The following is a 49,227-nucleotide window of genomic DNA, read 5'->3' as shown; positions in this document are numbered from 1 at the left end:
GTCGACCACCGAAAAGAAGCTACCGGACGTAGCTTTTTCGGTGTAAGCGATTTCGTTCAGGTTCGCCAGGTTCCGCACCGTCAGGGTCACGGCATGGAGCGGGCGACCTTTGAAATCCCACACGTAGATCTTGAACAGGCTACGCTCCTGCATGGTCAGCGACCGCAGCCGTGCCACGAGGTGAGCCCGCTGATAGGCGGGCTGCTCGTAGGTGACGTAAATGGTTTGGAGACGTACGGCCATCGTTATAGACTTCGCACCCGCTCAAAGCGGGCTGTAATGACTGGTTTCATCTGAAGAAAGCGGGCAATAATGGGGCGCTGGTTGGCCGCATTGTATCCGTCTTCCATGTCGGTCACGACGGAATCCCAATAGGGAATGCGGTTCAATTCGATCTTGTACCAGCGGCGGGTAGTCAGGTGCTCCGGACTGGTCATGCTCCAGCGAATCCAGATCGTGCGGATGTTAGGCTTGAAAATGACCTTCCCAATCTGCTTCTGCGGCGCTACCGAGTCGGCCACTTCGATGATCTTTTCCCCGGCACGGGCGCTGAAGTTCTGCCCTTCGGTCAGTAGCCGATCGTTCGCAGCATTGGTGTCGATGGCCAGGCGTACCGAGGCATAGCCGACAATGTGGTAGATCTCGCCCGACTCCAGCGCCACGGCGGCGGCATCCGTGTAGGCTACTTTCTCCAGGACTCCCCCCAGGCCCGCCAGCGGTTGCAGGTCGGCGTCAGCGTCGAAAAACTGACCTTCGTACATGTTCTCGTCGCCCCCGCATTGGATGGCTCCGATCGGCACGTTTTCGCCCAAATCACGGATTTCGGTCACAATGTCGTCGCCGCTGGCAACGTCCTGGTTCACCAGTTCAACGCCTCCGTTCCAGGTTGTTTTCGGTCCGAGCGTAAACTGACCCTGCTGCGTGAAGCTGTGCGCCACCTGGCGGCACCCTACGTAGCCCCCGTTTTCACTGGAAAAACGCGCTGCGGAGTTGACATGCAGCGTGTAGTCGAGTTGGTTCGCGTCGTTGAAAATGCTATCGGCGGTGCCCCCCTGGGTGCATTGGATGGTGCGACAGTTGGGATACTGTGCCTCGACCGTATTGGATTTGAAGGCGCGCTGCACCTGACCACTTTTGCCCGTCATGTCCTCCCCACTGTAGAGGAAGATGTTGCTGATCGGCTTGGCGATCCCCACGTTGGCCGTGGTGCGGTAGTACTGGCCGACGATCAGGCCACCCGTCGCCGATCCATCCAGGTTGAACGTGTCGGCGCTGGCCGGGGTGTTGATGAAAAACGTATCCTCGTCGAAATGGCAGAAATTGAACCAGATCGGGCGAGTCGTGCTGTTGATTTCAATCAGGCAGGCCGAGTAGATGTTTTCCCGGAAGCTGGTGTTGTTGGCATAGCCTATGCTGTTGCTATTGCCGGTCACGACGGTCCAGCTCATGCGGTGAAACGTACACCGCACCATTTGCAGAATGTTGCCACCAATGAACACTTGCCGCACCAGGCTGTTGGTGAAGTAAAAGCCCTCGTTGAAGTTGTTGATGTTGAGGAAGTTCCAGTAGCCCCCGGTCAGCTTCAGGACTTCACAGTCCACAAACCACATGGTCAGCCGGTAGTTCGAAGGCTGCGTCTGGGCGAAGTTGATCAGGCGTAACCCTTCGAAACGTGCCTTGTTGTAGTTGGGGCCGCTGTACAACATCGTTTCCTGCACGGTGGCCTGTATCCCCACCTTTCCATCCCCTTTGTAGGTCCAGGTGGCCGAACCCACGTTGGGTGAGTTGAAACTGCCGTACTGCGCCCCGGTGCCCAATACCACAATTTGAGCGGCATCAGACATGACCGTAAATGCCTTTTGCATGGTGCGAAAAGGATAATTGGCGCTCCCGGCAAAGGAGTCGTTGCCGCACGGGGCGACGAAGAGGTTGCCTATCTGTTTGAAGTTATTTGCCATGTTAGAGTGCGCGCATGTCCAAGATGATTTTCGAAGCGCTCACGAACTCGAAATAGAGCCGGTGCAGCACCCCGTTCTGATTCTGATAGTTGTCCCAGGACTTTGAGATTTTGGCGGCGAAGGTGGGCAGGTTGACCCCATCAGCGGTCCAAAACACGTTGATCGAGAAGTGGTTCGCGTGCGTCGCCGGTCCCAGATCGAAGTTCACCGGCGCATTGGCCGTGTGGTAGAGGGACTGTTTGCGGTTGAAGTTGAGCAGTGCCACCCCGCCGCTGACCACCAGGGGACCTGTGTAGTGGAGCGCGTCGACGAGGCCTTGGGCCACCCCCACGTTTTCCTTGCCCTGAATCAGGACGTACAGTTTATTGAGCGTATTCCCGGCCGCTGGCACTCCCGCCAGCAATGCGTCGACGAGGCTTTGCGCCACGCCTTTGTTTTCCTTGCTGGTCGTAACGCTCTGAATCAGTTCCTGATTGGCCTTGATGTAGGTGACGATCTCCTGAATCTCGTCCAGGTTCGCGTCGTCCGAGGTCAGTAGCGTCTGTATGCCCTGAATCAGCGCGTACAGTTTCTCCAGCGTATTGCCCGCTTCCACCACGTTGCCTTTCAGCGCCGTCACCAGGTCGGCCGCTACGCCGGAATTTTCTTTCCCGGCCAACTGTGTCATCAGCTCACCGAGTTGCGCCTCCAGGTCGGCCTTCCGCAGATCGGACTCCGCCTTCGAATAGGCATACAGACGTACCCCTTTGGAGGTGGGTACTTTGCCGGGATCGTCAGTCAGGTCCTCCTGCAAATCCGTTTTCAGCACCCGCCCCTGAAGGGCAGTCACCACCTCCGGTAGCTCGTTGAGCGGGTGTCCGTGGCTGGCCGGGGTGAAGGCCGTAGGCTTGCCCGCAATCGCATCCCAGGTAGCCGGACCGGCCGCTTGCGGAATGCGGGTGAAGAATACGCCGCCCGAAAACGCCGAGACGATCAACCAGTCGTTGACGGCGAAGTTGATGCCCGAGAAGGTTCCCGCCTGGCTGGCAATGAAGTAAGTCCCTACTTCGTAGTCATTCGCATAAAGCTGCGTTCCGATGGCATCTTTACCGGTGTTGGGGTTGAACGTGTTGCGGTACTTGATGCCGGTCGGAAAGGCCGTGACCGGATTGAACAGCACAAAGTTGCCGTTGTCCATCAGGTCCGCCGATACCGTGCCCAACACCAGTTGGTAGGCATCGCGTGATCCATCCCCCCGGTCCTTTACGGTCACAACCATGCCGTCCTCACGGCGCTGTTTCGGAATGGCATTGCGGGCGGCAATGTTGAGAACGTGGTGAAGCCCCCCCTTCCCTTTGTTGGTATCGTGGGTCGGGAAAACGTCGGTAGTCGAAGTGGTATCCAGGGTGCCTGTGATAGCTACACTCATAAGTCAAGTCGTTGAAGCGTGAGAGATTATTTGATGCGTAGCGCCGTGGCTCCCCCGAGCACGTACTCCGATCGTAGAATGCGGTAAGTCACCTCCAGTCCGAAGGCGTTGGTTACCACGATCTGCGCCGGAGCGCCGCCGTTGTAGGTTTCCTGCCAGTTCATCGCGTAGTCGAAGCCTTCTGCGCCGTTCTGAAGCTGTTTAAGCTGCATCCCGGTGAAGGAGAACAGCACCGGCAGCGCCACGTAACTGTACCCCCCCCCGACGAAGTTGAAATCGCCCTTCCGGTCGGCATCGAGGCGCGAGTTGCCCAGGTTGGTCAGGTCGGCTGGCGTCGCAAGAAATTCCAGGTTAGACACCCCGTAGTAGGGGCGAGCGTACCAGGGCACAGAAATGGTGCGCGTGTTGGTGTTCTGGTTGTTGGTGTTCTTGCCGACCAGCGAAATGGTCATGGTGGCCACCGCATCGAAGCCGACCTGGCCATCGGTCGTAAACGTGCGGCTCAGTGCCGCCGTCTTCAGGTTGAAGGCACCGGGACCGGCCGTAAACCAACCGCCCTGGTTGGTGGAGAACGTACCGGAATTGGCGGCATCGAGCACGTTATCCCGGTAAGAGACCCCGAAGTTGAGGACAAAATTGCCGCTGATCCGCTGGCCTACTTCCTTGGTGCCACCGAAGGGATTCGACAGGGACGTGAGCTGCGGCGCATCGTAGTAGTCAGCGACCAGCTTATCGAGCAGTTCCTGATTCAGGTGCCGATCGCCAATTCCCAAAATGCCTTTGAGTTGTGAGTGCGTCGTAACGCTACCGCCCCCACTGCCAGGACCTCCCTGACCTGCAAAACCGAGTATTCCGAACATGCTTGTCTTGGTTTAAATTGTTGCGCACCCTACAAGGCAGGGCGCTTTTCCTGATAAATGAAATAGACCGTGGTGTTGAGCACAGTCAGGCCCATCGCCTTCTTCAGCGTCACCGTCGTACCGTCCGGAGAGACCGTGTAGAGGTTCGGCGTCTTGAAGCTGGAGCCGACGTAGACCTGTACCCCTTTGGTGGGATCGGCGTCACTGCCCACGGCCGCAGACGGAAGCGGTACCAGCTCGTCGACGAGTTGCAGCAGCCCGCTGCGGGTGTGCTGGTGAAAGCGGGTGACGACGATCTGGGGGGCAGGCCGGTTGGTCAGCAACGTGAGTAGGCTTTTGTTGGCCTTGATGGCATTGACCACCTCCTGCCATTCGTCCAGCAATTCGTCGTCGGTCGCCAGCAGGGTATGCACGTTGTCCAGGGACGTTTCCAACGCACAAATGCGGGCCAGCAGCTTGGCAAGGGAATCCCCCTCGGCCGCGACTCCCGCTTTCAACTCCTCGACGTAGCCGTGGGTCATCTCTTCCACCGCAGCGGCCACCTGTTGCATCATCTGGTTCATGCTTTCCATGACCAGGTTGCCCGCAGTTTTTGCTCCTTGAGTGCCTATGTTGCTGGAGGAAGTCCCAAATCCCTGTGCGCCGCCAAACATGAGAGCCGGAGGTTAGTAGAAGCGAATGATGGTGATCGGACCACCTTCTGCCCGTACAGCACAGCCCTTCCACCCCCCCGGCCGGTTGGGGAGCATGGGCAGCGTAAACACGCCTGGTTGGGTGAACTCTACACCGTCCTTGATGATGGTGTAGGCTTGTCCCGCCGCCAGGCTAAAGCCCGCAAAACCGTCCGGAAAGGTGTAGGTCTGTTGGTCGTCAAGTTGAATAGGGCCCCACTCCTGGGGCGAGAATAGAGGCGAGTTCGTGTTCATTGTCTTGATCGGTTGGGCCGCCTCTGCTTTGCGGGAGACGTAAAGCAGAGGCGGTAGATTGAGTTCGACTGACGGTTAGCGCCCGGTGCGGCCGTGGGCCGTATCGGAGACTTCCGGTTATTTTTTCAGGGTCTGCACCGTCATTACGATCACGGCCAGGGCGATACCGGCCGCGACGATGGTCGCAAACAGCTTGTAGTAGAGGTCGTTGCCGAGTTCTACCCGTACGTCGGTTTTGAAGCCCTCGTCACCAATGACCTGATCTGCTTTGTTGAGCAGGCGGTTGAGGAAGTTCGGATTGGGGTCCGTCTGAGCCATGTTATTCTGAGCGTTTGAAAGGGGTTAGATTTTCTTTTTCGGGTCGTAGTCGGAGCGGTTCTGACGTGATTCCCAATAGGGCTTGCCCGTCTTTTTCGAAATCCGCTTGCCGGGCCGCAGCGCCTTGCGCTTGCGATCGGCGGCATCGGCGGGCAGCGCATGGGCCTCAGCGATGAAGGCCTTCAGCGTTTTGATGTGCCCGGCCAGGCGCTTTTGCCCGTCGAGGGCCTGGAGTAGCTGATCCTTCAGGGTGATCATCTTCTCCAGGGCCGCTTCTTTTTTGGCGCGGTAGCCCGCCGTGGTTTTGTGTGACTGAATGGCAGCACGGAGCTTTTTGATGGCGTCGCGCTGGCGCTGCTCGTCCTGTTGGTATTGCTTGAGACTTTTTGACATGAGCATTAGAGTTTGATGAGGTCCATCCCCGTCTTCTCGAAGTAGCCCCGGCTGATCCGTTGCCGGTAGAGGTAGCGACTGACCATTTCCGTGGTGGCCGTGTCGTAGACACCGTTCACCTGGAAGCCGTCGATCATGCCGAAATTGCGCATCAGGTAGATCTGGAGCCGCTTGACGTTATCACCCGTCGAGCCGGGGCGCAACGCAAATTCGTCTCCGGATTCCTGCACAATCTCGATCGGCGCTTCCTTGGCAATGAGATCATCAGAGGCAGAAGGATCGGCTTTTTTCTTGCGTAGGTAGAGCACATACGCCAGGCCAGCCAGCAGCACGAAAAGAAGAAAGAGGTCGGTTTTTTTCACGGTAGTTAAGAATTATGCAGAGTAAGAATGATCAAGGATGCTTTGCACACGCTGGTATTCGGTGCCGGACAGGAACGACTTCAGGAACGCATCGAGCGTCAGGCCGTAGCGTTGCACGAAGTAGGTGTTGACCGCTGCGATCTGTTCGCGGTAGAGGCCTCCCAGGGCTTCGTACACGGCTTCTTCGTCATCGTTGAAGAAGCCCTTCGCGCCGTAGATCTGTTCGGCCGCAGGGCGCGGGTCGAAGTTGGCAGCGGGCTTCACGCCCACCAGCACCGACCCCAGGTCTTTGCCGTCCTGTCCGACGCCGGTCGAGATGATCGTGCGGATCAGGTCCACTTCTTTTTTCTTGCGTTGCCGGGTCCGGATCGAGAGGTACACCAGCACCAGCACCACCACCAGGACCACCACGGTCACCGGCAGCACCATTTTTTTGGGAATTTGAGGCAGTTTCAGTTTCATAGTCCAGGGCGAAAGGTTTTGGCAGCGTCAAGAATCAGTTTCGGGTTGCGGCCGATCTGCAAGGCCAGCGGCACCAGCAGAAGCAAAAGCACCACCACCACGGCCAGGGTGAGGAACTTGCCCAGGTTGGAGCCGAACGAGAGCCAGCCCTCCACCGTATCCATCAGGTCCTCGGTGAAGTCCAATGCGCCGTTCTCCAGCGTGATGCCCTCTTTTTTGAGGTAATCCCTTAACTCGACGGTGTTCGCGTCGTTAAGGCCCAGAAAACCGGCTTTCTGGCGCTTTTGCCAGGCCTCCAGGAAAAGTTGGTTGGCAGTCGGCTTGCCATACCGGGCGCGAAGCGCTTTATGCCACTCAATCCATGCCGCCGCCGTGGAGGCGGTAGAAGGAACCGATTGAGTCGGATTGATCAGGTTTTTCATGTGTATCACTTCTTTTTGAGTAGATAAATCAGTGCCCCCAGGGTGAGCAGGCCAGCAACCAGGGCGAGTGCGCTCAGTTTCTTATGCGCTTGGACTATGCTGACCCCTTCGGAAAAAAACTCTCCAGCCGGTTCATCCATCCCTTGTAGAATTTCTGCTGGGTCGGATCTTCCGTCACAATGCGGTCAATGTCGGCGCGCCGCAGGTAGAACACCTGAGCGGTCACGTCGGCCGGATCATGCCGGTACAGCGCCGTCAGGGTTTTGGGGCCAATGCCGCCGTCGACGACGAGTTTTTCCCCCATTGCGTTGAGGGCCTTTTGCAGCCCCTTCACCGCCGTGCCGGGGCCGGAGATCCAGCCCCAATCCACCAGTATGTCGGCCAGTTCCTGACTTGGAAGCTGGTCGCCTTTCAGCACGTTCCAGTAGTTTTTAAGGAAGAACCGCTCTGCGTCCGACTTGCCCAGGGCGCGCATTTCCCCTTCCGTGGGGCAGCGTCCGAGTTCGCCTTTCCAGGCCGCAGCCGAAATCCCGTGCGAGGTGCCGATCAGCTTACCTCCGCAGTAATTCCCCCTATCGTCCGGATCATTCTGGAAACCTCCCTCCCAGGCGACCGTGCGCGCAAACGCTTTGAGAAAACTTGGCTTGGACATAGCTTATTTGCGGCGAATGGGGTTACTGCGGGTGATTTTGATCGGCGACTCGATCACCTGGCGAATGAAGTCGCCGGGACGAACCTGCGTGTCGTACATGATCTGCACCAGCGTGTTGGATTCGGGCACCAGCTCCCAATCGAAGGATTTAAAGCCCGCTTCTTCCAGGGGCACTTCGATGATCAGGTTCTTGGCGAAAATGTTGACGTACTGCGAGACATTGACCACGTAGCGCTCCGTGGCTCCGGAAATGTCCTGACGGTTGATGTAGAGCGGATTGCTGAACTGCTCCACCTTGTTGGTCGAGATCCGCAGCCCCTTGATGGCGATCGGCTCCTTCTCCAGCACGTCGTTGAGTTGTTCCGGCGTCAGGCCTCCCTGCTTGACGGCCATGTACCCATCCCGAACGCGAATCGGCAGCACCCCCTGAAGGTTGTGCAGGAAAAAGTGCTCGTCGGCGTAGGCCAATTGCGTCTCGATGAAGCCCTGCTGTTGCTTGGCGTTGTCCAGATGCACCCCCAGGTATTCGTCGTCTTTCTGACGCAGATCCCGTTTCAGCCAGGCGCGCAGGTAGTTGTTGGTGGAAGCACCCGACAGACTGGAGCCGGTCACGGCCAGCACGTATTCCGGTGAAGTCACCAGGTCCAGCACGTACTGACTCACCTCCAGTTGCGTAACCTCGCCGGTCACGGTATTGAGGCGCACCAGGCCGTTGGTTGCGGTCGACCCGGCAATCCAGAGGTAATCCCCGTCGACGACGGCAAAGCGAGGCTGAATCGGCGGCAGGCTCCACACCTGGTCAATGGCATTGGTGGCCGTCAAAACGCGAGTCACCTTGTTGTCATTCTTGTGCAGCAGGTAGACTTTGCCGGAACCACCGACCGCCGTCATGTAGTCGATGTTGTAGGTCACCGGCAGCGTCGCCAGCGCGTTCGTGTAGGCGTTGATGATCTTCAGAAACGCCCCGGCGTTGGCAAACACTTTGCCGTTGGTCTGCATGAGCTGGTTGCCCTGCACGCCTGCACCCAGGTCGATGGTGACCGCTCCCGTGAAGGTGTTGCCCCCCATGTCGTTGTAAGCGCGCACGTAGCGGGTGTTGCCCACCCCGTCGTCCTGACGAAGGAACAGGCGCCCATCGACCGGCAGCAGGTCGACGTTGCGGTTCGAGTTGCCGATGGCGAAGTTGAGCACCGTGTTGGTGAGCGTGTTCACCACCGAAATGTTATCGGTGTTGTGCATCACCAGCGCCCGGTTGTTGGTCGTCAGACGGACCAGCATCGGGAAGACCGGCAGCGCCACAGAAGCCAGCAAGGTCTGGTTCTGAGTGTCGATCACCTGGAGCGAGTTGTCGGCAATGCAGGAGGCGTAGCCCCGGTGCGTGAGCGGATCGACCACCAGGTCGAACGTCTCGACCGGCGTAGCGATCACCTGGCGCTTTTCAATCGTTGTGGTCAGGGGTTTGCCCTCGAACAGTTTCAGGGGCAGAGGTTCGGTGCAGGCGTTGACCAGCGACAGGGCCAGCACTTTATGCAGTTGGGTTGGCATCAGAGATGTTCGTAAAAAGGTTTGCGGTATTTTTCGTCGTATTCATACAGGTAGGTCATGATGGCATCGACCCGCTCCCGGTTGCGCTCCACGTCGGGCAGCACTTTCACCGTCGCGTACATCGCTTCCGTAGCCGAATACCCCAGGGCCATGAACACCCGCAGCGCGCCCAGATCGGCTTGCGTTTCGTCGGTCGTTTTCAGACGGTAGTGCATGTACTCGTGGAGCAGAACAAACAGGCGCATCGGCAGCGTGTAGGGTGCCATCATCTTGCGAGAAGCCTCGATCACGCCCGTCAAACGCGATACCCGCGCTGGCGTCGCCAGGGCTTTGCCTTCCCGATCAATGATCCGGTCGGCAAAGAGGTTGAGCAGGTGTCGCCCCTGACGGGACGTGTAGAGGCGATCCGGCCGGGAGGCCGAGAGCCGGTGCAACCGGCGAACGATCCATTGGGCAAAATCCACCAGGTCTTGCAGTTCTTCGTCCCAACCGGCCTGCTCGTGAATCAGGTCGGACTGTTCTACCTTCTCGATCGTCGGCCGGGTCGTGGCCTCATCGAACGTAATGCCGAGGCGCTGCGGCGCGAGGGGCAGGGGGAAGATCAGCGTTTCGACCGGCTCATCGAGCGGAACCGTGCGACGGAAGTAAATGCTTTGCAGATCATCCTGATCAAAGCCGATCACGGTCACCTTGCCCTTATAGGGCGAAGTCACCAGGAGGCGTAATTCGCAGGGATGTCCGTCCAACTGTAAAATTTTTCCCACGGAAGAGTTGAAGTAGAAACCAGAGAAGCGCCACCAGGAGGACTGACTCAACGGCCAGGGTGATCGTGGTTTTGACGCTTCTTCTGGTTAGGTTTTGAATTGGGTTCACGTGCAGCGCCGGGCTACTTTTTCATCATCTTGCGGACCACCAGAAACACCATCAGCAGCACAATCACCAGACCGGCATAGAAGGCGTACTGAGGCAGACCCAGGATCGTCTTCGGCTCGTCTTTCGGCGCATTGAACTGGTAATTGGTGTCGGCCGTGTTGCTTTTGGGCTTCACTACGTCCGAGACCACGTTGATCAGCGAACCCAGGCCACCACCGTTGATGAAGCCACCCACGGCGGTATCACCAAATGCTTTCTTTTCTTTTTCAGCGACTAACGACATTTGCTTTTTACTTTTTGAGAATGAGAATGAGGATAATGCCTACCAGCAGGGCCCAGGTGATGTATTGCACCCAAGGGGCGGGCTGGTCGGTTTCTTGCTTGTAAGCCAGCACGTTTTCTTCGGTAGCTGGCAACATGCGCGCATCGAGCCAGGCGCGCACTTGGGAGTAGGCCGCGACGGTGCGTTGTTTCTTCTCTTCCGGCGTTTCCGCTTTCGGCGCAACCAGGTGCTGCACCACCATTTGCATCAGCTCTTGCGAATCGTCGGAGAGGAACGGAGTTGTGTTCTCGTACATAGCCTTACTTGCGCGTCGCCACCAGAATCACCACAAACACGATCAGCACCAGCGCGCCGCCGCCGATCCCGAGCCAGAGCACCGGCACCCCGCCGACTCCCTGATCTCCCCCGATCTGGCGTTCGTTGCTGCCTCCGGCCGTGACCGGATCAGCAGCGCCCGGCAACAGCATGTCAAGCACCTGGTTCTGGCCTCGCAGCGCGTCGATGTTGGCCTGCCGTTCATCCATTTTCAGGTCGCGTCGTTCGTCCCGGCGCTCTGCGCCAGCGTTGGTAGACAGGCCGGTCATTTGTCCGAGCGCGCCGAACAGGCCGCGTTCGTTGAAGGCTTTGGAGACTTCCGTAGGGGTACCATCGGACTTTTTGCCCAGGCCGAGAAAGCCTTTGCCTTTGCCGATTCCGAGGAACTGATCATGTTCCGACGCTTCCCGCAGGGAAACCACTTGCGGATTCACGTCGTTGAGCAGGCCTTGCAACAGCAGGTCAGCGCCCGTGCCGCCGTCGTAATTGAGATGTGCATTGCATCCACACATAAGCGTTGGGGGTTTAGCGTTTTTTGCGAAGAATGAAGAAGAGGACCAGGCCGAGTAGGAGCACCCCGCCGCCGATCCCGAGCCAGAGCATCGTGCTGCTGCCGGTCGACGGGGCCTGCATTTTGCCGGTGCCGACACCAGCCGGTGCCACCGACGCATTGGCCGCTTCCTTCAGGGCCAGCCCTTGCGGAAGCGACGAGAGCACAGATCCGGACGGAGCGGCCAGCGCCTTGATTTTAGCCACGGCTGCATCGTATTCGGCGCTGTACTTGGCACGGTTGGCTTTGTGGGTTTCCGTCGCCTTTTTGAACTCCTCCCAGGTGCCGCCGTCCCATCCGTAGCCTTCGTTTTTGTAGTACCAGCCCTTGTCGTTGACCCCGTGGGCCACGCCGTCGACCACGTACATGTCGATCAGACCGCCCAGGGGCTGATCGTTGAGCCACGTCCGGTAACCGCCTTCTTCTTTTTCGTCGGTCAGGATCACGACCTTGCCGTTTTTCAGGATTCCGGCCTTTTTGATGTTGCCGGTATAGGACGAGTGTTCTTCGTCCTGAATGAGCACATCGTAGCGTTGGCCGTGCAACAGCACTGAGGCCGCTGCCGCCACTCCCATGCCAGGATCACCCAGGTAGTTCAGGTGCGTTGATTTGCATCCACACATATTATTTGCTTTTAAAGATTTTCAGTGCGATTAGCAGGAATACCATGACCACCAGCACCCCGCCGCCGATCAGGCCCCACTTCAGGTAATCCGGCCCCGACGTAGCGTCTGGTGCCGGTGCGGCCGGTGCGGCCGGTGTTTCTTCCGACGTGTCAGAAACGCCCCATCCCCCGCCGCCGCCGAGCAGCGTTGGGTCGATCAAGCGCCCCGCTGCGGCCGGTGCCGCAGGTGCGGCCGGTGCCGAGGCGGGAGCGGCTTCTGGGGCCGCAATGGAACGGGTCGCCGTCGCGGTCGTTCGGGTGACCGTACGGGTTGGCAGCACACTGCTGCGCGAAATCGTCGGCTGCGTCGTGGTCGGCGGTGGCGTCGTCGTCGTGCCCGCCACGGACCGGCTGATGGCGCGACTGGCACCCTCGTAATTGAGGTGCGAATCCAGTTCATCGGCCGAAATGATGAGCGTCTGAAACATGCTACTTCTTGTTTTTGAGGACCATTACTACCGTACCCAGGATCAGAATCAGGGCCAGAAATCCCCCCACCAGCCACATGAGCGTGTTGCTGGAGGCGGTCTTTTGCTGCGACTGCTGCTTTTGCTGGTCGAGCACCGACAGGATCAGGTTGGTGCGGTTTTGCTCCGCCTGGCCGCGATTGATGGCCTTCTGCGAAAAGGCCGTGGCAACCTGTCCAATGCCGCCCGCAAGTCCACCCACCAGACCGGCCACGTCAAAACCGGAGTAGTGCCGCTCTGCGATGAGCATTTCCAGATCCGCTCCGAACGAGGCGTTGCCCTCGTTGACTTCTTCGCTGACCGCCTGCACTACCTCCGACATGGGGGCTGAAGCGGGCAGATCGTGACCGTAGCGAACCAGCAGGCTTACCACGTCCCGGCGCGACCGGGGATTGACCAGGAGCCGGGCGATCTGTTCGTAGGGTGTGATGACGGCCGCTTCTGCGGATTTTCCGTCGAAGTGAGCGTATTCGTTCCGGATCACGTCGGAGATCACCTCAAAGTCCGGATGAATCGACATGATCAGGTCGACCGTCGATTCGTCCCCTTCAGCCAGCATGTTGACCAGCATCAGGTAGGCTTCTTCACCCGAAGCTGGTGCGTCGTAGCCGTGGCGCTGCACCAGGGTGCTGACGCCCGCTACGTTGTGGGCGGCGATGTAGGCGACCGTGCGCGCTACGTCGTTCCCAGGAGAGAGATAGGCAGGTTTCATGATTGGGCAGGTTTCGAGTCTTGGTAGCGGAAATACAGGGAGATCAACACCGACAGGATCGAGAGCACGACCAGGACGAGGTTGAGGCGAATTAAGAGTTTGTGTTCACTCATGATTTTCTTAAAAAAAAAGGGGCAGACGCCTCAAATGCGGCTCCTGCCCCTGTTTCAACACCATGTTACTGCGTGAGAGGTATGTTTTTGATTGGCTCGCTAGGCGCTCCCCTTCATGTATTCAGATCACTCTATGACACCATGACTACTTCCAAACAACCAGGTACTAGCAGAAGAGAAGGGGAGTGCCTAGCGCGAGCCAATCTATTTCAAACTACCGTTTCACGATCAGGGTCGGGTTCTTGCTGGCCAGGGGGGCCTCGGCGTTGGTTACGCTCAGGGGCGCTTTTCCAAGGGCCATGCGAGAAAGGTCGGTTTTCGCCGTGATGAAGAAGATCATCTTCACGTTGGTCTGAGCGGCCAAGTTGAATTTGATCGAGCTGCTTCCGTCTACCAGGAACTCAAACTCTTTGTCTTCGATGATGTCCTGCGACTGCTGGTTCGGGCTGAACGCCATGTTGGGGAAATACGGCTGGCTGGTCGTGCGACCGGTCAGATCCGTAGCGGCCAACGTCAACACTTCGTTGAGCTGAGCGATTTTGTCCGTACCACCGAACACCATTTTCACACCACGTACCAGGAACGGGTTGCTCGAAGACTGCGACAGGATCTGACCGTAAGGAATCGTGTCAGACGTGATGGTCACAGAAGCCGGGTTTCCGAAGTTGCCCAGGCTGGCCTGCGAGTAAGCACCGAACAGAGTCACCAGCGCAGCGTCTGTTGCGTGACCGTTGGTAATTTTGATGGAAATCGAGCGCTGTGCGGCTTGGATGGTTCCAACGCCAGCGGCTGAACGCTGTTGTCCGGCTGCGTACGGGCCTTCGCCATCGTAGCGGGAAAATTCAGCGTCGTTCGTACCGTAGAATGCAGAGAAAGCGGCTTCGCCTTCTTTACGGTAATCGGCCAGGGTTTTGGCTTTGAGGGAAAAATTTTTGCGATTCATGAGGAATGATGATCAAAGAAGGGTGAGGGAAAGCACGAACGCGAGATCATAATCGTGTCCGTGATCTTCTAGTCTTCTGTCTTAGTGAGGTCTACGCTTCTTAGGCAGAGATTTTCTTTGCCAGATGCTCTTTCACGAATACATCGTAGATGGCCAGTACAACCAGGACGACTGCGGCCATGATCAGGGCAGATTTAACTTTCTCGTTCATGTCTGTTTTAGGATTATTGAAATAATTATCAGTGCTACAAAGTTGGTTGTCACAACCACACGAGTCCACCTTACACCCCCCCCGTCAATGAACCCTGAACAAGGCCTGAACACGGTTTTAAGGCCCTTTTCACCCCAAAGGCCGGGCGCTGTTCGGAATCTTGTTCGGAACTTTCAGCGGGCTTTTTAGACTGGCTGGTAAGATTATTTTGAGAACGTGCGCCTTTTTAGGTTGGCGAGTGTTGTGGGCACAAAAAAACCTCCTTCCGCACGGGGCGAAAAGAGGCTGGAAAAGCGCAGAAGCACCGACGAGTGCCGGGCGGTTATCTGGTTCTCAAGGAAGCAATTCTATTCCTGCTTGCAGGGCTACCTCCTTGATAGCAGCGATGGTGTTGGGGCCACAGTTCCGGGCCAATGTAAGCTGGTACTCACTCACCCTGACCAGATCATTGATGTGCACCACGCCAAGGTCACGTAGTGCATGATAGGCCCGTTGCGGCATGGGCACCTGGGTAATTCGTTTGGCCCGAAGGTTAGACTGTTCGACGTTTTGAGCGGGCATTTGCTTGTAGCGATCTTCAAAATTAGGTTGGTGCAACGCTATTTCCTCATCCGAGGTAAGCTGAATCACGTCATTGTGGTAGCCAAAACGCACCACGTGGAGAAGGCAAAAGTTCCGGTGAATCTCAACCGCTTGGATGGTCCCCTTGCGTTCTTCCGCACCCTTGTGATGACGTAGGCTCAGGCCCAGGTCAGGATGATACCAGTAGCTCATAAAACGCCCATACAGCGATTGATGGGCAGCACGTTGGATGGTCATAGCAAACACGTTTGGTTCTGAATCCACTAAAGTTACGGGACAATCAACAGGTTCAACAAGGTGAAGAACCAGCGGGGAGTGACGTGAATCTGTTCGTCCTCGATGCGGATCTGCCCGTCCCGGTAGAGGCACACCACCACGTCGGACCTGCGGGTGAATTTGTCCAGCTTGCGTATCTCCCAATAGTCGTCACTGCGGGACCAGCTTTCGTCGCCGGTTTCGTCCAATGGGCTGTGCCAGCTAATTTTAGTCACGCCGGGCAGAAATGGAGCGATCCACTCGCGGACCTGGGATTCGGTCAGGCAAGCAATGGACTGGTAGCGCGGGGCGCTGGCCGGTAGCTTCTCCACCTCCAGGTGGACTCCGTAGCGGTCGATGCCCCTCCTAAAAATCGTGAAAATCGTGGTGGCACGGCGCTGGTGAGTGCCTTCGCGCAGATCAGCCAGGTCAAAGTCGATCGGCGTATGAACTTGATAGCTTTGCAGGAAGCGCCGCACGTCCTGTTCGGAAAACAGCGTTTCCTGGGGGAAATTGTCTAATTTGATTTGATACATGAACGATTCAGAGTTGAGGTATTTCGATTTAAATCTGCATCAGCGGATTTCGCTGAAGGGCTATTTTGAGCAGATGCCGGAACTGGAGGATTACCTGCTGGTGATGACGTTGTGGGGCTTCATTCCCGCCGTGAATTACTTTCTATCAGATGATTTATCAGTGCTTGGCGATACCCTGACGACAATGCGCCAACGCACCTCTCGCTTCAGCAGGTGGAATCCATCCGGATCTGACTGAGGCGCTTACTCTTCAAGGTCCTTAGCAATTGGCATTATTAGCTTGATCAGCACCCAAAGCCCTTCCTGAAAGCGCGGGTCCTCTCGATCCAGGGCCATTAATTCCTCGTGCAGCACGTGGTAGAGGCGATTCACCGTGGCAAAACATTGCCACTTCAACGCTTTCTCCCGGTCCGGCTCCTGCTCGATCCGGATCTGCATGACTTCCAGTTGCGCTAGCAAGATCCACCGCAGGTAGAACAACCGCTCCTGGAGGGGTATTTGTTGGTTTGCCAGTAGTTTCTCGGTGTGCTTCCCCAGATCGACCACCACTTCCCCCTCTTCGGTTCGGGCCACGAAGGGCAGGCGCTCCAGCATTTCATCTACACTGTCAAATTGAATCGGTTCCATCTCAGTAGGGATTGTGGGGTGAAGGATAGCCTAGCCACGTGCTCAGGAGGGTCACGACGGCCTGCACGTGTTTCGGTTCAATGTTGCGGCCGTTGAGCCAGTTTTTCAGGGTGCTGGCGGGCACCCCGCTTCGCTGCTCGATGCCGCTGAGGTTGATCAGCTTGCGGCGCTCCGGCCGTTGCAACCATTCCCGCAGGCGCTCTTTTTCTTGTTCGTATGTGCTCATAGGGTGTGCATTCGGGTCTTTTGGATCATGTCTTCGGTAGAATAGCGCTGGTAAAGCTCGGTCGTCTTGCGATCCACCGCTTGCAGACTGCCGTAGCTATCGCGCTGCGTGAGTAACGCGGTGCGAAAGGACTGAGCCAGCGATGGCTCGATGCCAATGGCGCGCATGGCTTGCAGCTTGTACGTGGTGCGGTCGATCAGGAACAGATTCGTCAGGTTCCCTTGCCCGATCGACCACTGGTCAATCCCCTGCACCTTGAACGCATTGCTCGGTGCGTCCAGTGAGAAGGGAAGCGGCCAGCGGAAGTCCAAAATGAAAAAGGGAATCGCTTCTACGACGTGGAGGCCGTACCGCAGCTTTCCCTTTTTCCAGGTCTTGACTTCCTCGGACGTGGGCCGGTCCATCAGACCGATCACGTCGAATCCTGCCTGATGAAACGTCACCACGGCTCCTTGGCCGTGGTGACGGAACCGCTCATCAGGAAACGGTTTGCCTACTTCGTATAGCATTATGCTTGTGATGGGTAACACTTCTGTTGAAATTCATTCAGGTAGATTTCAAGCTCCCTTTTACTCTCAAACACGAAGTAGGATTCGCCGCCATCGCCTTCTCCGCCGTACATGCCTGCCCAATTCTGTTTGATCAGGTAGTAGTCTCCTGCCTCGGCTTGCTCCACCCATTCGGTCGTACTACCATGCGTAGTCTCCAGCACGGTCCGAAACGCTCCGATCTCTCCTTCAAAGTGCAGTAGGTGGGTCCAGCGCTTGTTATTTCTCCATTTGGGCTGTGAATCGGTAGCGAACTTGATCAGCGTCAACGCTTCCTTACTGAACTTTTCAAGGTTGCACCGCTTCTCCCTATCGGAGCCGTTAAAAGTCAGGAAGTACGTATCAACGTGCTTCCATATCTGCATGGCCTTGTTCGCAATACCGATTGCACCATTGTCGTAGACCAAGCGCATGGGCGTTAGGGCAATGTCCCACAGTGGATTCAAGAGCATCCGGCAACACCGAACCGCTTCCAGGGCGTTATTGGCGTACCAATGGCCTCCGGTATACCCATTGAAATAGGGGGTATAGCAAAACCCGTCTCCTTCTACAAAGGGAGCGCGTTGTTTGTCGCTCATGACGCGCTGGTATAGCGCCGGATCAAACCAGCCGGGAAGGGTAAAGGAGTCATCTACTTCGTAGAGCAGCCACGACTGATTGTGCGCCCATACGGATTGAGAATGAAAATGATCACCGTCCCAAGACTCCTTGTCCGACAGGTGATACACGCGCTCAAAATCAGTCATCACAAACCCTCCGTCAACGTGCCGTTCAATCGCTATCAACCGGTGAAAAGTTTCCTTTGCTTTCGCTTTATCAATTAGCTTTTTCATGATTAGAAATTCCAGTGTTTACGCCACATTTTAAACTCGAACTGTTCTTGGGATTCCCATCCCTTTTGCTGTGCCCATCGCGGAAAGCTGTTGCTTTCGCGGAATTGCGCTTCCCTGGGTGAACCTTTCAGAAGCTTCATTTCTTTCCTGGTCTGGTAGTCGAACCACTCCAGCAGCGTAATCTGCCGAACCGAGGTAGAAGGAACCCGCCAGCGCGCCTTGATTCTTTCCAGGTAGGCTTCCTCGTCAATGGCCTCCCCCTTAAACATCCATGCGTACACCCGAACCAGTCGATCCTTGTGAAAAAGCCCGTAGGCGGGTGCCAGCGAAGCGGGGGAGAGGGGGGTAGTCATGGAAACGGTGTAGGTTCCGTTTCCATGATCGACCACTCCTTTCGGGGGCTGTGCATTAGGCATCTTGCCCTCCTTCTCCTTGGTACTTCCTCGCTTCCTCCACGTTGATGCGGACGTTGAGCCAATAGTCTCCGATTTCGGCGAGCACCTTTTTGAGCGTTTCCGCCGTTTTCCGGCGCTCCCCGTTGAGGGAGTCTCCTTTTAGATAGCGCTCGTCGAACTCAAAACTGCCCGGCACCTTTTTGGCATTGCCTGTCACGTAAAGGCAGGCCACCTGCCGCCGCCGACTCTTCTCCACGTTGACATAGACCCGTTTATCGTTCTTTCCTGATGAATCAGGCGACCAGACGGAAATGCTCACAGGACCTTCGTTGATCAGCACATCGACCGCTTCGGCCTGTTCCTTTTGCTTCTGCCACATCCTTTGCTGTTTCAGCTTTTCTTTCCGTAGCTGTTCCTCTTTCTCCGCTTGGCGCTTTTTCTCTTCCTCCGCTCTCACTTGGGCAGCAGCCTCCCGTGCCAACCGGTCGGCTTCTTCCCGCTTGATTTGCGCCTCTTCACGCAACACCGCTTGTTGGATCTTATGCTTGGCTTCGACCTCCAGCCCGAGTTGAGTCGCCTCGGCGTCAAGTTGGCGACGGGACAGTTCCTCGAATACGCGGGTCAGCAGTGCTTTCAAATCGTCGTTGGATAGTTCTTGAATGTTCAACATGATTGTGTGATTTGGTTTTGTAAAAAAATGGTACATGAAATGGGGAAAAACAGGTCCTTTTTGGGGGGGTACCCGCAAAAGGACCTGTTTTTGGTACGGTTTTTAGGAGGCCAGCCAGTAGCCTTCCCGGCCGACGAAGCGGGCAGAGTCGCCCTTGCCGATCAGATCGACCCGTCCGAAGCGGTTGCAGGCCACTTTTCCGCGCCCCAGGATGGCGACGTACTCCCGGTGGGTCGGAGCCGACCTGTAGAGGATTTCGCCGTCGAAATCGTGTACAACGTAGATTATTTCGCCGTCGAGGCTTGGCTTATCCAGCTTGGTCAGGAGGGCCGGTTGCCACTGAAACGATTCGGCCAGTTCCGCCTGCGGTTCCCCAATCAACTGACACGCACAGGAGATGGCTTGTCCTAAGCACTTGGGACACCGCTCCTGATCACAGCCCCACACGTGCAATTCGCCGGGCAGCACCCCACAGTCGCCACAGGCCTGTTTTTCCGGTTCTACCATGTCAGCACCGATCTGAATGGGTTCGTGCGTATGCTGGAGCCGCTCCAGTCGTTCCCCGGCCGCGTAACGGGTGTGCGTGTGCTGTTGGGCGGCTTGGATCTGGTCAGGCCATTCCGGAGTCATTTCGACACCCCGCCATTGGATCGTTTTCTTGGACATTGTTCTGTGATTTGGTTTTAGACTCATTTTCAGCCACTTGGTTGATTGTTCCCAATCCGTCATAGGTAGGCCTGTTCCAAATTTGGAACAAATACCCGTCAGTTCCAAATTTGGAACAGGATATTTACTGCGCGACGTGCTAAGCGCCTGAAGGGCAGGCAGAAAATTGTTAGGGAGTTTAGCGATCTCTAAACTGTGACCTGCAACTGAACTTCAGTTACAAAAAAACTCCCCTCACAGGGCGTAAGGGGAGCACGGAATGAAGTGTGGAATCTAGCAGCTTATGGAGTAACGGTAGATAGAGAAGCTGCTTACTTGCTTTCAGGTGTAAAGTACAAAAAACGGCCCCCCCCGCAAATGGAAACGGGGAGAACCGATGTATCAATCAACTATCCAATCCACTAACTCATCAGCTTGCTTTTCTTCGTTTTTTTGAGGTGATAGACACTTGCTTCCCGGCCTTGGGTGACACGGCCGGAGCAGGCAGGTAGTCGGCGATCAGGCGCTTGGTTTCTTCCTCCAGGGCCTGTTGCCGGTTGGCATACAGCTTCTTGCCTTCAAGATCCCGCTGGCCGGCAATGCGATCCAGTTCACGGGGGAACTGCATGAAATAGTCCTGCACCGCCTGGCGAAAGAAGGGCTCTTTCGTCAGGATCTTGTTGTGCTGAATGTCCAGGTAGAGGCAAGTAAAGACCGATCCGGCGTTGTAGGCCCGGTTGATCAGCAGTTCAGCCAGCTTGTTGAGCTGGTAGTTAGGAAGCCGGGTCTTGATCCGGTCGACCGACGTGGATTCGTGGTGCATCCGCAGATACGTCACGTTCTGCCACAACCGGGGCGGGATGGCCGAAGTCGCCTGCAAGTGAATGATTACGTCCTGACGACGGTGGCGAAACGTGCAGATCGACGAGACAAAGTGTTTGGTGGCGGCGGCCGTCAGGTAGTTGTTCACGTCCTCCAGCAGCAGGCACCCGTCCTCAAAAAACTTCATCAGGTCATAGCACGTCGTGGCCTTCTGATCCAGGCTCATGGGCTGGCCGCTCTTGGTGAAGGGCACGACCCGGCGAATCTCGGCCGGTCGACCCGGCACCGGCCGGAACTGCCGCACCCATTTGGCCCGGTCCTGTTCCCGCTCGGCTTCCACGTCGAAATCAATCGTAGGAAACTGCGCAAACGTCCCCTCCAGGTTCGTGTCGAAAATGAGGATGTTGCGCCCTTTTTCTTTCAGGGCCAGCAGTTCCTGCAACGTGCGGTAGGACTTGCCTACCTTGGGATGGCCCGTAACGACCATCAGCATGGGTTGACGTTCTCCTTCCTTCATCGACGGTAGTACAGATTAGGGTTGCGAAAGATGACCAGCGTCGTGTCGCGCATGGTCAGGACCCGCTGGTACTCGGTGTCGAACACGTAGGCCGATACCTCGTACTGCCGATTGCCCAGCGAGCGCCACAGGATGCGTACGCGAGCGTCTGCCATTTCCTGCACGATCACCGGATGTTCCACCGTATCGCCCGTCTCGTAGTAGGGCGACTGTGAAAACTTGGGCTGCTTCATGTGGATGCAGCCCACCAGCAGCGACAGCACCAGGTAGAAGGCCAGTGGGTTGAGCAATCGTTTCATGGGTCGGTTACTGTTTGAGTTTGAGCAATTCTTCCACTTGCAGGCCGGTCAGGGGCGAAGCGATCGAGCGCGAGGGCTGCAACAGGCCAATGGCCTCCCGCAGTTGCCGGATCTGCTCCAGCCGCTCCAGCGGAACTGATTTGGCGATGAACTGAGCCCCTTGCTTGTTGATGTGCGAAGCCAGGGGCAACTCCAGCCAATAGAGTTTGTCCAGAAGGGTTTCGACGGCGTATTGCATCTTATTCCGGCTTCTGCTGGTCTACATTGACCTGTTTGTGGCGCGAGTTGAGTTCGTAGAGGTTCGCCAGAATCCGTTCGTTTTCCTTCCGGATCTGCCGGGCCTGGAGCAACATGCGGCCCATGATCACGGCCAGCGCTATCATGAGCTGCACGTGGGGCGGGGCATTGATCTCCGAACTTTGCAGGGTCGCTTCCAGCGGCCCCCGCAGGTAGTCCTTATCCGCCTTGGAAATTTCCAGGGTGCGTCGGTTCCGTGCGTTCAGTTCCCGGATCTCATCCAGGGTGCCGACCGCGAGTTCCCCTTGGGTTTCGGCCTGCGCGACCACTTCTTCATCGAGCTTGGCGTACTGGTACGCCACGTCGGGCACCAGGTAGCCGACCGTTTCCAGGATGAAGTTGGAAAGCTGCCGGTTGGTTGTGGCATTGACCGTCGGCGTAGCCGGTAGCACCGGATCGGCACCAGGGTCCTGTCCCAGGCCGGACGCATCCCCACCGGTTTCCCCCTCGTCCTCTTCATCCATCAGGGCCGATTCGTTGAACTCGAAGGAGGGCGGGGGCGTGTTGTTCGTGGCACGTTTGCCGGGACCAGCGGGCGGGGTGAAGGTCTGCGACAACTCCAGCGGGTCGGCATCCGAGGCCACAATGGTTTCGGTCGGCGTTGCCGTGGGCATGGCGCTGATCAGGGGAGATTCCCCTATGTCGGGCGCACTGGCGACTTGATCTTGCATTCTAACAGTCGTTTAAAGTTTTTTGATAGTCCTTCAGGGAAGTCAGGGCTTCCAAATAGGCGGCATAGGAATCCTGAAACAGGCGCGGTTGCGCCGTGATGTGCCGGAACCGCTCGATGCCGTCCCACACGGCCCCGATCGAGGTGCCGAACCGGGCGGCGATGGCGCGCACCGTCAGGCCTTGTTCCCGGTGCATCAGGAAATAGCACAGCGCCCGTGCTTCGACCGTGGCGTGTCTGCGGTCGGAGAAAAGCTGATCCAGACTCAGGTTCCCGGCCCGGCATACCGTCAGGCAGAGGAACGTGAACATGCGGTCCCGCTTCTGCATCCGGTTGTGCGGAAACATGCGGTCGCAGAGCACATTGACCAGGGTCGAAACAGGGGCTTGCTGTGCAATCATTGCCTTATGCGGCCTTCAGCCCGTTAACCAGCGTTTTAGCCAGGCTTTCGCCGGAATGGATGGCCATTTTGTCAGCGATCGGTTGGCCGTTCGCGTCGAGTTCGGCCAGCAGCGTACACTTCTCTTCCGTAGGCGACAGGGGCAGGGAGTGTACGTACTTGTAGCCGGTCGAAAGTTTGCCCTGTTTGTTGGTGTAGCGAAACACGATCAGGCGCACTTCCCCTTCGGTGATGTTGTGTTCCTTTTGCAGGGTTTCCAGGTGACCGCCCAGGTTGGCGAGTAGATCTCCGAGCGTAGAGGCGATAGTTTCCAGCGGAACCATCCGCAGGAACATGGCAGCGTCAAACATGATTTTTTTGGAATTAGGGGGCTGGTTCTCAGCCTTTTTTAAGTTGATAATTGGTCAATCCGAAGAAGCCTCGTGTCAGCACAAAATGCGGGGTGCGGTACGTGTCGGGCGATTTCCAGCGGGCAAAATCGAATCCGTAGCGACGTAACGTATCCAGCGAAATGCCGGAGGTACAGCCCTCTTCATACATGCGTTCGAACACCCGGTCATTGTGGGCGACCGTCACGTTCACAGGTTGTTGAGGAGCCGGTTTGGGCGCGGGTGCTGCGGCCGGTTTGGACGGCTGCGGCTGCGGCGCGGGCGCAGGGGTAGGGGTAGGCGCTGCCGGTGGCGGCGCTGGCGCGGGCGCAGCGGGTTCTTCTTCCCACTCGTCGAGCCAGGCTTCCAGGTTTTCTACGATTTCCTCTGACGAAGCAATCAGTTCCGGCGTCATCCCATGCTTACGAAATGCCTGGTGATGGACGTGGATCTCGGCTTTCAGTTCGTCAGGCAAATCGTCAAAGTTTATGCGGTTGCGTTGTAGCCACAACTCGTATGAAAATTGTCGAAGTGCCATGTTGCTTTATGCGGCTTGTGGTTTAGAATACTTCTTTCTCAGGTCAATTTCATCAGCGGCCAACTGCGAAGTCACCTTCTCGATGTACTTCTGAATGATGGCGTTGGCTTCGTCCCGCAGCTGCTCCAGTTCTTTGGTGAACGCCTCCTTTTGGGTCGGATCAGGAGCAGGCGCCTTTACTTTTTTGACCCGGTTACTGACCTGCATTTTCAGGATGGAGTCCACGGCTTTGGCCGTTTTCTGCTTCACCGAAGGCTTGGGCGTCTTGTTGAAATCCTGCAACGTCATGGCGTTGGCCTTCTCGGCCGGAACTCCTGACGCGATGGCTTCCTGACGCAGCTTCTCCAGTTGCGCTTCGCGCTTTTCCTGATTGACTTTGGAAATGAACGCCTTACACTCGTCCACGTCCATGTCTTTGAAGTTGTACTTCACTTGTTTGGCGGCGCGCTTCCGTGCGGCCCGTGCGGCCGACTCTTCCTTTTTCGGCGCTGGCGCTTTCGGCGCTGGCGCGGGTGTATCGTCCTTCGCCTTTTTCACGTTCGGCTTTTTCGACTTGGACTTCCCGCCGTTTTTGATCGGCGTTTTTTTGGCAGGCGCAGGCTTGGGTTCCTTTTTGTCGGAACCGTTGCGCGAAGCCAGTTCCGCTTCGATGTCGGCAATGACGCCCTCCATCCGCTTGCGCAGCGGCTCGGGAATCAGGGTATTGGTGAGGCCTTTCTTCTGGGCCTCCAGGCTTTCTTTCAGTTCAGCCGTGGATTTCGATTTCAGTGACATGCGTGTTTTTGATGATGATTGACAGGTGACAGAAAGATTAAATGAACTCCAGCATGGCAGACAGGGCCGCTACGGCTTCCTCGAACTGAGGGCGCTCGTCCGTGTCGACAAACTCCACGGCCGCGCTCAGGGCCGTAATGGCCTCCTGTACGGTCTCCCGACTCACGTCGCCGGTCGGCTCGTCCGTGTTGGCCGGATCGGGGAGAGGGCCCCACTTGCCGACCACCTGCATGATCATTTCGTCGATCTCGTGGTGAATCGGGTCTTGGCGCTGAAAGTTGTCCGTCTCCTGTTGCAGCAGCTTCACGCCTTCTGCCAGGTTAAGACGGAGGCCAAACGTCGCTTCCACTTCGCGCTGGCGATCTTCTGGAATGACCACGGCCGCGAAATTGAATTGTTCGTTGAGCAGTTCTTTTACTTGGTAGTTCATGGTTGTAGAAATGAAAAGAGGTTAGAAACCGATGTGTTGGCCTAACAGGAGTTTCAGCTTCTCCCGCAGGTCGAAAATCCCGTCCAGCAAATCGAATTGCACTTGCTTTTGCTCCAGCAGACCAAGCACCCGGTCCCAGGCCTGGTTGAGGTGTTTCGCTTCGTTGGAGTCGATTTTCAGTTGCCCTTCTCCCTGCTCCAGCGGCGTGAACACGTCGTAGAGGAAGTGGGTTTTCCGCTTGCCGTAGCCGCTCTGGGCGCGCTGTGCCACGACCCGCAGCGTCTCGCGCCGGAAGTCCAGTTCCAGGTAGAGTTCGTGCCATACCTCTTTGGGAAACCGCAGGGACTCGGTTTTGAACAGAATCAGCCGGGCACCGGTCCCGTATTCGACCAGCTCACGCAGCGTCAAGAGGTTGCTTCGCTCCGGACCCAGATCCAGCACAAAGCCGACCGGCTCTTTGTCCAGCATCATTTTGAAAAACGGCACAAAGCGCAGGAAGAAATTCTTATCTGAGATGCAGCGGTCTGACTGCAAGCGCTCCTCGATGTAGCGTTCGAAGGGGTAGTTTTTTTCCTGCATCATGGACTGCCGTAGCTGAATCTCGTTCAGCACCCGCAGCGCCAGGCGTTTGTCAACTTCAGAGAGCAGATTCAGCAAGTGCCGGCCGTTCGGGTCGCCTTGCTCCAGCAGGCTCGGAATCAGTTCTTTACACTGGTGAAACAGCGCCCGGTATGCTTCGTCGATCGACTCCTGTCCGGACCCGGTAATGGCTTCGTTCGCCAGGTCCCGCCGCAGGCAGAACAGGTCGATGAGTTGAAAGTAACTGGACGTAAACAGGCTGTTCCGCTTCATCGCACACCTCCGTTAATCCAGGTGATCGAATGTACAGATTGGAGGCTCAGGACAAATTGAGCATGTCCTTCCTCCGACTCCAGCAGGAGGGGGCACTCGGTAGCGGCGAGCGATACCCGGTCGAAACACAGGTAGCGGTACCGGCGATCGTCGTCACGCAGGTCCACGTCAACATAGCGCAGAAATACCATGTCCTCATGCGCGAAGTGGACCAGAATCTTGAAGTCATAGAAGTGATGCCCGGTAGGTTTGTGGAGAAACGTTTTGTAGGCCTCCCCCTCCAGGTGATCAATGATGCGCTTGCGTTCGTGGGTGCTTACCGGAATCATGCTCTTGGAGGGTTTTTGGAAGAAAAATCGTTGATCAAGCGGTTGAGTTGGCTCAGGGTGGCCTGCCTGGTGGACACCCGGCCGAAGAAAAAGAAGGGGCGCTGCTCGAACTGCTTGACGCACCACTGCATCGTTTCAATCGGGGCGGCATTGCCCATCATCTCTTCCTGAGCTTCGTTCAGGAAGTTGGCCATCCCCACCATGCCGTTGAATCCCTTCCAGCGGTAGAAGCTAGGCTCGGCCACGACTTTGGCGATCTCGTTCACGTTCAGCGGATCGTCGAATCCCTTCACCCGCACGTTCGCCAGGCGCAGCTTTTTCGACTTCTTGCAGACGGTTCCGACCAGGGTGTTGATCTCGACGGAGTGGCCCTGTTCGGTCAGCAGTTGCGCGAACGCCATCACCCCGGCCGCATTGAAGGCCATGTCTGGCCCCGACACGGAAGAAGAGGCCCCGGCATGGATGTAGAGCACAAAGTGCTGGCCTTCCACCGGTACCTTTTCGTAGGCCGCATACACGTCGCGTACGGACGTGACGAATTTTTTCTCGACCGGCGATCCGTCCGCTTTCAGCGTCAGAATCCCGTCCGCTTCCCGCGAGAAGTCTACTTCGTCCCGGCTCACCTGCTTTTCCAGCGCTTCGCTGTACAGCAAGGGCCGCAGGCCGGTGGCGGCCTTGTCGAAGGAGAAAACGCCGATACCGAACGGGTTCCAGCGCATTTTCTTGGTAGGCGCTTCCAGGAAGGTCTGCATGGACGCTAGTCGGCGCAGCTGGTCGGACATGTCCTGTTGTGCCTCGTCGATGAGCTGAGGGGAGCGGTACTGGTCGATTTGATTCAGTTCCTCCAGGCTTTCCGGCGTAGGCAGACCGAACCAATCGTCCTTTCTGTCGATGTAGTATTGAGCGGTTTCGCGCAGCGACTGATGCACCTTGTAGTTGCGTCCGTTCACATTCTGGCGACTCGTGTTTCCCCAGGCCACAAAGTCCTGCACAGAGGCAAATTCCAGCACACGCAGGCCGACCTGGGCCTTCATGTTCTGAAATCCGAAGGACAGCTTGTCGTCGGGACCGATGATGAGTTTTGGAGTAACCATTGTGAGGGGAGGTGCCTATCAGTCGTTGGTGATCGGCGTCGATTTCGCGCCGTATTCCTGCCGGAACCGCTGCATTTCCTTCGGTCCCCGGTAGGTGTTGAGAAAGTCGTCGTAGTCGATCGTATGCTTGATCGAGAGGGCTTTATCACTGGGCATGACCTCGAAATAGCTATCAATGTGGTCTTTCAAGGTTTTGCCGTTTTTGACAGCGGGGCGCTGGCCCAAGGCCCGCTCCATCTCGATCTGGTAGATCCGGTTGCAGGAGAGCATGAAGCGCAGCGTCATGATTTCGTCTTTGACGCCGGAGCTGATCAGCCCGTCACGGATCTTATCGCAGATCTCATAGACCGCCGAAAACAGCAAGCTTTTCTCCAGGTCCCGGTTGAACTCGACTCGGTAGTAGGAACCCGTAAAACGGTCGATCAGTGAGAGATCCAGCTTGTTGTTGCCCACGTAGCGGGGAGAGGTCGCTTTCCCCGTGGTGTTGCCGGTGGCGATCACGCAGAAGTCCGGATGTTTCTTGATTTCTACCCCTCGTCCGTTGCGAATGGAGGGCACGTAATCCGGCTTCTCCTGGTCGGCGGACATGGCTAGGGCTTCGTTGAGAATCCCGGCCGTGTTGGGGTCCAGCTTGGGCATTTCGTCCAGCACCAGAATCTTTCCGTCGCGCCAGGCCTCGATGAGCAACCCTTCCTGGTAGCCCTCGATGGTCTGCCCGCCTTTCAGGTCGATGGTCGACGTGAACTGGTTGCAACTCACCACCACTACCTGACGTTGGAGTGCCCGTCCGATCTCTTTGGCAAGGGTCGTTTTCCCGGTTCCGGCTTCGCCGTACAGGTAGACGTTGTTGCCCACCAGCAGATCGTCGATGATTTTGAAAAATGCGGGAATTTCCCCGGCACCCGGTACCGGCACCACGTCGCCGGAGGGCAACACCAGTTCGATCCGCTGCACGGCACTGACCATTTTGAGCAGTTCCGGACTTAGGTGATCGGCCGTGATTTGCAGGCCCTGGAGTTCTTCAGCGATGATTTTCTTCACCTGCGCCACGTCGACCTTGGCTGCTTTCGGGTCTCCTTGCCCAGCGGGATTGGTGATTTTGAGAAAGCGCATCAACTCTTCGGCCAGCTTACCGGCCTGTTCGTTGATCTGTTGACTTGTTGGGTTGGTATCCATGATTGACTAGGAGAGGACAGTGATGAGTTGCTTTTCGAAAAGGTCCAGGGTGATGACTTCCAGTTTGTTGCCCAGGTATTGCGCATAGAGTTGGTCGGCCAGTTGGGCCAGCGTCCAGTCGCCGTAGATGAACTCCATGTTGCCCACGTCGGCCGTGGTTTCCAGGATCAGATCAGAGAGGTACTGACGGGTCTGCACGGCGTTGCCGGGCACGACGGCCGCTTTGACCCGCTCGGGCATACGCTCTTTCTCAGCTTCGGTAAGGCCAATCAGCCAGTAGTGGTAGGCGTCTGCCAGCGTCGGGAAGACGGGCACCAGGCCGTAGCCGATCCGTTCCCGGTTGGAGAGGTAGCGCTTATAGGTCAGGATGGTTTTGCCGTTGACCTCTTCCATGCCCACAAAGCCGGGCAGCGGATGCGTGTCGGCTCCCTGCATGGGTTTGGTGGCACGGAACCGGTACGTAGCGGTCGGTTCCTCCCGAGGGCTAGGATCGTCCACCAGGGCCGGATCGTCGCCTTCCACCTCTTGCGAATCCACCAGCATCGACATTTGGTAGTCCCGCTCCAGCAGATCCACCAGCGCCGTCAGGTCCGCCGTCAGGGTCGCAAAAGCATAGGAGTCGTACTTCACAAACTCCCCGTACTGTACCAGGGCGAGCAGGGCCTCGTTCTTGAGGAACTGCGCGCCTTTCTTCATCGACGACGGCACCCGCAGGCGAAACCCGCCGAACTGGCGCACGATGGCGAAGTCATAGTCGGCCGCTTCCATTACCTCGTTCGTCGTCACCATTGCTTGCAGAAACGGCAGGGCGCGACGGACCGGAATGCGGGCTTTGAAACCGCCCTCTTTTTTGGTCGGGTCGAACTTCTCCGATAGCAGAATCCCTTTTTTGATCTCGCCTTCCACCGTGGTAAAGCGAATCACTTTGCCGATGGCGTAGGAAGAGGCCTGCAAAAGGTTGCCGGTCAGAATGTAGCGTGAGGTTCGGTTTTTGGTCGGAATCTGCGAATCCCAATACTGGAGCGTCAGTTCCCGGTTTTTCATGAATGCAGACGCACCCAGAATCCCGTAGAGCGATTCTTTTTTAGAACCCGGTATTCTCAGCTTCACCCGTGAATCAGCAACGGCGAAGTTGAACAGCATGGAGGAAAGGGCGAAGGGGTTTTTCGCCTTGGGATTGAGTTGAACACCCAGGAAGATGCCGGGCGAGTAGGCCTGAGAATCCCCCTCGGCTTTGATGGGCATGGCGTAGGCCGTACCGATCGTAAACTGGTCGATGAGTTGGTTGACCCATTCGTAGTAGTGCAGGTTGTCCTGTTCTACTTCGGCCAGGCGCTCCTGATCTTCCGGATCTACCTGTTTGAGGCGCTTCATGGACCAGACCGAATAGTGATCCTCGAACTTTTGCCGGAACTGCTTTTTTACGTCCCGCGCCGGGAGGCCCTGCAACGTTTTTTGCAGTTCCGCTTCCACGGCCTCGCGCTTCATAGGCTTGCGCAACACATTGCAGAGGCACTCTTCCAGGTAGGTGTTTTCCGCAAAAGCGGAATCGCCCTCTTTCCCAAAGACCACCGTCTGCTTTTTGATGGTTTTGGCCTCCAGGTTCAGGAACTCCGTCTCCAGGTCGTAGTCCCCCTCGTCGATGAGGGTCTGCACGTAGTTGCCGTAGCGCTCCAGCACGTCGTCATAGATCTTTTCCTGTTCTGCCACCGACAGGATGGCCACGCGACCCAGGAACTTGTTGGCAATGCCTTCTTTGACCGTATCCGAGTTGATGGGAATGTCCACCGTGGCCGACAATTCCCGGTCTTCCATCAGCAGTTCGTACACCACATCGTCGCCGTACTTGTTGATCACGTCCTCGGCAATTACCTGCGTAGAGGTCGCTTTCTGGTTGGACGACGTGTTGGCATCCAGGCTTTTCAGCTTGGTTTTCAGCATCATCATGAGCCGGGATTCGGCCGGAACTGCGCTGGTGAGGTACCGGTACTCAGGCGGTTGGACCTGTCCCGTGCGGTTGATGCGCCCGCGCTTTTGGATCTCGGTGTTGACGTTCAGTTCCACCTGGTGAATGATCATCACCCGCTGGCGGCGATCGTCGAAATCCCGTGAGGCATGGGCCGAAGCCCCCGTGGCCCCGCTGGTATTGATCAGTAACACGTCGCGCTCTCCGGCATTGAACTGGCGGAACATCTCGTTGACGTTGTTGCTGCGTGATTCCACAGTGGCCACCGTGTAGGTATCGTCGTGAAAGGCCAGGACCTTGCTGCGGCCGGTCACCTCGGCGACTTTGTAGTACCCACCTTCCGGCTTGCGTTCGGCCTCGATGCGCTTGATCAGCACGTCGATGGGTGAAATGGTAATGCCGACCGAGGTCGCCTCGATCTGGGCTTTGATTGAATGGTACTGGTCCTGTGCTTCAGCGGGCAGGGTATCCACGTCGATGAAGTGCTTTTCCCCTTCTCCCATGAAGTTGCGCGTCGTGATCGAGAGCACACTCTCCAGCGCCCGGTGGAAGGTCAGTGAGAAGTCAGTATCTTCCACCACGTCGCCGGGCTGGTAGCCCATGTGGTCCAGGAAGCTGCCCATTGTGGCACGGATGGCGATGACGGGCTTGCGATCGGAACGCAGGATCTCCAGCGCTTCGTCCGCCACGGCCTCGGCCTTCAGGCTGAAAAGAAGCTGGTCGATCACGTTGAACACCTTGGAAACAAAGGGCACGTTGTCTACCCCTGCGGCAGAGGTTCCGGACGTGACGTTGGCTCCTTCGCCGCCTTCGTCCTTCACCTGCTTGTCCATCTTCTTGACCGCAGGGCGAATCCAACGGTTTTGAAAGTCGATGATCTGACGAATGATCGAGACGACCGTATCGAATTTGGTACGGTGTTCCAGGGCCTGTTTTTCCAGGACCTTGTATTCGATTTTGATGCCCTTGAAGCTGCGCTCCCGGCGAATCATCTGACCGCCCTCCACCAGCATGGAACTGACCACTTCTTGCAGGACCGGCCCGCCGTTCTCGATGGCTTTCACCAGGTCCTCGTGGGAAAGGTTGGCTTCCTGCATGGCCGTTTTCATGGCGTAGAGCACCATGTTTTTGGGCGATTTGGCGTAGGTAGCCGACAGGTAGATGGTGGCCTGGCTCGATTCGCACAGGGCTTGCAGGTAGAGGCCGATGTTAGAAGTCGGTCCACCGGCATTGTGCGACTCGTCCAGGATCATGATGGCGTTCTGCGCAAAACGTCGCACAAAGGCTTTCTTGTCCGTTTCCGCATTGCTCATGACCTGAGAATAGGTCGTCATGATGAACTGCGCACCGTCCGGCAACTGGTAGGAGGACAGCGCCTCTTCGTGCAGGGACTTGCTCAGCTTCGGATAGAGCGTCTTGCCGTTCGATTGGTTGACGATGCGTTCGTTGTTGATCACGAACGGCACCAGGTGCCCGGCATCAATGCCGATCAGGTCCCGGTAGAGGTCCGAAAACAGGTTCGGCTTTTCCGTGAAAAACACGGGCGTTTTCCCCTGGTTCACCCCGTAGCGGATCAGGGCCGCAGCGATGCGCCCCTTCCCGATGCCGGTCATGTCCCCGATGATGCAGCCGCCGCCTTCTTCGATCTGGGTGATGGCCAGCATCACGGCGTCGATCTGTTCGGCCGACAGCGCCGCATAGAGCGCTTCCTTGGTCGGATAGTCCAGGGCCTTGCGGACGTATTCATCGAAATTACCATGCACCCGTTGCAGTTGCCGCAGGGCCTTGGCCGTCTCGAACGACATGGAGGCCGGAACTGAGACGTTGAGGGAGGTGCCTTGGGAAATCGGCCGGTACGGTACGGTCGATTCCTCTTCCCGGAGGGCGTTTACAACCGCTCCAGTATCGTTCTGAGGTTCGTTTCCTTGTACCATGCTTCGGTGTGCTTAAAAATTTCCAGAATCCCGTTTTCGCCTAGCTGCCCGGCGACTTCTTTCCAGCCGGAACTGCTCAATTCCCCTAGTTCCGCGTAGTAGCGCCCCAGGGTGTCGTTAATGTGCTGCGCGTACGTGCCGATCTCCAGGAGATATTCAGCGAGTTCCAGATCGGTCATGTACGGCAGGCTTGTGCCTAAATAATGGTTGACCACTTCCACCGGGCTTTCCCCGTCTTCGCGGGCCGCTTGGATCAGCGAAATCAGGCGTGCTCTGAGCAGGGCCACGTGGTTGTCGAAGCTGCCCGGCGATCCCCCCTTGGGAGTCGCTACCGTCAACAGGATGAGCTGGTCATCCGCCAGGGTCATGTGGGGGTCAAAAAAGATTTTCATTTCAGTACCGTTTGCAGTTGCTTGTGCAGCAGGATTAAGGAAGAAGAAGGTTGAACAAAGCCAGTCAGCGCGTTCCAGGACCGCAGCAGCGAAACCGAGTCCGGCTGGCAGGGATAGCGCTTTTGGGTGAGGTACTGCGCAAACAAGAGCTTGTCCGTGGGCTTGAGCGCTTCCACGGTGCGTAGCATCTCGTTCGAGTCCAGCGAATCGGCCAGGACATCCAGGGCGGTCTTGAGCGATTCCGACAGGTCCACCGGCCGGAACTGTGCCAGTGGATCTGGCACGGCATTGGGGTCGGGGCGCTGGTGCGCCTGGTGCAGTAGCTGCGAGGCGCGGTACCGGTCAGGGTGCTGCACTTTGAACTCGTCCTTGGTCAGACGACCGTAGGCAAACTCGATGGGAAAGCGCATGTCTGCGCGTTCAGTAGCCGATTTAAAGCGGGTCCACAACTCGCCCCAGGTCGTGCAGACCTCGGCAAGTTCGGGTTGCGCCACCAGGCGCTGCGCGAATCCCTCCGGAGCAGGTTTGCGACCGGCAATGAGAATGACCCGCACGGGTGCCCAGGCTCCCTGTTTCTTGTAGAAATCGTTGTGCACCGAGATTACGTCGATCACATGGTAGTAGTGATACAGCGCATTGAAGAAGATCCGGTAGTCTTTGAACCGGCCGTCGTCGTCAAATTCGTTGTGCCCGTAAATGATCAGGGCCGCTCGGCCGGTCGGCTTCATGTGGCCCAGGGCCATAAGGCAGTGCAGGTGCTCCCGGCGTTTGATCTCAAAGCCGTTCCAGCGCTGCCGCTCCGGTAGCAGTTCAAAGGGAGGATTGCCGATTACTACGTCGAAACGCTGGTTAGGAATCGACAGGGTATCGGTGTCCTGCGAAAGGACCTGCCCATATTCCGACAGTTCCAGCAACCGGCGACGGAAGGGTTCGATCTCGTTGACGGTGGCCTTGCTCCGATCGGGCAGGCCGATCAGCATCATCCCCGTGCCGCCGTTGGGTTCCAGGACGCTGCGCGCTTTGTCGAGGTGACAGAACCAGCCGCAGAGCGCCGCCAGGGGTGCCGGGGTTGAAAATTGTTGAAAGAGTTGTTTCCGCGAGGATTTCGTGGTAAACGACGGCTGGTGTTCATCATAAAAATCGGTCAGGCGCTGAAACGCCACTTCTTTGGTGTGGGAAACCATCAGCATGGCCCGGTAAAACGCGACCGCCGCCCATTCGGCCGCATCCATCTGTTGATGGACGACGGGAACCCCCCAATCTTTGCCCAGGCGGGAAAAGTTGCGGTAGGTAAGCTTGTGCTGACGCAAAAGCTCCTGCCGTACCGCCGCCGCGTAGTTAAAGATCTGTTCGTTTGATGAATGTTGCATACCTATTTAGCAGGCCAGGGGGAACAGTGTTTAACTGACGCGACGGGGACGTGCAGATGCTCGATCTTGGAAATGTGGTTTCGTTCTTTGGGTCAGGGCTACCTGGTCGGCCGCACCAAGCAGTTGGACCTGCATGTGCGTGAAGCCGTGTACGGTGTAGCCGCACAGCTTCAGCATGGTCACCAGGCCACTGGTGGCGCGGTTGTACCGGCTGCGCTTCATGGCGGCTTGCCAGCGCTTTACGAAGTCTTCGTCCGAGGGCAGGAAGTACCCCCGCTCCAAAATCTGTGTAAGGTTTTCGTGGATTTTCTCTGCGTTTGCATTTTTCGACGTTTCCCACAGTTCCGGATACTTGGCTTTGATCGTCTGCGCAAAGGCGTGAACCTCACGTAGTTCGTCCCATATCCGCTTGGGATAGGACCAGTACCGAACGTTGGTAGTCTGCCAGGGGGCAAGGGTCGTAGCTTGCCCCCATTGGCTTGAAACAGGGAAAACCATAGTGAATTGCCAGAGTGATTCTTCCCGTTGGCAGGCGGTTGCAGACGCCTAGTTGCCGTTGGGAACTGCACGAAATAAGGCAGGACCTGACGGAAAAAAAAGCACAAAGCTCATAAAGCCAATATCTACCGATAATTGCCGTTTTCTGTCCTTTCCGTGTCAGGGCCGGGGGGTAGTTTTGTACTGGCAAATACAACTACATCATCCCTTTTCAAACATCAAACTCTGTAAAACTCAACGCTTAACTACTCTCTTTTACGATGTTGATTGGAAAGGCTCAACTAGCACATCAATTAGGCTGTTCTCGCTCTCACCTGAAGACCATCCTTCGGGAGATGCGCCAAAAACAAGGCTTTAATACCGGCGCTAAGAAGCTCTTGAACAAACGGGAATGTGACACGATTTCTACCTATCTCCTGACACGTACCCTCTAATGCGTTTATTCATTCTTCAAGCGCGTGTCCGGAACTCAGAGCGGACACGCGCTTGGTCTCCAGGCCGCACCGGACTCCGATCCACAGGTACGGACCCTCGTCATCCTTTCGATGGACGACCCGTTCGACTTTCCCGTACTCCCCGTCCCATTCTGCTGCCCCGAACGAAGCCAGGCGATCATAGTCAAGCGGCGTAAGGTACTCTTTCACGTACAGCGACTCTTGCTCCCACGGCCGGTACATGCGTACCCACCGGGAGATGCAGGCGTACGGATGAGCGTCATCTTCCCGACGCACGAAGAACTGGAGTTGACACCGGTGCATCATGGAGGGAATCATATCGCCCCCCCTTCCGCGCCGTAGGCTCCCTTGGGCATCTGCCATTCGTCGGGCGCGACCAGTACCGGACGCCTCCAGTCCTGTTGTACCAGCGGAATCCAGTGGCGGTTGGACTCGTCGATCATCGACGTTCCGGCTCCGACCAGTTGCCGGATCGACACGTTGTTGTCCAGCGTGAACTGGAAGTCGGTTTCGTCCCGCTCGATGCGGTCGATCACGTCCGGATGGATCTCGGCCAGTGTGGCCCACTGGTTCGGGGAGAGGAAAATGCAGGAACGACAGGACACCCGAGGAAAGCCCAGGTAATAGGCCGGATGGGGTAGAATGCCCCACGACTGCATCACGTCCCAGACGCGACGTTCCGACCAGTGCAGCACCGGCCGGTAGTGGTGTACCGTCCGGACGGACGAGGTAGAAGGATGCTCCGCAAAACGGGGGTAACGGCTGCGGTTCTTGGACTCTTCGGCCCGTTCACCGGTCACGTAGAGGATGCGAAACGGTTCCTCTTTGGTGCCTTTGAAGGCCGACAGATCTGACAGCACCCGACCGGCCACCTGAATTTTGAGGTAACCGGAACACCAGCGCGCCGTACCGATCGTCTTGGCCGGGAACTTGCGCCGGGTCGATTCCTGCCCGCCGGTGGTGGGCAGGTGATGCCGCTCGTCGCTCCCCTCGTAGCGATAGAACACGTCTTTGGTGCGTTCGTGCTGCCGGTGCATTTCACCCGACATGCCGAAGGCGCGCCAACTCCACTGCAAGCGTAGGTTGAACATGGCGGCGATCTCGCGCACGTAGCCTTCGGTACACGGCCAGTCAAAGTAGCGGTCAAGGGTATTTTCCATGCCGTCGACCGACTGGTGCCAGATCTCGATCCGCTCCGGATCAACACCTTCGTCCAGCAGCGCAATCTTGGAAGCAATCGAATCTTTCCCGCCCGAGACACAGATCACGTACCGATCGTAGGCATGAAGATCAACAGGAGTATCCATCAGAAAAATCCAGGTTTTTGGTTAGACATAACGATAGGGGCAACCGTCTTAGAAAAAGACAATTACCCTTTTTTGGTTCCTTTTTTTCGCATTTGGAGAAGCCCTCTTTCTCAGCGAGTTACCCGTGGCGCCGGCGCGAGCTGGCCCGCAGCAAACGCCCCGGTATAGTTCAACTAACGATAGGGTCGGTAGTTCCAGTCGTCTGCGATGATCTGGTTGGTACAGTCGCCGCAGACGCATTCCTTCCACAGGCTTTTTCCCTCGTAGAGGGTTGATGGCGCATGGTGAAAGTGTGCCCCGCACTCTTCGCAGCGGAAATTGCCGTAGTGCCGGTTCAACCGCAGGTCGAAGACATGAGGCACGAAGTAGCGCTTGCGCCCTACTTCATGCACGAGGGCCAGCAGGTGATGGCGTCGCATTCGGCCCCGGTGCCCCAGGTCACGCATGACTTGGGAGCTATGCAGTCGGGCCTGCGTCATGGCCCGTGTCCGGTTGCCAGTGGCCGGAACGGGTTTCACGGTTCTGAAGGGGTTCATACAGATCAGGGGATGGGTCGTACATCCCGGTTGGGTTTAAAATCAGTTCTGTGCCGCTGGCCGGACGGGAATCTCCCCGTTCGGCCGGGCCTTGCGGTGCTTCCCCCGCTGCGATCGGCGCTCGTCGACGCACTTCTTCAGGTTCTGCACGGTCGATTTCGACAGGCCGTGCAAGGTGGCCACCTTCCGCAGGGAGAGGCCGTTTTCCAGATCCACCGTCGCTTTGGGGTATTTCTTGATCATGTCCCGTGCCGAGGTGGCACCGGGCGGACGGCCCAGGCGCTTGCCGGATTCACGGGCTTTGCGCAGGCCGGAATAGATGCGGTCGACCGTATCTTCCGAGTAGTTCTTCTCCACTTCGGTATAGACGGCAATGACGATGTGCATCATGGAGTTGATTCGGCCGTTGGGCAAAATGCTTTCCATGTCCAGGTTGCGGACGTAGAGCGCGACGTGCGCCTGCTCCAGTGTGTCGCGCACGACCATCTGCACTTTGGGTTCACGGGAAAGCCGTGAAATCTCAGTCACCAGCACTTTGTCGAAGCGGCCCTCACGGACCTGTTCCAGCAGGTTCTGCAAGACCGGGCGCTTCTCCAGCCGGGAACGGCCGGAGCACACCTCTTCAAAAATCTCGACGACCTGGTAGCCGTGTTTGGCGGCGTAGCGCGTCAGGTCCCGCACCTGGCGTTCGCAACTTTGATGTTTGGTCGAAACCCTGGTATAAAGGGCGACCCGAATTGTTTCCTGTTTCATAGCATGGGAGTTAACTTGCACCATGAAACGGGGATCTCCTGTCTTGGTGAATCCAGCATACAATGGGTCAATGTCGTTGAGGGACGTTGACCCATTTTCTTTTACGGACTCAGGCATGAAGTTACTCAACTGTGTCCAAAAAAATCACCTGATTTGCCCGGTACAGAAAAGGGGGGGAAGCCAAGCTGCTCTACGCGCTGGAAACGCACATTTTTTTCGAAATTTTGAGGGGGGGATTTTTTCGGTACACTTTTCGACCTTTTCATCAGGTTTTCTCGCCTGATGATCTAAAGTTTCTAACTTTGTCACGTGATTTGGTTTTGGACTCCCCCAGGGGGAGAAAAGAGCCATAGGGGGGTGCGCGTTGCGCGCCCTCTTTTTTTTGCCCTCCGCTTTTGAGTACCTTCAGGCTTAGAAGCTGCAACCCGTTCCATGCTCCCCTTGCCTCAACTCACGCTCATAGCGCTCCTGGTACTCTTGCTCATGTTTGTGGTGCATAAGCTGAGTCCCATACTCCAGGACCTTGTGCATCAGCGCCTGGTCCACAAACAAATGGTCCTGCACATGCAGACGGTCGAAGCCAAGTTGCGCCTGGTACAGGAACTGCGGCGGCTCTACCGGGATGCAGACCAGCTCGACATGACGCCGCAGGTGCAAGCCTCCCTGGCGCAACTACTCAAAGAAATCAACATCACCCGCAGTCAGGATCATGAATGATGGCGTCACCACAATGGGGCTTTGGGCCATGCTGTTGCTGGAGGGCATCATGGTCTTTGAGGTGGCCGGGTGCGACGGCTTTGTGGAAGCTACCCGCCAATACCTCGATGGCCGGATCAGTCGTATGAACTATGTGAATCAGTTACGCGAACTCCTTGCCCATGAACGTGCCCGTGAAGAAGCGTCGGGGATGGCTCAAACGCCTGTTGACCCGCAAAAAGACGTGTGATCACCAGTACATGCTCGATTATCAAATCCTGGTCATTCGGTGCATCAAATGCCGCGATACCCGATGGGTCGTCAAAGGCGACATTTATAAAGAGTTGCCTTCCTGCATGGATTGAGTCGACTTGGTTTCACGCAAGAAATCATGTCCACCGATCGGCACAAAAACGGCCTTACCGCGCAGCATAGGCACCTCTCAAAAAAGGAGAGTACAATTTAGGCTAGTACCAGGCGATCGGGTGTGTCGTTTCTTTGATGGTCTCCTTTCCGCATTGAGTACAGCGCGCTATGTACCGAAACCGATAGGCCGGGACACTTTCTAAAATATCGGTTTGTTGCTTATCCAACAGCGTGTGCGGCCGGTAGGTGTGTGAACACGTTAATCGCTGCCAAGTTCGATTGATGAGAGCAAAGGGATTCATAGATACAAAGCTTTAAAAAATAAAAAGATCCAAAAAGGCCCAGGGTCATTTTGGATCTTTTTCAATGGTTACGTTTTATCTCAAAAAGTTCGCAAAAGGCTCGTTATTCACCTGCACTACGTCGTACGGGTTGTACCGGATGCAGTGGACCTTGGCAATCAGGCACGGCTGAAAGTAGACATGCACCGTACCTTCCGGAGAGTGGGTGAAGTAGCGGAGGGGATTATGTTCTACCACACGCTCCACCACTCCTACATTGATCACGTACATGCCCGGCTGAAGCTCATTGGCACGTACCAGACTCACTTTTAACAGCATCGCTCAAAGTCTTCTAACTTAATTACCGGAGCATTCCAATCCAGTCGGGAACTGTCATAAAAGCCAAGCATCTGCCCGTAGAGCATGAACAGATTCGGCCCCGTGGTCCGCTCCAGGGCAATCATGGCCCCGGCGCACATCTTGGACGTGGGACCCGCCACGGCGTTGCCCGAGGCCGTGTAGGTAACGGTCTTATGACAGGCGAACTTCTCTCCAGCACGAAGCTGCCGGGCAATTTCTGCCCGGCGCTTCGCGTGTAGGTAAAACGCCACATCCGACCGGAACGGGCAATCCGCACACGGCCGTTTGAGCGAGAAAATGGCTTTTCCTTCTTCCGGACTCATGCCACCAGTCCTTTCTTGTGGTACAGCGCCTTTTCCAGCAAGGGAATCAATTCATCGGTGGGATTGTGCCAGTCGGGGCGGTATGCACCGCCGCCGAGTTGGTGAAACTCCACGAAATCAAATTCCGGCGCAACGCGCTCGTTTTCGAAAGCATAGTGCTCAATCCAGGTTACTTCGTCCCGATCCAGGTTGTAGGCCTCCGTGATCTGTAGAAAAAGGTATTCTGCCGCATTGGTCACACTCATGGAAGGGTTTTGAGGGTGCTCCGAACAGATCACCAGCGCCAGTTCCGGCACCACCAGCAGGCGACACAGGCCCTTGGCCGGACGGGAGGGAAGGCTAAACTCAAAGTCAACAAAGTAGGGTGCCAGCGCAAGCATCAGCTGGTCCCGTTTGGACAACGGTCGTTCTTCCACCGGCTTGCTCAGGAGCAGCGAAGGGTCTAGTCCTTCCGGCCAGCGTCGGGACTCTTCTTCGGCCTCTTCGGCCAGCAGCACGCGCTGTTCTTCCTGCCATTGGGCAAATTCCAACCGGTGTTGGTAGTCGTCGGTGAGGTTCCAGAGTCGTACCGGATCGACGGGCACCTGCACCAGGTGATCGAAGCCTTCGTCAATGGGCCAGTACTGCACATACGTCCATTTGAACTTCATGTAGACGGTTTTGGCGACCACCACATCCTGATACAGGGCCAGGCAGATGGCAAACGCCAGTTGACCGGGACCCGACCCGCCGTACCCGTGGCGAAAGCCCGTGGGGGAGTGGTGGACGTGGCGCAGTGAATCACCCAGATCCAGCAGTGTTCCGTCTACCCAATACTCGTGATCGCCGTTGGAGTGGATCTTGCAGACCACGTGGGCCTGCCGCTCAAAAGGTTGTTCCATAATGCAATGTGTGATTTGGTTTTTAGTAAAAAGAAACTAGATCGTTGCCAACCAGCAGGTAGGATCATGTAGGTACGGGGCGCTCTGTTTGCCGCCGATCACGTCCTGACGTTGAAAGCGCAGCAGCACCCGGTTGCCCTTGCCGATCAGGGCGAGGTAGTCTTTTTTGGTAGGAGAGGACTGGTAGATGCGCTTGCCGTTCAGCAGCACCGAGTAGACTTTGGTCTGACGGCCGACCGACTCGATGAGCAGCTTGGCCCGCTGAATCCCACCCGTGGGGGGAGCATCCGGCGCACAGGGGCAGGAGACGAGTTGCTGTCCGCAGTTGGGACACACCTCGTACCGGCATCCCGGCACATGGTATTCCCCCTCGATGGCGTGACAATCCCAACAGGGGCCTTGCGGGGCCGTACTGCCGGGTTCACGGCCGAAGGTGACACGTTCCATCAGCACACCGTTGCGGTAGATGTGTGAGTCGCGTTGCGCCTCCCGAACGACTTCCGGCCATTCGGGGCTTACTTCGTGTCCTCGAAACATGATGAACTTCTTTTTGGACATACTGTGTGATTTGGTTTTGGTAATGGGACTAACTTATTCCTCTTGGGAGGGCGAAATGGGCAGCACCCGTGGGTGAAATGCCGATTCCTCTTGGGAGGGCGAAATGGGCAGCACCTGTGGGTGAAATGCCGACTGGTTGGAAAGACGGAACTTGTTTTCTTCCGATGTGAGGTAAAGGAGAAGGTGAAGAAAGGCCGAATCGGCCTTGCGGTTGTCTTGGATGAACCGCTGCAATTCAGCCGACCGGAAGGCCACAATCATCTCGATCGACTCTTGTTCGCCGGGCGCAGGACGGATGGCGTCGGTACCCGTGGCGTAGACCCGCCGGGTCAGATCCTTGCGGGGAGAGATTTCGTTGGGACGCACGTGGTTGGACACCAGGTAAACGCCTTCGCTGCCGATCACGAGCCACAGGGCCGGATACGTTAGGACTATGCTCGGAGCATCCGCCTTTACCACCTTGCAACTGCCTGGGTCCTGATCACTTACGTCTTGATTCAGGTCCACATAAGCCTGGTCGGGGGCAAGGGAGGCAGTTAACAGTCTTTCTACTTTGTCCAGGCGAAATTCGTAGGGGATCTTGTTGCTCATGGCTTGGTTTGATTGATAAATATTTCAAATAGATGAAATATTTCAAATATATAAAATATTTCATCTATTTCTAAACTTATTATAAAGGGCTGGTTATCAAGCAAAAAGCCTTCGATAACTGGTATCGAAGGCTGGCAAATGTACATCATCCCTTGCCGTAATTCCGGAAGGGAAACAGGAGTACAAAGATATTAATTTCCCGCTTTATCTGGTATAGCCCGACGACCGGTCGGCCGGAGGAAGCCACTGGAGCAAGAACGGATCGTAGCGTTCCATGTAGACCCACAGGCCGCTGACACTCTTCACGTAGAGGTAGCAGTACTCGATGTGCGCATTCTTGCGCAGCACCATTCGTTTGAGTTGGCCGATCTCGTCTTCTTCGGTGCAGAGTACGCCACGTCGGTGGCGACGAAAGGCGAGAAACCGCTTCCCACGGGGATACCGGTTGTCCCAGAACTTGATCACCACGGAGGCCTTGGCCAGCGCCGTCCATTCCTCGGTCGTGAGTCGAAACCGACCGCGCTGGCGGCTGCGGCGCTTTTTGCGTTTGTGGTGGGTTTTGCCTTTCCCCGGTCGGGTTTTGCCCGATCTGGCAGGGGGCGGGGAGCAAGGAATGGGGACGGGTACCGTTTCCGGTACCAAAAGCTGAATGGATGACATGAGGGTGTGATTTGGTTGAGGCAAACATACTACACAGCGCGACGATGGAACGAATGCCCAGAAGAAGACATATCCACGGCCTGATCGGTCGCCATCTGCTCCACCATGCGCGCAAAGGCGTTCCAGCTTCGCTCACAGCGGAGGCTGCGTACCATCGTGACGGCATGATCGAGCACCTTTTTCAGATCCTGGCCCTGCTTTCCTTCCCGGAAGGCCCGGCCGATCATCTGCAAGGCCACGTTGCGCGTAGCCAGCTTGCTCCAGGTCGTCGATTTGCCCCGGCGCTTTTTGCCGAGCCAGAGCTCCATCACGTTGACGAACCCGTACCGGCGCTTGGACAGGTCCATGTAGAGCCACGGCACCACCACGTAGCGCTTGGGAGACTTCTCGACCCACTTTCCGGCCATGCCGATGCCTTCGATCATGTCCTGGTACTGGCCTCCCCAACGCTCCTGGGGCAGGTGTACGAACCACTGCTGAATGTAGGCACGGGTCCGGCGCAACTGCTGTTGGTCGTATTCCTGGTAGGGGTAGAGGACCTCCAGCAAGATGTTGAGGACCCAATCCGTGTACATGTCTATTAGTTTTGTCCTATATGTATCGGGCTTAGCACGCTTTGAATAGGGTTTTGGCTTGGACTTATCCACAAAATGTGGATTTCGCGGCGCAACCTCCCTTTTTTCCGAACCCGCTTGCTTTGCAGGAGCGTTGGAGTTTTTTGCATTATTCGGATACGAAATTGCACCCCCCTTCTGGCCGGTTTGGTCACCGGAAAAATCAATTAAAATACCGCTTTCCACATTTCCACTTTCCTCTATTATATCATTTCTATTAGATATTACTACTCTATTCGGCGGAAAATTTTTCTCACTAGAAGCCGATAAATCGGCTCCAGGAGCACATTTAGAAGGCTGATCGTTTGTTTTCGATTTAGCCTTTTCCACCGAGTTCTCCACGAGTGCAACATCAGAATTGTGCAATTCGCGTGGTGAAGAAACAGACGAGGTAGTATCCAACGAAGAAGGGGAAGTGGGTTGGGACGTGGGCGGGGGAGTCAGGCCCCAGATCAGTTCGGGATTGAGCCACAACTCGTAGTTGTCTTTGGGGCCGTGGTTGGTGTGGCAGACGATCACCTGGGCCTCTTCAAGGCGCTGACGATGGTTGAGCGCCGTACGGTTGGTGATCGAGCGACGGCGGCTGATCCTGGGGTTGCGCATCTCCAGCGAGGGCAACGGATCACCGGGCTTGAGCAGAAAGAGGGTGTCACGATGTTCCTGCAAGTAGGCGATCAACAGGAACTCTGCGGTCCCGAGGACTCCATTTCGGACCTGTTCACTGATCGGGCGATCCTTGTTATAGCGGTCGACAAATTGCCTCAGATTGCCGAGAAACTGCTTGTTAGTGAACAGGCTTGTTCTATATTTGTGTCCAGAGCGTTGCTTCATCAGGTTTGTTTCAGTTGTTGCAGATTCGAATGAACCTTATCCTCATGCCAGAGTGATCAAGTGAGGCTCTACTAAGACTCAACTCTAGCCAACACGGCTTCGGTAAGGCGATAAAAAAAGGGAGAAGTCTTTCATAAGGCGACTCCTCCCTGGTGGCACTACTGGCCGGTTTGATCTTCAATATTATCACGGTTCTGAAGTGGCGTGCTTCTTCCAGGTCGTAGCGGAAGGGGCAAGAGTTGGGTCTTTTCGTGAAAAAAATTCTTACACATCACGGTTCTGTCTTGGTTGCAACAATTTTAGTCGAAAATTCCCTGTAAAACCAAAGTCCATTTTTTTTGCAATGGGCCGAAAAAACTATTTAAGGATTGTTTCAGCCCATACAGAACAGGGTTTAAATAATGTTTTTCCTATATTTCTCGTAGATACTCGACCATTGGTATAATTTTTTCGAGAAAATTGATTTTTGGATTACACGCCAAAAATTTCTGAAAGTTTCACTTTTCCTTTCCTTTTTTTACCCCTTTGCCACTGCAACTTACCTAGGGTAAGGCCCCACAAAGCAAGCAAAAATATTTTAAATATTTTAACTATCTTTACTATTTAAAATATTTGGGTAGAATTACTCCGCTCTAAGCGGTTTCTATCCGATCTTGGGGCGGGCCAACTACCTAACTACTAGACCACTTCATGCGAATCATCACATTTGTCAACAACAAAGGAGGGGTAGGCAAGACTACCTCATCGCAGAACGTTGCAGCCGCCTTGCACTCCCTGGGGTATTCCGTGCTGCTCATCGACATGGATTCTCAGGCCTCCCTGACGGCCGCCTGCGGCGTCAATTCCTCACTGATCAGTGGCAGTGTGGTGGACTTTATGGGGGGAAGGCGTTTTTCCGAACTGGCCGAACACCTGACCAACGGCCTCTACCTGATTCCGGCCTCGAACCTGATGCTTGATTACCAGGAAAGCCTGCGGGAACACAAGGAATATCCGGTCCTGCTGCGTACCGCCCTAAAGCGCCTCAATAGTTCTCATCCCAAAGCGTTTGAGTATGTAGTGATCGACTGTCCCCCGGCATTGAACGTTTTTACCGCCCTGGCGCTGACCGCCGCCCAACGGTTTTACGTACCCATGCAGATGGAACCGCTGGCCTTTGACGGGCTGGTAGGCCTGATGGAATGGATCACCACCAATCACCTGTTTGAGAAGTTCGGGGGGCTGTTTGCCACCCGCTATCATCCCAACGCTTCCGGCAAGCTGCCGCACGAAGTCATGCGGATGATCCAGAAGAAGTACTCGAAAAAGCTGATCCTGCCTCACATCCGACAATCCTTGTCCCTGGCACGGGCACAAGGCATGGGGTTGGACGTGTTTTCGTTCGATCCGCACAGCAACGGTGCAGAAGACTACCTGACGCTGGCACGACAAATTGACCGGCAAATGACTCAGCTAGAAAAATCAGTTTCATTATCCTAATCTTTCCGTAAAATATGGCAAGTACACGAGTGAAAAAGAAAGAAGAAATGGAGTTCAATCCCGTACGTGATCACGCCCCCATCAGCCAGCGAGGACGGGGCAGACCGTCTAAGATCAAAGAACCGAGAAACAAGTTATCGGTGCTGCCCAAAGCGCCCGAAAACATGGACTACAGCAGCGAAGACGATCCGGACAAGCTGGTGCAGTTGGCCGGAAAGATACCGCAGCACCTGCGGTGGGCCTTCAATGACTACTGTTTCGACCAGCGGATGCAGCAAAAAGATGCCTTTTTGCAGATGATTACCGAGTTCCTGGAGTCCAAGAAATTCAAACGGCGCGACCCTAACGAACGTAACAAGTACCACCGGTTGAGTTAATGGCCATCGACTACAAGGAGTATCCGCAGAACTGGCATCGCCTCAGCGCGTACCATCGCTTCTTCCTGGCCGAGGGGCAGTGTCAGTTCTGCGGCATCGAGCACGGCACCATCGACCCGCGCAACGGCAAACGGGCCAAGGTGGCCCTGGCCCACCGGCGCGATCGGAACCCGATGAACGTCAGCGACGAGAACCTCGTGGTCCTGTGCGGTGTATGCCACCTGAACCACGACCGGGACGACCACCTTGACAAGCGCAAAGTGGGAAAAAAGGGGCGAGGGGAGCACCAGCTAGAACTTTTCCCCCGTCATGCGGAGACTCCAGCGCTGAAATGGTATCTTAGGGATATTAGTCCTTACCAACCAAGTCTGTTTCCGCAGCCCGCAATCGTGCAACGAATCAGAGGTAGGCGTGATCCGTCCGTCTACGGTCAGCAACTTTCCATCTACTCGCATTCACACAGCTATGTCAAAGATCAAGGAAAAAAAGCCCCACGACGTGCTCAGAAAGCCAAATCGGGAGCCAAATTGGGACGAGTTGTTACCCGAAAGCGACCCGACGCCGCCCCGGCTTCCCTACCCCCCGCAGGAAGAAGAAGGCCCGACGTGGAGGGACCTGATCGGCAACGTGCAGATCCAGACGCAATTCATCCAACGTGCCTACGCCAAGCACGACCCGCAGTTCAGCCTGCTGCTACGCTATTTGGATGAACTGCTCCAGCTTTACCAGCGCGACCCCCTCCACTGGAACCCAGGGGCAGCGCTGGCCGACATGGTGCAGGCGCTGATGGACAGCCAGCAACTTTCCCTGACGGGCAAGCAAGTGGCCGTGGCGGCTTATATGGTGCAGGCGCTGCGTGATCCGGTGCTGGCCGAACGCACGTTCGATACCTACATGCTCGGAGCCGATCAGTATTTTATCGACCAGCTAGACGCCATGAAGCCCGATTCGGAGGAAAACAACCAGGTGTACGCGACGTTCGGCGGCTCCGCAGAGCACAAAGGCAGGTAGGGACGAGGTTGCATTTTTACCATGCGCCGGCCAGCTGCCGGCAGTTGCGTAAGTCCCTGATTGCTAAGTCATAAAAAAAGCGGCTTTTTCGGCCGCTTTTGCATTTTAAAAGGAAAAAGCCGGGTTCGTCTGCCCGGCTTTTGCTGTTCAGGGGTCCCGCCTGCCTACTTATCGCTGAGGGTAGCAGGCATCGAGCGCGTCATGCGTAGGACCATCCATCGCCCCGCCAGTGCTCCCATCAGAGCCGCAAGGAGAAGAATTGCCAGCGCTTGTACAAATTCTTGCTTCATCGTTTTACAAGTTTAGAGGGTTAGTGACTACAAATTACGAGTAGGCCAAAGATTATTTCGTTCCATGGCGTGAGCTGCGCCAGGTCTGCGGAAGATTATTCTGTGCCTTTTGGCCTGAAAATTCACTTATAGGTGAAGTTTCAGGCCTAACGTCCTGAGAACGTGCAGGAAAACGTCCCCCGATTTCACGTGCAGGTAAAATCACAAGATCCGGATGGCCCGGCCGGTGCCGTATCCAGCCAGGCCTACCACCACCACGTGCCACCAGCGCGGCCGGGACACCAGCTTGTGCAGTAGCGTTCGGTTGGTGTCGTCGGCTTCCTGCAACCGCACCTGGAGCGCATTCACCTCCAGCGCCAGCGACCGGTTCACCAGGCGCACGGCCGCTAGTTCCTGCGACCGGAGCGCCGTCTCGGCTTGTGCCAGCGCCGCCAGGCTATCGGCAAAGGCAATGCGCTGTTCGCTTACCGCCAGGTCGTGCGTCCGGACAGCCAGCAGTGAGTCGGTCAGGAGCACGTGCAGGCGCATGGGCCGGTAGAAGGAAAGCGGCATCTCTACCCGGTCGCCTATGCGCCGGATCGGCGCGACCTCGGGGGTCTGCGCCTCACAGTTCAGGCAGAACCAAAGGCCCCAAAGAATCCAGGCGCACTTCCAAATGGTGCGCTTGCTGTTGTAATTGTTCATGGGTTTGCTGGAATAATTGTTGTTGTTCTAGGAGTGCCCGGCGCTGGCTGGTCAGAGCGGCCTGTTGCTGGCGAACCAGCAACTGCACCAGCGAATCCAGGGAGCGGGTGTCGACCGGCGCCAGGGCCGGTACCGGCTGAGCCACCGGTACCGGCACCACCGGATCGGTGCCGCCCTCGTGGCTGGCACAGTGCCGCCAGGCGTAGAAAGTAAGCAGGTTGGTCAGCACCAGTATCCGCACCTGCGGGTGCTGGAGTGCCGACCGAACGTAGGAAAAAGCGTTGCGTATCATTTTTTTAGCGCGTAGATGGAATAGGTAAGGATTGCCCCGAAAATCAGGAGGTGTTTCGGCTTCACCAGACTCTTGGCCTGGGCGGCGATCATCCGGTTTACGGCCCGTAGGCGACGAATTTTCTCCTGATTGTACTTGCGCTTGAAGCTCGCCGACACCCTACGTTCCCGCTGGAGTTGATCGGAGAGCAGGAGGCTGAGCTTCTCTTCCTTCAGAAGCTGCGCCCGTACGTTGGCCAGGATTCGGTGGGCCTGTTGGAGTTCGCCGTGAAAGCGGGTCACCGAGTCGGCCAGAACGCTGCGCCACCGCCGTTCATTGGCGGCGATCAGGCTATCGACCTGGTGCAGGGAGGCCTCCAGCGTATCGAGCCGCTTCAGGTCGGCTTGGATCAGGCGCATGACCCGACGTGATACGATCACGTCGCGGTCCGGATCGAACTCAGTAGCGGTCTTCGACTGCGCTGCGCTCGGCAGAACGGTACCGGCGAACAACATCAGACAAAGAATCCACTTCCGTCTCCAGGCGCATGATGGTGTGATTCTGTTTTTCAAGGAGGACATGGCTGCGGTCAACTTCGTCTTGTAAGTGAATGTTCGCTTGCTCGGTTTTCAGGCGACCCTGCATCACGTCGCGGATCTGCACGGTCAGCGCCTGAATGGTCGAATCCGACTCGTGCAGGTACTGCTGGAACTGTTGCTTGGCAATGCGGTATTCGTAGATCATGCCGTCGGCCTTCCGCACGTCGGCCAGCGCACTGGTCTCTTTCACCGAGACCGACGAGAACAGCGCCAATGACAGGGCAAGGCCTGCCACGGCCACGGCCACGGCAATCCAGAGAAGCTTGAAGGGATTGAAGGGGTAAAACATGGGGAATTAGGGTTGAGAATTGCTTTTTACTTTGGCCTGGTGCTCCCGGTCGCGCTCATCCATGCGGCGCTGGTGCTCCCGGTCGCGCTCGGTCCAGAACTGCCCGGCCATTTTTTTGAAGAAGAAGATGTTCAGGGATAGAGACAGCACAAACAGCGTCCAGGGCAGCACCAGCAGGTAGCGGTACGTCCGGACGATGTTTTGCACCTGGTCCTCCAGCGTCAGCTCAGGGGGCAGCGGTGCCTTGACCATTTCGAGCAGCTGCGCGGGCACATCCACGTCGAGCAACAGCGGGTGAAAAAGGACCATATCGGGCATTATTTGAGTAGCGGGGGATCAAATACCAGATCGAGCTTCGGGGGAATACCCCCCGAGAAGTCGAAGTCTTGGACCAGGTACGTGGTACCACATTTCGCCGTCACCCGGATGCCGGGATAGGTGTCGACCACCGAAAAGAAGCTACCGGACGTAGCTTTTTCGGTGTAAGCGATTTCGTTCAGGTTCGCCAGGTTCCGCACCGTCAGGGTCACGGCAT

72 protein-coding genes are annotated in these 49,227 nt (G+C 56.5%); 7 read left to right on the top strand and 65 right to left on the bottom strand.

What is annotated here, in order from left to right; all coding sequences use genetic code 11:
- From BLR44_RS27790 to BLR44_RS27680, 23 genes are all read right to left on the bottom strand, one after another.
- Positions 1-243 (bottom strand): hypothetical protein (locus tag BLR44_RS27790; RefSeq protein ID WP_143017526.1); only part of this gene is annotated, 243 nt, incomplete at its 3' end.
- A 2-nt stretch (positions 244-245) separates the two neighbouring features.
- Positions 246-1,865, bottom strand: coding sequence for a hypothetical protein (locus tag BLR44_RS27785; protein WP_143017525.1), 1,620 nt, complete (start codon positions 1,863-1,865; stop codon positions 246-248).
- 94 nt (positions 1,866-1,959) lie between these two features.
- Positions 1,960-3,366 (bottom strand): hypothetical protein, encoded by a 1,407-nt coding sequence (locus BLR44_RS27780; protein ID WP_089688658.1) that lies wholly within the window; start codon positions 3,364-3,366, stop codon positions 1,960-1,962.
- Positions 3,367-3,392: 26 nt separating this feature from the next.
- The gene (locus tag BLR44_RS27775; RefSeq protein ID WP_089688657.1) at positions 3,393-4,226 is read right to left on the bottom strand and encodes a hypothetical protein; all 834 of its coding nucleotides are present in this window, start codon (positions 4,224-4,226) and stop codon (positions 3,393-3,395) included.
- Between the two features lie 29 nt (positions 4,227-4,255).
- On the bottom strand, positions 4,256-4,798 hold the full coding sequence (locus BLR44_RS27770; protein ID WP_089688655.1) for a hypothetical protein: 543 nt from the start codon (positions 4,796-4,798) through the stop codon (positions 4,256-4,258).
- Positions 4,799-4,891: 93 nt separating this feature from the next.
- Complete coding sequence (locus BLR44_RS27765; protein ID WP_089688653.1) at positions 4,892-5,152, bottom strand: hypothetical protein; 261 nt, start codon at positions 5,150-5,152, stop codon at positions 4,892-4,894.
- 117 nt (positions 5,153-5,269) lie between these two features.
- Positions 5,270-5,470, bottom strand: coding sequence for a hypothetical protein (locus BLR44_RS27760; RefSeq protein WP_089688652.1), 201 nt, complete (start codon positions 5,468-5,470; stop codon positions 5,270-5,272).
- A 24-nt stretch (positions 5,471-5,494) separates the two neighbouring features.
- Positions 5,495-5,863 carry a hypothetical protein gene (locus tag BLR44_RS27755; RefSeq protein WP_143017524.1) on the bottom strand — a complete coding sequence of 123 codons (369 nt, stop codon included), beginning with the start codon at positions 5,861-5,863 and terminating at the stop codon, positions 5,495-5,497.
- A 5-nt stretch (positions 5,864-5,868) separates the two neighbouring features.
- Positions 5,869-6,225: a hypothetical protein gene (locus tag BLR44_RS27750; RefSeq protein ID WP_089688648.1), complete on the bottom strand. Its 357-nt coding sequence runs from the start codon at positions 6,223-6,225 to the stop codon at positions 5,869-5,871.
- A gap of 12 nt (positions 6,226-6,237) precedes the next feature.
- Positions 6,238-6,687: a hypothetical protein gene (locus tag BLR44_RS27745; protein WP_089688646.1), complete on the bottom strand. Its 450-nt coding sequence runs from the start codon at positions 6,685-6,687 to the stop codon at positions 6,238-6,240.
- Complete coding sequence (locus BLR44_RS27740; protein ID WP_089688645.1) at positions 6,684-7,109, bottom strand: hypothetical protein; 426 nt, start codon at positions 7,107-7,109, stop codon at positions 6,684-6,686. Before BLR44_RS27740 ends, BLR44_RS27745 begins: the two co-directional genes overlap by 4 nt.
- A 94-nt stretch (positions 7,110-7,203) precedes the next feature.
- Positions 7,204-7,761 (bottom strand): glycoside hydrolase family 108 protein, encoded by a 558-nt coding sequence (locus BLR44_RS27735; protein WP_089688643.1) that lies wholly within the window; start codon positions 7,759-7,761, stop codon positions 7,204-7,206.
- Between the two features lie 3 nt (positions 7,762-7,764).
- Positions 7,765-9,306 carry a YncE family protein gene (locus tag BLR44_RS27730; RefSeq protein ID WP_089688641.1) on the bottom strand — a complete coding sequence of 514 codons (1,542 nt, stop codon included), beginning with the start codon at positions 9,304-9,306 and terminating at the stop codon, positions 7,765-7,767.
- Positions 9,306-10,070, bottom strand: coding sequence for a hypothetical protein (locus BLR44_RS27725; RefSeq protein ID WP_143017523.1), 765 nt, complete (start codon positions 10,068-10,070; stop codon positions 9,306-9,308). The genes BLR44_RS27730 and BLR44_RS27725 overlap by 1 nt, the downstream gene beginning before the upstream one ends.
- A gap of 122 nt (positions 10,071-10,192) precedes the next feature.
- Positions 10,193-10,462 carry a hypothetical protein gene (locus BLR44_RS27720; RefSeq protein WP_089688637.1) on the bottom strand — a complete coding sequence of 90 codons (270 nt, stop codon included), beginning with the start codon at positions 10,460-10,462 and terminating at the stop codon, positions 10,193-10,195.
- A 7-nt stretch (positions 10,463-10,469) separates the two neighbouring features.
- Complete coding sequence (locus BLR44_RS27715; RefSeq protein ID WP_089688635.1) at positions 10,470-10,757, bottom strand: hypothetical protein; 288 nt, start codon at positions 10,755-10,757, stop codon at positions 10,470-10,472.
- A gap of 4 nt (positions 10,758-10,761) precedes the next feature.
- Positions 10,762-11,289: a hypothetical protein gene (locus tag BLR44_RS27710; RefSeq protein ID WP_089688633.1), complete on the bottom strand. Its 528-nt coding sequence runs from the start codon at positions 11,287-11,289 to the stop codon at positions 10,762-10,764.
- A gap of 13 nt (positions 11,290-11,302) precedes the next feature.
- Positions 11,303-11,950: an LPXTG cell wall anchor domain-containing protein gene (locus BLR44_RS27705; RefSeq protein WP_089688631.1), complete on the bottom strand. Its 648-nt coding sequence runs from the start codon at positions 11,948-11,950 to the stop codon at positions 11,303-11,305.
- Position 11,951: 1 nt separating this feature from the next.
- Complete coding sequence (locus BLR44_RS27700) at positions 11,952-12,419, bottom strand: hypothetical protein (protein WP_089688629.1); 468 nt, start codon at positions 12,417-12,419, stop codon at positions 11,952-11,954.
- A 1-nt stretch (position 12,420) separates the two neighbouring features.
- On the bottom strand, positions 12,421-13,170 hold the full coding sequence (locus tag BLR44_RS27695; RefSeq protein ID WP_089688627.1) for a hypothetical protein: 750 nt from the start codon (positions 13,168-13,170) through the stop codon (positions 12,421-12,423).
- Between the two features lie 327 nt (positions 13,171-13,497).
- Positions 13,498-14,226 (bottom strand): hypothetical protein, encoded by a 729-nt coding sequence (locus tag BLR44_RS27690; protein WP_089688625.1) that lies wholly within the window; start codon positions 14,224-14,226, stop codon positions 13,498-13,500.
- 544 nt (positions 14,227-14,770) lie between these two features.
- Entirely contained in the window at positions 14,771-15,256 is a 486-nt protein-coding gene (locus BLR44_RS27685; protein WP_089688623.1) for a DNA-directed RNA polymerase subunit alpha C-terminal domain-containing protein, read from the bottom strand.
- Between the two features lie 32 nt (positions 15,257-15,288).
- The gene (locus BLR44_RS27680) at positions 15,289-15,810 is read right to left on the bottom strand and encodes a hypothetical protein (RefSeq protein ID WP_089688620.1); all 522 of its coding nucleotides are present in this window, start codon (positions 15,808-15,810) and stop codon (positions 15,289-15,291) included.
- Here BLR44_RS27680 and BLR44_RS27675 point away from each other — a divergent pair.
- Positions 15,809-16,048, top strand: coding sequence for a hypothetical protein (locus tag BLR44_RS27675; protein WP_089688618.1), 240 nt, complete (start codon positions 15,809-15,811; stop codon positions 16,046-16,048). The genes BLR44_RS27680 and BLR44_RS27675 overlap by 2 nt on opposite strands.
- Positions 16,049-16,053: 5 nt before the next feature.
- On the opposite strand, the gene BLR44_RS27670 is transcribed toward BLR44_RS27675, so the two are convergent.
- From BLR44_RS27670 to BLR44_RS27535, 28 genes are all read right to left on the bottom strand, one after another.
- The gene (locus BLR44_RS27670) at positions 16,054-16,437 is read right to left on the bottom strand and encodes a hypothetical protein (RefSeq protein WP_089688617.1); all 384 of its coding nucleotides are present in this window, start codon (positions 16,435-16,437) and stop codon (positions 16,054-16,056) included.
- 1 nt (position 16,438) lies between these two features.
- Positions 16,439-16,663, bottom strand: coding sequence for a hypothetical protein (locus tag BLR44_RS27665; RefSeq protein ID WP_089688615.1), 225 nt, complete (start codon positions 16,661-16,663; stop codon positions 16,439-16,441).
- Entirely contained in the window at positions 16,660-17,172 is a 513-nt protein-coding gene (locus tag BLR44_RS27660) for a hypothetical protein (RefSeq protein ID WP_089688614.1), read from the bottom strand. Before BLR44_RS27660 ends, BLR44_RS27665 begins: the two co-directional genes overlap by 4 nt.
- Positions 17,172-18,044, bottom strand: coding sequence for a hypothetical protein (locus BLR44_RS27655; RefSeq protein ID WP_089688612.1), 873 nt, complete (start codon positions 18,042-18,044; stop codon positions 17,172-17,174). The genes BLR44_RS27660 and BLR44_RS27655 overlap by 1 nt, the downstream gene beginning before the upstream one ends.
- A 2-nt stretch (positions 18,045-18,046) precedes the next feature.
- The gene (locus tag BLR44_RS27650; RefSeq protein ID WP_089688610.1) at positions 18,047-18,397 is read right to left on the bottom strand and encodes a hypothetical protein; all 351 of its coding nucleotides are present in this window, start codon (positions 18,395-18,397) and stop codon (positions 18,047-18,049) included.
- A 55-nt stretch (positions 18,398-18,452) separates the two neighbouring features.
- On the bottom strand, positions 18,453-19,145 hold the full coding sequence (locus BLR44_RS27645) for a flotillin family protein (RefSeq protein ID WP_143017522.1): 693 nt from the start codon (positions 19,143-19,145) through the stop codon (positions 18,453-18,455).
- Between the two features lie 66 nt (positions 19,146-19,211).
- Complete coding sequence (locus BLR44_RS27640; protein WP_089688606.1) at positions 19,212-19,775, bottom strand: hypothetical protein; 564 nt, start codon at positions 19,773-19,775, stop codon at positions 19,212-19,214.
- A gap of 409 nt (positions 19,776-20,184) precedes the next feature.
- On the bottom strand, positions 20,185-21,093 hold the full coding sequence (locus BLR44_RS27635) for a hypothetical protein (RefSeq protein ID WP_089688604.1): 909 nt from the start codon (positions 21,091-21,093) through the stop codon (positions 20,185-20,187).
- Positions 21,090-21,392 carry a hypothetical protein gene (locus tag BLR44_RS27630; protein WP_089688603.1) on the bottom strand — a complete coding sequence of 101 codons (303 nt, stop codon included), beginning with the start codon at positions 21,390-21,392 and terminating at the stop codon, positions 21,090-21,092. The genes BLR44_RS27635 and BLR44_RS27630 overlap by 4 nt, the downstream gene beginning before the upstream one ends.
- A gap of 7 nt (positions 21,393-21,399) precedes the next feature.
- Positions 21,400-21,630 (bottom strand): hypothetical protein, encoded by a 231-nt coding sequence (locus BLR44_RS27625; RefSeq protein WP_089688600.1) that lies wholly within the window; start codon positions 21,628-21,630, stop codon positions 21,400-21,402.
- A gap of 1 nt (position 21,631) precedes the next feature.
- Positions 21,632-22,360 carry a hypothetical protein gene (locus tag BLR44_RS27620; protein ID WP_089688598.1) on the bottom strand — a complete coding sequence of 243 codons (729 nt, stop codon included), beginning with the start codon at positions 22,358-22,360 and terminating at the stop codon, positions 21,632-21,634.
- 1 nt (position 22,361) lies between these two features.
- Positions 22,362-22,760, bottom strand: a complete 399-nt coding sequence (locus tag BLR44_RS27615; protein WP_089688596.1) for a hypothetical protein — start codon at positions 22,758-22,760, stop codon at positions 22,362-22,364.
- A gap of 4 nt (positions 22,761-22,764) precedes the next feature.
- Positions 22,765-23,109, bottom strand: coding sequence for a hypothetical protein (locus BLR44_RS27610; RefSeq protein ID WP_089688595.1), 345 nt, complete (start codon positions 23,107-23,109; stop codon positions 22,765-22,767).
- Between the two features lie 28 nt (positions 23,110-23,137).
- Positions 23,138-23,602 (bottom strand): hypothetical protein, encoded by a 465-nt coding sequence (locus tag BLR44_RS27605; protein ID WP_218127212.1) that lies wholly within the window; start codon positions 23,600-23,602, stop codon positions 23,138-23,140.
- A gap of 69 nt (positions 23,603-23,671) precedes the next feature.
- Positions 23,672-24,439 (bottom strand): hypothetical protein, encoded by a 768-nt coding sequence (locus tag BLR44_RS27600; protein WP_089688590.1) that lies wholly within the window; start codon positions 24,437-24,439, stop codon positions 23,672-23,674.
- A gap of 37 nt (positions 24,440-24,476) precedes the next feature.
- Positions 24,477-24,869: a hypothetical protein gene (locus BLR44_RS27595; protein WP_089688588.1), complete on the bottom strand. Its 393-nt coding sequence runs from the start codon at positions 24,867-24,869 to the stop codon at positions 24,477-24,479.
- 21 nt (positions 24,870-24,890) lie between these two features.
- The gene (locus BLR44_RS27590) at positions 24,891-25,721 is read right to left on the bottom strand and encodes a hypothetical protein (protein ID WP_089688586.1); all 831 of its coding nucleotides are present in this window, start codon (positions 25,719-25,721) and stop codon (positions 24,891-24,893) included.
- Positions 25,718-26,050, bottom strand: coding sequence for a hypothetical protein (locus BLR44_RS27585; protein ID WP_089688584.1), 333 nt, complete (start codon positions 26,048-26,050; stop codon positions 25,718-25,720). The genes BLR44_RS27590 and BLR44_RS27585 overlap by 4 nt, the downstream gene beginning before the upstream one ends.
- Entirely contained in the window at positions 26,047-27,144 is a 1,098-nt protein-coding gene (locus BLR44_RS27580) for a DUF7192 family protein (RefSeq protein ID WP_089688583.1), read from the bottom strand. The genes BLR44_RS27585 and BLR44_RS27580 overlap by 4 nt, the downstream gene beginning before the upstream one ends.
- Positions 27,145-27,162: 18 nt before the next feature.
- Positions 27,163-28,320, bottom strand: a complete 1,158-nt coding sequence (locus BLR44_RS27575) for an AAA family ATPase (protein WP_218127211.1) — start codon at positions 28,318-28,320, stop codon at positions 27,163-27,165.
- 6 nt (positions 28,321-28,326) lie between these two features.
- Positions 28,327-32,220, bottom strand: coding sequence for a strawberry notch C-terminal domain-containing protein (locus BLR44_RS27570; protein ID WP_089688581.1), 3,894 nt, complete (start codon positions 32,218-32,220; stop codon positions 28,327-28,329).
- Complete coding sequence (locus tag BLR44_RS27565; RefSeq protein ID WP_089688579.1) at positions 32,175-32,612, bottom strand: hypothetical protein; 438 nt, start codon at positions 32,610-32,612, stop codon at positions 32,175-32,177. The genes BLR44_RS27570 and BLR44_RS27565 overlap by 46 nt, the downstream gene beginning before the upstream one ends.
- On the bottom strand, positions 32,609-33,982 hold the full coding sequence (locus BLR44_RS27560; RefSeq protein WP_089688578.1) for a hypothetical protein: 1,374 nt from the start codon (positions 33,980-33,982) through the stop codon (positions 32,609-32,611). The genes BLR44_RS27565 and BLR44_RS27560 overlap by 4 nt, the downstream gene beginning before the upstream one ends.
- A 30-nt stretch (positions 33,983-34,012) precedes the next feature.
- Positions 34,013-34,480 (bottom strand): hypothetical protein, encoded by a 468-nt coding sequence (locus tag BLR44_RS27555; protein ID WP_089688576.1) that lies wholly within the window; start codon positions 34,478-34,480, stop codon positions 34,013-34,015.
- 443 nt (positions 34,481-34,923) lie between these two features.
- The gene (locus tag BLR44_RS27550) at positions 34,924-35,241 is read right to left on the bottom strand and encodes a hypothetical protein (RefSeq protein WP_143017520.1); all 318 of its coding nucleotides are present in this window, start codon (positions 35,239-35,241) and stop codon (positions 34,924-34,926) included.
- Positions 35,242-35,249: 8 nt separating this feature from the next.
- Positions 35,250-36,242: a phosphoadenosine phosphosulfate reductase domain-containing protein gene (locus BLR44_RS27545; RefSeq protein ID WP_089688572.1), complete on the bottom strand. Its 993-nt coding sequence runs from the start codon at positions 36,240-36,242 to the stop codon at positions 35,250-35,252.
- 173 nt (positions 36,243-36,415) lie between these two features.
- Positions 36,416-36,778 (bottom strand): hypothetical protein, encoded by a 363-nt coding sequence (locus BLR44_RS27540; RefSeq protein WP_143017519.1) that lies wholly within the window; start codon positions 36,776-36,778, stop codon positions 36,416-36,418.
- Positions 36,779-36,820: 42 nt separating this feature from the next.
- Positions 36,821-37,531: a recombinase family protein gene (locus BLR44_RS27535; RefSeq protein ID WP_176956248.1), complete on the bottom strand. Its 711-nt coding sequence runs from the start codon at positions 37,529-37,531 to the stop codon at positions 36,821-36,823.
- Between the two features lie 432 nt (positions 37,532-37,963).
- On the opposite strand from BLR44_RS27535, the gene BLR44_RS28770 reads away from it, so the two are divergent.
- Both BLR44_RS28770 and BLR44_RS27530 read left to right on the top strand, forming a co-directional pair.
- Positions 37,964-38,248 (top strand): hypothetical protein, encoded by a 285-nt coding sequence (locus BLR44_RS28770; protein ID WP_143017518.1) that lies wholly within the window; start codon positions 37,964-37,966, stop codon positions 38,246-38,248.
- Positions 38,241-38,477, top strand: coding sequence for a hypothetical protein (locus tag BLR44_RS27530; protein WP_089688566.1), 237 nt, complete (start codon positions 38,241-38,243; stop codon positions 38,475-38,477). The genes BLR44_RS28770 and BLR44_RS27530 overlap by 8 nt, the downstream gene beginning before the upstream one ends.
- Positions 38,478-38,970: 493 nt before the next feature.
- Here BLR44_RS27530 and BLR44_RS27525 read toward each other — a convergent pair whose 3' ends face one another.
- The 7 genes from BLR44_RS27525 to BLR44_RS27495 all read right to left on the bottom strand — a co-directional run bounded on the left by BLR44_RS27525 (position 38,971) and on the right by BLR44_RS27495 (position 42,822).
- Positions 38,971-39,213: a hypothetical protein gene (locus BLR44_RS27525; RefSeq protein ID WP_089688563.1), complete on the bottom strand. Its 243-nt coding sequence runs from the start codon at positions 39,211-39,213 to the stop codon at positions 38,971-38,973.
- Positions 39,204-39,557: a hypothetical protein gene (locus BLR44_RS27520; RefSeq protein ID WP_089688561.1), complete on the bottom strand. Its 354-nt coding sequence runs from the start codon at positions 39,555-39,557 to the stop codon at positions 39,204-39,206. The genes BLR44_RS27525 and BLR44_RS27520 overlap by 10 nt, the downstream gene beginning before the upstream one ends.
- Positions 39,554-40,438: a DUF6166 domain-containing protein gene (locus BLR44_RS27515; protein WP_089688560.1), complete on the bottom strand. Its 885-nt coding sequence runs from the start codon at positions 40,436-40,438 to the stop codon at positions 39,554-39,556. The genes BLR44_RS27520 and BLR44_RS27515 overlap by 4 nt, the downstream gene beginning before the upstream one ends.
- A gap of 36 nt (positions 40,439-40,474) precedes the next feature.
- A complete protein-coding gene (locus BLR44_RS27510) occupies positions 40,475-40,996 on the bottom strand; it encodes a hypothetical protein (RefSeq protein WP_089688558.1) in 522 nt (173 codons plus the stop codon).
- A 33-nt stretch (positions 40,997-41,029) separates the two neighbouring features.
- On the bottom strand, positions 41,030-41,587 hold the full coding sequence (locus tag BLR44_RS27505) for a hypothetical protein (RefSeq protein ID WP_089688556.1): 558 nt from the start codon (positions 41,585-41,587) through the stop codon (positions 41,030-41,032).
- A 204-nt stretch (positions 41,588-41,791) separates the two neighbouring features.
- Entirely contained in the window at positions 41,792-42,247 is a 456-nt protein-coding gene (locus tag BLR44_RS27500; protein WP_089688554.1) for a hypothetical protein, read from the bottom strand.
- Positions 42,248-42,276: 29 nt separating this feature from the next.
- Positions 42,277-42,822: a hypothetical protein gene (locus tag BLR44_RS27495; RefSeq protein ID WP_089688552.1), complete on the bottom strand. Its 546-nt coding sequence runs from the start codon at positions 42,820-42,822 to the stop codon at positions 42,277-42,279.
- Between the two features lie 543 nt (positions 42,823-43,365).
- On the opposite strand from BLR44_RS27495, the gene BLR44_RS27490 reads away from it, so the two are divergent.
- The 3 genes from BLR44_RS27490 to BLR44_RS27480 all read left to right on the top strand — a co-directional run bounded on the left by BLR44_RS27490 (position 43,366) and on the right by BLR44_RS27480 (position 45,548).
- On the top strand, positions 43,366-43,725 hold the full coding sequence (locus BLR44_RS27490; protein ID WP_143017517.1) for a hypothetical protein: 360 nt from the start codon (positions 43,366-43,368) through the stop codon (positions 43,723-43,725).
- Between the two features lie 657 nt (positions 43,726-44,382).
- On the top strand, positions 44,383-45,171 hold the full coding sequence (locus tag BLR44_RS27485; RefSeq protein WP_089688548.1) for a ParA family protein: 789 nt from the start codon (positions 44,383-44,385) through the stop codon (positions 45,169-45,171).
- Positions 45,172-45,185: 14 nt separating this feature from the next.
- The gene (locus BLR44_RS27480) at positions 45,186-45,548 is read left to right on the top strand and encodes a hypothetical protein (protein ID WP_143017516.1); all 363 of its coding nucleotides are present in this window, start codon (positions 45,186-45,188) and stop codon (positions 45,546-45,548) included.
- On the opposite strand, the gene BLR44_RS29025 is transcribed toward BLR44_RS27480, so the two are convergent.
- Positions 45,545-45,835 (bottom strand): hypothetical protein, encoded by a 291-nt coding sequence (locus BLR44_RS29025; protein WP_089688544.1) that lies wholly within the window; start codon positions 45,833-45,835, stop codon positions 45,545-45,547. The genes BLR44_RS27480 and BLR44_RS29025 overlap by 4 nt on opposite strands.
- A 178-nt stretch (positions 45,836-46,013) precedes the next feature.
- Between BLR44_RS29025 and BLR44_RS27470 the strand changes: the two genes are divergently transcribed.
- Positions 46,014-46,559: a hypothetical protein gene (locus BLR44_RS27470; protein ID WP_143017515.1), complete on the top strand. Its 546-nt coding sequence runs from the start codon at positions 46,014-46,016 to the stop codon at positions 46,557-46,559.
- 491 nt (positions 46,560-47,050) lie between these two features.
- Here the strand turns inward: BLR44_RS27470 and BLR44_RS27465 are convergent, their stop codons facing one another.
- The 6 genes from BLR44_RS27465 to BLR44_RS29020 form a co-directional block, all read right to left on the bottom strand.
- Positions 47,051-47,533 (bottom strand): hypothetical protein, encoded by a 483-nt coding sequence (locus BLR44_RS27465; RefSeq protein WP_143017514.1) that lies wholly within the window; start codon positions 47,531-47,533, stop codon positions 47,051-47,053.
- Entirely contained in the window at positions 47,454-47,825 is a 372-nt protein-coding gene (locus tag BLR44_RS27460; RefSeq protein WP_089688538.1) for a hypothetical protein, read from the bottom strand. The genes BLR44_RS27465 and BLR44_RS27460 overlap by 80 nt, the downstream gene beginning before the upstream one ends.
- Positions 47,822-48,319, bottom strand: a complete 498-nt coding sequence (locus BLR44_RS27455) for a hypothetical protein (protein ID WP_143017513.1) — start codon at positions 48,317-48,319, stop codon at positions 47,822-47,824. Before BLR44_RS27455 ends, BLR44_RS27460 begins: the two co-directional genes overlap by 4 nt.
- The gene (locus tag BLR44_RS27450; protein WP_089688535.1) at positions 48,264-48,692 is read right to left on the bottom strand and encodes a hypothetical protein; all 429 of its coding nucleotides are present in this window, start codon (positions 48,690-48,692) and stop codon (positions 48,264-48,266) included. The genes BLR44_RS27455 and BLR44_RS27450 overlap by 56 nt, the downstream gene beginning before the upstream one ends.
- Before the next feature lie 6 nt (positions 48,693-48,698).
- Positions 48,699-49,001 (bottom strand): hypothetical protein, encoded by a 303-nt coding sequence (locus BLR44_RS27445; RefSeq protein WP_143017512.1) that lies wholly within the window; start codon positions 48,999-49,001, stop codon positions 48,699-48,701.
- A gap of 8 nt (positions 49,002-49,009) precedes the next feature.
- Positions 49,010-49,227: hypothetical protein (locus BLR44_RS29020; RefSeq protein ID WP_176956247.1), on the bottom strand; the 218-nt coding region annotated here is incomplete at its 5' end.

It is taken from the genome of Catalinimonas alkaloidigena (assembly GCF_900100765.1).
In the GTDB taxonomy this organism is placed as follows: Bacteria; Bacteroidota; Bacteroidia; order Cytophagales; family Flexibacteraceae; genus Mooreia; species Mooreia alkaloidigena.
Note: the sequence above shows the minus strand (reverse complement) of the source record. Positions and strands in the feature narration are given on the sequence as shown.

Bases quoted from the DNA above. Each gene is read 5' to 3' on its own strand.
- BLR44_RS27710 (WP_089688633.1), bottom strand. From the start codon at position 11,289: ATGTGTGGATGCAATGCACATCTCAATTACGACGGCGGCACGGGCGCT.
- BLR44_RS27600 (WP_089688590.1), bottom strand. From the start codon at position 24,439: ATGTCACTGAAATCGAAATCCACGGCTGAACTGAAAGAAAGCCTGGAG.
- BLR44_RS27760 (WP_089688652.1), bottom strand. From the start codon at position 5,470: ATGGCTCAGACGGACCCCAATCCGAACTTCCTCAACCGCCTGCTCAAC.
- BLR44_RS27730 (WP_089688641.1), bottom strand. From the start codon at position 9,306: ATGCCAACCCAACTGCATAAAGTGCTGGCCCTGTCGCTGGTCAACGCC.
- BLR44_RS27765 (WP_089688653.1), bottom strand. From the start codon at position 5,152: ATGAACACGAACTCGCCTCTATTCTCGCCCCAGGAGTGGGGCCCTATT.
- BLR44_RS27670 (WP_089688617.1), bottom strand. From the start codon at position 16,437: ATGGAACCGATTCAATTTGACAGTGTAGATGAAATGCTGGAGCGCCTG.
- BLR44_RS27735 (WP_089688643.1), bottom strand. From the start codon at position 7,761: ATGTCCAAGCCAAGTTTTCTCAAAGCGTTTGCGCGCACGGTCGCCTGG.
- BLR44_RS27585 (WP_089688584.1), bottom strand. From the start codon at position 26,050: ATGATTCCGGTAAGCACCCACGAACGCAAGCGCATCATTGATCACCTG.
- BLR44_RS27495 (WP_089688552.1), bottom strand. From the start codon at position 42,822: ATGTACACGGATTGGGTCCTCAACATCTTGCTGGAGGTCCTCTACCCC.
- BLR44_RS27530 (WP_089688566.1), top strand. From the start codon at position 38,241: ATGAATGATGGCGTCACCACAATGGGGCTTTGGGCCATGCTGTTGCTG.
- BLR44_RS27785 (WP_143017525.1), bottom strand. From the start codon at position 1,865: ATGCAAAAGGCATTTACGGTCATGTCTGATGCCGCTCAAATTGTGGTA.
- BLR44_RS27465 (WP_143017514.1), bottom strand. From the start codon at position 47,533: ATGAACAATTACAACAGCAAGCGCACCATTTGGAAGTGCGCCTGGATT.
- BLR44_RS27610 (WP_089688595.1), bottom strand. From the start codon at position 23,109: ATGTTTGACGCTGCCATGTTCCTGCGGATGGTTCCGCTGGAAACTATC.
- BLR44_RS27575 (WP_218127211.1), bottom strand. From the start codon at position 28,320: ATGGATACCAACCCAACAAGTCAACAGATCAACGAACAGGCCGGTAAG.
- BLR44_RS27680 (WP_089688620.1), bottom strand. From the start codon at position 15,810: ATGTATCAAATCAAATTAGACAATTTCCCCCAGGAAACGCTGTTTTCC.
- BLR44_RS27555 (WP_089688576.1), bottom strand. From the start codon at position 34,480: ATGGTTTTCCCTGTTTCAAGCCAATGGGGGCAAGCTACGACCCTTGCC.
- BLR44_RS27755 (WP_143017524.1), bottom strand. From the start codon at position 5,863: ATGTCAAAAAGTCTCAAGCAATACCAACAGGACGAGCAGCGCCAGCGC.
- BLR44_RS27715 (WP_089688635.1), bottom strand. From the start codon at position 10,757: ATGTACGAGAACACAACTCCGTTCCTCTCCGACGATTCGCAAGAGCTG.
- BLR44_RS27510 (WP_089688558.1), bottom strand. From the start codon at position 40,996: ATGTCCAAAAAGAAGTTCATCATGTTTCGAGGACACGAAGTAAGCCCC.
- BLR44_RS27660 (WP_089688614.1), bottom strand. From the start codon at position 17,172: ATGCTATACGAAGTAGGCAAACCGTTTCCTGATGAGCGGTTCCGTCAC.
- BLR44_RS27700 (WP_089688629.1), bottom strand. From the start codon at position 12,419: ATGTTTCAGACGCTCATCATTTCGGCCGATGAACTGGATTCGCACCTC.
- BLR44_RS27690 (WP_089688625.1), bottom strand. From the start codon at position 14,226: ATGAATCGCAAAAATTTTTCCCTCAAAGCCAAAACCCTGGCCGATTAC.
- BLR44_RS27570 (WP_089688581.1), bottom strand. From the start codon at position 32,220: ATGGTACAAGGAAACGAACCTCAGAACGATACTGGAGCGGTTGTAAAC.
- BLR44_RS27580 (WP_089688583.1), bottom strand. From the start codon at position 27,144: ATGGTTACTCCAAAACTCATCATCGGTCCCGACGACAAGCTGTCCTTC.
- BLR44_RS27505 (WP_089688556.1), bottom strand. From the start codon at position 41,587: ATGAGCAACAAGATCCCCTACGAATTTCGCCTGGACAAAGTAGAAAGA.
- BLR44_RS27535 (WP_176956248.1), bottom strand. From the start codon at position 37,531: ATGAAACAGGAAACAATTCGGGTCGCCCTTTATACCAGGGTTTCGACC.
- BLR44_RS27525 (WP_089688563.1), bottom strand. From the start codon at position 39,213: ATGCTGTTAAAAGTGAGTCTGGTACGTGCCAATGAGCTTCAGCCGGGC.
- BLR44_RS27770 (WP_089688655.1), bottom strand. From the start codon at position 4,798: ATGGAAAGCATGAACCAGATGATGCAACAGGTGGCCGCTGCGGTGGAA.
- BLR44_RS27520 (WP_089688561.1), bottom strand. From the start codon at position 39,557: ATGAGTCCGGAAGAAGGAAAAGCCATTTTCTCGCTCAAACGGCCGTGT.
- BLR44_RS27635 (WP_089688604.1), bottom strand. From the start codon at position 21,093: ATGAAGGAAGGAGAACGTCAACCCATGCTGATGGTCGTTACGGGCCAT.
- BLR44_RS27590 (WP_089688586.1), bottom strand. From the start codon at position 25,721: ATGAAGCGGAACAGCCTGTTTACGTCCAGTTACTTTCAACTCATCGAC.
- BLR44_RS27445 (WP_143017512.1), bottom strand. From the start codon at position 49,001: ATGGTCCTTTTTCACCCGCTGTTGCTCGACGTGGATGTGCCCGCGCAG.
- BLR44_RS27655 (WP_089688612.1), bottom strand. From the start codon at position 18,044: ATGAAAAAGCTAATTGATAAAGCGAAAGCAAAGGAAACTTTTCACCGG.
- BLR44_RS27625 (WP_089688600.1), bottom strand. From the start codon at position 21,630: ATGCAATACGCCGTCGAAACCCTTCTGGACAAACTCTATTGGCTGGAG.
- BLR44_RS27675 (WP_089688618.1), top strand. From the start codon at position 15,809: ATGAACGATTCAGAGTTGAGGTATTTCGATTTAAATCTGCATCAGCGG.
- BLR44_RS27780 (WP_089688658.1), bottom strand. From the start codon at position 3,366: ATGAGTGTAGCTATCACAGGCACCCTGGATACCACTTCGACTACCGAC.
- BLR44_RS27450 (WP_089688535.1), bottom strand. From the start codon at position 48,692: ATGTTTTACCCCTTCAATCCCTTCAAGCTTCTCTGGATTGCCGTGGCC.
- BLR44_RS27470 (WP_143017515.1), top strand. From the start codon at position 46,014: ATGTCAAAGATCAAGGAAAAAAAGCCCCACGACGTGCTCAGAAAGCCA.
- BLR44_RS27630 (WP_089688603.1), bottom strand. From the start codon at position 21,392: ATGAAACGATTGCTCAACCCACTGGCCTTCTACCTGGTGCTGTCGCTG.
- BLR44_RS27485 (WP_089688548.1), top strand. From the start codon at position 44,383: ATGCGAATCATCACATTTGTCAACAACAAAGGAGGGGTAGGCAAGACT.
- BLR44_RS27615 (WP_089688596.1), bottom strand. From the start codon at position 22,760: ATGATTGCACAGCAAGCCCCTGTTTCGACCCTGGTCAATGTGCTCTGC.
- BLR44_RS27650 (WP_089688610.1), bottom strand. From the start codon at position 18,397: ATGACTACCCCCCTCTCCCCCGCTTCGCTGGCACCCGCCTACGGGCTT.
- BLR44_RS27705 (WP_089688631.1), bottom strand. From the start codon at position 11,950: ATGTGTGGATGCAAATCAACGCACCTGAACTACCTGGGTGATCCTGGC.
- BLR44_RS27695 (WP_089688627.1), bottom strand. From the start codon at position 13,170: ATGAAACCTGCCTATCTCTCTCCTGGGAACGACGTAGCGCGCACGGTC.
- BLR44_RS27665 (WP_089688615.1), bottom strand. From the start codon at position 16,663: ATGAGCACATACGAACAAGAAAAAGAGCGCCTGCGGGAATGGTTGCAA.
- BLR44_RS28770 (WP_143017518.1), top strand. From the start codon at position 37,964: ATGCTCCCCTTGCCTCAACTCACGCTCATAGCGCTCCTGGTACTCTTG.
- BLR44_RS27480 (WP_143017516.1), top strand. From the start codon at position 45,186: ATGGCAAGTACACGAGTGAAAAAGAAAGAAGAAATGGAGTTCAATCCC.
- BLR44_RS27620 (WP_089688598.1), bottom strand. From the start codon at position 22,360: ATGCAAGATCAAGTCGCCAGTGCGCCCGACATAGGGGAATCTCCCCTG.
- BLR44_RS27455 (WP_143017513.1), bottom strand. From the start codon at position 48,319: ATGTTGTTCGCCGGTACCGTTCTGCCGAGCGCAGCGCAGTCGAAGACC.
- BLR44_RS27775 (WP_089688657.1), bottom strand. From the start codon at position 4,226: ATGTTCGGAATACTCGGTTTTGCAGGTCAGGGAGGTCCTGGCAGTGGG.
- BLR44_RS27545 (WP_089688572.1), bottom strand. From the start codon at position 36,242: ATGGATACTCCTGTTGATCTTCATGCCTACGATCGGTACGTGATCTGT.
- BLR44_RS27515 (WP_089688560.1), bottom strand. From the start codon at position 40,438: ATGGAACAACCTTTTGAGCGGCAGGCCCACGTGGTCTGCAAGATCCAC.
- BLR44_RS27560 (WP_089688578.1), bottom strand. From the start codon at position 33,982: ATGCAACATTCATCAAACGAACAGATCTTTAACTACGCGGCGGCGGTA.
- BLR44_RS27645 (WP_143017522.1), bottom strand. From the start codon at position 19,145: ATGTACCATTTTTTTACAAAACCAAATCACACAATCATGTTGAACATT.
- BLR44_RS27685 (WP_089688623.1), bottom strand. From the start codon at position 15,256: ATGACCATCCAACGTGCTGCCCATCAATCGCTGTATGGGCGTTTTATG.
- BLR44_RS27720 (WP_089688637.1), bottom strand. From the start codon at position 10,462: ATGTCGTTAGTCGCTGAAAAAGAAAAGAAAGCATTTGGTGATACCGCC.
- BLR44_RS27460 (WP_089688538.1), bottom strand. From the start codon at position 47,825: ATGATACGCAACGCTTTTTCCTACGTTCGGTCGGCACTCCAGCACCCG.
- BLR44_RS27500 (WP_089688554.1), bottom strand. From the start codon at position 42,247: ATGTCATCCATTCAGCTTTTGGTACCGGAAACGGTACCCGTCCCCATT.
- BLR44_RS27565 (WP_089688579.1), bottom strand. From the start codon at position 32,612: ATGAAAATCTTTTTTGACCCCCACATGACCCTGGCGGATGACCAGCTC.
- BLR44_RS27745 (WP_089688646.1), bottom strand. From the start codon at position 6,687: ATGAAACTGAAACTGCCTCAAATTCCCAAAAAAATGGTGCTGCCGGTG.
- BLR44_RS27540 (WP_143017519.1), bottom strand. From the start codon at position 36,778: ATGAACCCCTTCAGAACCGTGAAACCCGTTCCGGCCACTGGCAACCGG.
- BLR44_RS27595 (WP_089688588.1), bottom strand. From the start codon at position 24,869: ATGAACTACCAAGTAAAAGAACTGCTCAACGAACAATTCAATTTCGCG.
- BLR44_RS27640 (WP_089688606.1), bottom strand. From the start codon at position 19,775: ATGTCCAAGAAAACGATCCAATGGCGGGGTGTCGAAATGACTCCGGAA.
- BLR44_RS27550 (WP_143017520.1), bottom strand. From the start codon at position 35,241: ATGATGCACCGGTGTCAACTCCAGTTCTTCGTGCGTCGGGAAGATGAC.
- BLR44_RS27740 (WP_089688645.1), bottom strand. From the start codon at position 7,109: ATGAAAAACCTGATCAATCCGACTCAATCGGTTCCTTCTACCGCCTCC.